This is a genomic window from Eubacterium ramulus ATCC 29099 (assembly GCF_000469345.1).
Classification (GTDB): Bacteria; Bacillota; Clostridia; order Lachnospirales; family Lachnospiraceae; genus Eubacterium_I; species Eubacterium_I ramulus.
In genome coordinates, this window is record NZ_KI271183.1 from 1 (window position 1) to 57,671 (window position 57,671).

General features: G+C 45.1%; 50 protein-coding genes (1 of these 50 running past the window's edge). 12 read left to right on the top strand and 38 right to left on the bottom strand.

Features of this window, described 5'->3' with window-relative positions:
* Nucleotides 1–102 precede the first annotated feature (102 nt).
* The 7 genes from HMPREF0373_RS13610 to HMPREF0373_RS13640 all read left to right on the top strand — a co-directional run bounded on the left by HMPREF0373_RS13610 (nucleotide 103) and on the right by HMPREF0373_RS13640 (nucleotide 5,671).
* Entirely contained in the window at nucleotides 103–1,152 is a 1,050-nt protein-coding gene (locus HMPREF0373_RS13610; protein WP_021740338.1) for a type II secretion system F family protein, read from the top strand.
* A 12-nt stretch (nucleotides 1,153–1,164) separates the two neighbouring features.
* Nucleotides 1,165–1,506, top strand: a complete 342-nt coding sequence (locus HMPREF0373_RS13615) for a hypothetical protein (protein WP_022036275.1) — start codon at nucleotides 1,165–1,167, stop codon at nucleotides 1,504–1,506.
* A gap of 16 nt (nucleotides 1,507–1,522) precedes the next feature.
* Nucleotides 1,523–2,014, top strand: a complete 492-nt coding sequence (locus HMPREF0373_RS13620; protein WP_044964578.1) for a DUF4860 domain-containing protein — start codon at nucleotides 1,523–1,525, stop codon at nucleotides 2,012–2,014.
* Nucleotides 2,015–2,030: 16 nt separating this feature from the next.
* Entirely contained in the window at nucleotides 2,031–2,495 is a 465-nt protein-coding gene (locus tag HMPREF0373_RS16145) for a PulJ/GspJ family protein (RefSeq protein WP_021740341.1), read from the top strand.
* 2 nt (nucleotides 2,496–2,497) lie between these two features.
* Nucleotides 2,498–2,995, top strand: coding sequence for a hypothetical protein (locus tag HMPREF0373_RS16150; RefSeq protein WP_021740342.1), 498 nt, complete (start codon nucleotides 2,498–2,500; stop codon nucleotides 2,993–2,995).
* 51 nt (nucleotides 2,996–3,046) lie between these two features.
* The gene (locus HMPREF0373_RS13635) at nucleotides 3,047–4,102 is read left to right on the top strand and encodes a type IV pilus twitching motility protein PilT (RefSeq protein ID WP_021740343.1); all 1,056 of its coding nucleotides are present in this window, start codon (nucleotides 3,047–3,049) and stop codon (nucleotides 4,100–4,102) included.
* Between the two features lie 186 nt (nucleotides 4,103–4,288).
* On the top strand, nucleotides 4,289–5,671 hold the full coding sequence (locus HMPREF0373_RS13640; protein ID WP_021740345.1) for an NCS2 family permease: 1,383 nt from the start codon (nucleotides 4,289–4,291) through the stop codon (nucleotides 5,669–5,671).
* Between the two features lie 162 nt (nucleotides 5,672–5,833).
* On the opposite strand, the gene HMPREF0373_RS13645 is transcribed toward HMPREF0373_RS13640, so the two are convergent.
* The 13 genes from HMPREF0373_RS13645 to pdxR form a co-directional block, all read right to left on the bottom strand.
* Nucleotides 5,834–6,745 carry a DMT family transporter gene (locus tag HMPREF0373_RS13645; protein WP_021740346.1) on the bottom strand — a complete coding sequence of 304 codons (912 nt, stop codon included), beginning with the start codon at nucleotides 6,743–6,745 and terminating at the stop codon, nucleotides 5,834–5,836.
* A gap of 29 nt (nucleotides 6,746–6,774) precedes the next feature.
* Entirely contained in the window at nucleotides 6,775–9,768 is a 2,994-nt protein-coding gene (locus HMPREF0373_RS13650; RefSeq protein WP_021740347.1) for a glycoside hydrolase family 2 TIM barrel-domain containing protein, read from the bottom strand.
* A gap of 165 nt (nucleotides 9,769–9,933) precedes the next feature.
* Nucleotides 9,934–10,926, bottom strand: coding sequence for a LacI family DNA-binding transcriptional regulator (locus HMPREF0373_RS13655; protein WP_021740348.1), 993 nt, complete (start codon nucleotides 10,924–10,926; stop codon nucleotides 9,934–9,936).
* Nucleotides 10,927–11,035: 109 nt separating this feature from the next.
* Nucleotides 11,036–13,147 carry a SulP family inorganic anion transporter gene (locus tag HMPREF0373_RS13660; RefSeq protein ID WP_021740349.1) on the bottom strand — a complete coding sequence of 704 codons (2,112 nt, stop codon included), beginning with the start codon at nucleotides 13,145–13,147 and terminating at the stop codon, nucleotides 11,036–11,038.
* Nucleotides 13,148–13,413: 266 nt separating this feature from the next.
* Nucleotides 13,414–14,664 carry a serine racemase VanT catalytic subunit gene (gene vanT / locus HMPREF0373_RS13665; RefSeq protein WP_021740350.1) on the bottom strand — a complete coding sequence of 417 codons (1,251 nt, stop codon included), beginning with the start codon at nucleotides 14,662–14,664 and terminating at the stop codon, nucleotides 13,414–13,416.
* Between the two features lie 28 nt (nucleotides 14,665–14,692).
* Nucleotides 14,693–15,940 carry an acyltransferase family protein gene (locus HMPREF0373_RS13670; protein ID WP_081695278.1) on the bottom strand — a complete coding sequence of 416 codons (1,248 nt, stop codon included), beginning with the start codon at nucleotides 15,938–15,940 and terminating at the stop codon, nucleotides 14,693–14,695.
* Nucleotides 15,900–16,811 (bottom strand): D-alanyl-D-alanine carboxypeptidase family protein, encoded by a 912-nt coding sequence (locus HMPREF0373_RS13675; protein ID WP_021740352.1) that lies wholly within the window; start codon nucleotides 16,809–16,811, stop codon nucleotides 15,900–15,902. The genes HMPREF0373_RS13670 and HMPREF0373_RS13675 overlap by 41 nt, the downstream gene beginning before the upstream one ends.
* A 16-nt stretch (nucleotides 16,812–16,827) precedes the next feature.
* The gene (gene vanG, locus HMPREF0373_RS13680) at nucleotides 16,828–17,889 is read right to left on the bottom strand and encodes a D-alanine--D-serine ligase VanG (protein ID WP_021740353.1); all 1,062 of its coding nucleotides are present in this window, start codon (nucleotides 17,887–17,889) and stop codon (nucleotides 16,828–16,830) included.
* Nucleotides 17,890–18,112: 223 nt separating this feature from the next.
* Nucleotides 18,113–19,240, bottom strand: coding sequence for a sensor histidine kinase (locus HMPREF0373_RS17815; protein WP_044964580.1), 1,128 nt, complete (start codon nucleotides 19,238–19,240; stop codon nucleotides 18,113–18,115).
* A gap of 32 nt (nucleotides 19,241–19,272) precedes the next feature.
* On the bottom strand, nucleotides 19,273–19,980 hold the full coding sequence (vanR, locus tag HMPREF0373_RS13690) for a VanR-ABDEGLN family response regulator transcription factor (protein WP_021740355.1): 708 nt from the start codon (nucleotides 19,978–19,980) through the stop codon (nucleotides 19,273–19,275).
* A 76-nt stretch (nucleotides 19,981–20,056) separates the two neighbouring features.
* Nucleotides 20,057–21,028 (bottom strand): carbohydrate kinase family protein, encoded by a 972-nt coding sequence (locus tag HMPREF0373_RS13695; RefSeq protein ID WP_044964584.1) that lies wholly within the window; start codon nucleotides 21,026–21,028, stop codon nucleotides 20,057–20,059.
* Between the two features lie 224 nt (nucleotides 21,029–21,252).
* Complete coding sequence (locus tag HMPREF0373_RS13705) at nucleotides 21,253–22,278, bottom strand: asparaginase (RefSeq protein ID WP_044964587.1); 1,026 nt, start codon at nucleotides 22,276–22,278, stop codon at nucleotides 21,253–21,255.
* 165 nt (nucleotides 22,279–22,443) lie between these two features.
* Nucleotides 22,444–23,838 carry a MocR-like pyridoxine biosynthesis transcription factor PdxR gene (gene pdxR / locus HMPREF0373_RS13710; protein WP_021740359.1) on the bottom strand — a complete coding sequence of 465 codons (1,395 nt, stop codon included), beginning with the start codon at nucleotides 23,836–23,838 and terminating at the stop codon, nucleotides 22,444–22,446.
* A 193-nt stretch (nucleotides 23,839–24,031) separates the two neighbouring features.
* Here pdxR and pdxS point away from each other — a divergent pair, with 193 nt between their 5' ends.
* Together pdxS and pdxT are read left to right on the top strand one after the other, a co-directional pair.
* Complete coding sequence (gene pdxS / locus HMPREF0373_RS13715) at nucleotides 24,032–24,907, top strand: pyridoxal 5'-phosphate synthase lyase subunit PdxS (protein WP_021740360.1); 876 nt, start codon at nucleotides 24,032–24,034, stop codon at nucleotides 24,905–24,907.
* A gap of 2 nt (nucleotides 24,908–24,909) precedes the next feature.
* Nucleotides 24,910–25,509 carry a pyridoxal 5'-phosphate synthase glutaminase subunit PdxT gene (gene pdxT, locus HMPREF0373_RS13720; protein WP_021740361.1) on the top strand — a complete coding sequence of 200 codons (600 nt, stop codon included), beginning with the start codon at nucleotides 24,910–24,912 and terminating at the stop codon, nucleotides 25,507–25,509.
* Nucleotides 25,510–25,574: 65 nt separating this feature from the next.
* On the opposite strand, the gene HMPREF0373_RS13725 is transcribed toward pdxT, so the two are convergent.
* The 16 genes from HMPREF0373_RS13725 to HMPREF0373_RS13800 all read right to left on the bottom strand — a co-directional run bounded on the left by HMPREF0373_RS13725 (nucleotide 25,575) and on the right by HMPREF0373_RS13800 (nucleotide 45,220).
* Nucleotides 25,575–27,842: an AMP-binding protein gene (locus HMPREF0373_RS13725; protein ID WP_021740362.1), complete on the bottom strand. Its 2,268-nt coding sequence runs from the start codon at nucleotides 27,840–27,842 to the stop codon at nucleotides 25,575–25,577.
* 155 nt (nucleotides 27,843–27,997) lie between these two features.
* Entirely contained in the window at nucleotides 27,998–29,203 is a 1,206-nt protein-coding gene (locus HMPREF0373_RS13730) for a mandelate racemase/muconate lactonizing enzyme family protein (protein WP_021740363.1), read from the bottom strand.
* Nucleotides 29,204–29,224: 21 nt separating this feature from the next.
* A complete protein-coding gene (locus tag HMPREF0373_RS13735; RefSeq protein ID WP_021740364.1) occupies nucleotides 29,225–30,517 on the bottom strand; it encodes an SLC13 family permease in 1,293 nt (430 codons plus the stop codon).
* Between the two features lie 207 nt (nucleotides 30,518–30,724).
* Nucleotides 30,725–31,807, bottom strand: a complete 1,083-nt coding sequence (locus HMPREF0373_RS16155) for a M23 family metallopeptidase (RefSeq protein ID WP_021740365.1) — start codon at nucleotides 31,805–31,807, stop codon at nucleotides 30,725–30,727.
* Nucleotides 31,808–31,913: 106 nt separating this feature from the next.
* Nucleotides 31,914–32,141: a hypothetical protein gene (locus HMPREF0373_RS13745; protein WP_147597900.1), complete on the bottom strand. Its 228-nt coding sequence runs from the start codon at nucleotides 32,139–32,141 to the stop codon at nucleotides 31,914–31,916.
* A 41-nt stretch (nucleotides 32,142–32,182) separates the two neighbouring features.
* Nucleotides 32,183–32,932 (bottom strand): acyltransferase family protein, encoded by a 750-nt coding sequence (locus HMPREF0373_RS13750; protein ID WP_044964593.1) that lies wholly within the window; start codon nucleotides 32,930–32,932, stop codon nucleotides 32,183–32,185.
* A gap of 411 nt (nucleotides 32,933–33,343) precedes the next feature.
* The gene (locus HMPREF0373_RS17405) at nucleotides 33,344–35,005 is read right to left on the bottom strand and encodes a L,D-transpeptidase (RefSeq protein WP_044964596.1); all 1,662 of its coding nucleotides are present in this window, start codon (nucleotides 35,003–35,005) and stop codon (nucleotides 33,344–33,346) included.
* A 103-nt stretch (nucleotides 35,006–35,108) separates the two neighbouring features.
* Nucleotides 35,109–36,131 carry an acyltransferase gene (locus HMPREF0373_RS13760; protein ID WP_021740369.1) on the bottom strand — a complete coding sequence of 341 codons (1,023 nt, stop codon included), beginning with the start codon at nucleotides 36,129–36,131 and terminating at the stop codon, nucleotides 35,109–35,111.
* Nucleotides 36,132–36,143: 12 nt separating this feature from the next.
* Entirely contained in the window at nucleotides 36,144–37,286 is a 1,143-nt protein-coding gene (locus HMPREF0373_RS13765; protein ID WP_021740370.1) for an acyltransferase family protein, read from the bottom strand.
* Nucleotides 37,287–37,309: 23 nt separating this feature from the next.
* A complete protein-coding gene (locus tag HMPREF0373_RS13770; RefSeq protein ID WP_022035095.1) occupies nucleotides 37,310–38,431 on the bottom strand; it encodes a glycosyltransferase in 1,122 nt (373 codons plus the stop codon).
* A 13-nt stretch (nucleotides 38,432–38,444) separates the two neighbouring features.
* A complete protein-coding gene (locus HMPREF0373_RS13775) occupies nucleotides 38,445–39,320 on the bottom strand; it encodes a glycosyltransferase family 2 protein (protein WP_021740372.1) in 876 nt (291 codons plus the stop codon).
* 18 nt (nucleotides 39,321–39,338) lie between these two features.
* Nucleotides 39,339–40,088, bottom strand: a complete 750-nt coding sequence (locus HMPREF0373_RS13780) for a DUF4422 domain-containing protein (RefSeq protein ID WP_022035097.1) — start codon at nucleotides 40,086–40,088, stop codon at nucleotides 39,339–39,341.
* 184 nt (nucleotides 40,089–40,272) lie between these two features.
* Nucleotides 40,273–41,715 carry a hypothetical protein gene (locus HMPREF0373_RS13785; protein WP_044964599.1) on the bottom strand — a complete coding sequence of 481 codons (1,443 nt, stop codon included), beginning with the start codon at nucleotides 41,713–41,715 and terminating at the stop codon, nucleotides 40,273–40,275.
* 13 nt (nucleotides 41,716–41,728) lie between these two features.
* Nucleotides 41,729–43,186, bottom strand: a complete 1,458-nt coding sequence (locus HMPREF0373_RS13790; RefSeq protein ID WP_044964602.1) for a flippase — start codon at nucleotides 43,184–43,186, stop codon at nucleotides 41,729–41,731.
* A gap of 30 nt (nucleotides 43,187–43,216) precedes the next feature.
* On the bottom strand, nucleotides 43,217–44,425 hold the full coding sequence (locus HMPREF0373_RS13795) for a hypothetical protein (protein WP_021740376.1): 1,209 nt from the start codon (nucleotides 44,423–44,425) through the stop codon (nucleotides 43,217–43,219).
* A gap of 9 nt (nucleotides 44,426–44,434) precedes the next feature.
* Nucleotides 44,435–45,220 carry a DUF4422 domain-containing protein gene (locus HMPREF0373_RS13800; RefSeq protein ID WP_044964605.1) on the bottom strand — a complete coding sequence of 262 codons (786 nt, stop codon included), beginning with the start codon at nucleotides 45,218–45,220 and terminating at the stop codon, nucleotides 44,435–44,437.
* Nucleotides 45,221–45,743: 523 nt separating this feature from the next.
* Here HMPREF0373_RS13800 and HMPREF0373_RS13805 point away from each other — a divergent pair.
* Together HMPREF0373_RS13805 and HMPREF0373_RS13810 are read left to right on the top strand one after the other, a co-directional pair.
* Nucleotides 45,744–46,823 (top strand): ABC transporter substrate-binding protein, encoded by a 1,080-nt coding sequence (locus HMPREF0373_RS13805; RefSeq protein WP_021740378.1) that lies wholly within the window; start codon nucleotides 45,744–45,746, stop codon nucleotides 46,821–46,823.
* Between the two features lies 1 nt (nucleotide 46,824).
* Nucleotides 46,825–47,010 carry a hypothetical protein gene (locus HMPREF0373_RS13810; protein ID WP_044964608.1) on the top strand — a complete coding sequence of 62 codons (186 nt, stop codon included), beginning with the start codon at nucleotides 46,825–46,827 and terminating at the stop codon, nucleotides 47,008–47,010.
* A gap of 177 nt (nucleotides 47,011–47,187) precedes the next feature.
* Here the strand turns inward: HMPREF0373_RS13810 and HMPREF0373_RS13815 are convergent, their stop codons facing one another.
* The 6 genes from HMPREF0373_RS13815 to HMPREF0373_RS13840 form a co-directional block, all read right to left on the bottom strand.
* Nucleotides 47,188–48,471, bottom strand: a complete 1,284-nt coding sequence (locus HMPREF0373_RS13815; RefSeq protein ID WP_021740380.1) for an O-acetylhomoserine aminocarboxypropyltransferase/cysteine synthase family protein — start codon at nucleotides 48,469–48,471, stop codon at nucleotides 47,188–47,190.
* Nucleotides 48,472–48,498: 27 nt separating this feature from the next.
* Entirely contained in the window at nucleotides 48,499–49,113 is a 615-nt protein-coding gene (locus HMPREF0373_RS13820; protein ID WP_021740381.1) for an ECF transporter S component, read from the bottom strand.
* Nucleotides 49,114–49,135: 22 nt separating this feature from the next.
* Entirely contained in the window at nucleotides 49,136–50,722 is a 1,587-nt protein-coding gene (locus HMPREF0373_RS13825) for an ABC1 kinase family protein (protein ID WP_021740382.1), read from the bottom strand.
* A 42-nt stretch (nucleotides 50,723–50,764) separates the two neighbouring features.
* The gene (locus HMPREF0373_RS13830) at nucleotides 50,765–51,085 is read right to left on the bottom strand and encodes a phasin family protein (RefSeq protein WP_044964611.1); all 321 of its coding nucleotides are present in this window, start codon (nucleotides 51,083–51,085) and stop codon (nucleotides 50,765–50,767) included.
* A gap of 160 nt (nucleotides 51,086–51,245) precedes the next feature.
* The gene (locus HMPREF0373_RS13835; RefSeq protein ID WP_021740384.1) at nucleotides 51,246–52,355 is read right to left on the bottom strand and encodes a sulfotransferase family protein; all 1,110 of its coding nucleotides are present in this window, start codon (nucleotides 52,353–52,355) and stop codon (nucleotides 51,246–51,248) included.
* Between the two features lie 21 nt (nucleotides 52,356–52,376).
* A complete protein-coding gene (locus HMPREF0373_RS13840) occupies nucleotides 52,377–53,555 on the bottom strand; it encodes a transglutaminase domain-containing protein (protein WP_147597901.1) in 1,179 nt (392 codons plus the stop codon).
* Between the two features lie 175 nt (nucleotides 53,556–53,730).
* Between HMPREF0373_RS13840 and HMPREF0373_RS13845 the strand changes: the two genes are divergently transcribed.
* The gene (locus HMPREF0373_RS13845; protein ID WP_044964617.1) at nucleotides 53,731–54,237 is read left to right on the top strand and encodes a DUF5721 family protein; all 507 of its coding nucleotides are present in this window, start codon (nucleotides 53,731–53,733) and stop codon (nucleotides 54,235–54,237) included.
* On the opposite strand, the gene HMPREF0373_RS13850 is transcribed toward HMPREF0373_RS13845, so the two are convergent.
* The 3 genes from HMPREF0373_RS13850 to HMPREF0373_RS13860 all read right to left on the bottom strand — a co-directional run.
* Nucleotides 54,230–54,688, bottom strand: coding sequence for a signal peptidase II (locus HMPREF0373_RS13850; protein ID WP_021740387.1), 459 nt, complete (start codon nucleotides 54,686–54,688; stop codon nucleotides 54,230–54,232). The two genes, HMPREF0373_RS13845 and HMPREF0373_RS13850, sit on opposite strands and share 8 nt — an antisense overlap.
* Nucleotides 54,685–56,100, bottom strand: a complete 1,416-nt coding sequence (gene larC2, locus HMPREF0373_RS16160) for a nickel pincer cofactor biosynthesis protein LarC2 (protein ID WP_021740388.1) — start codon at nucleotides 56,098–56,100, stop codon at nucleotides 54,685–54,687. The genes HMPREF0373_RS13850 and larC2 overlap by 4 nt, the downstream gene beginning before the upstream one ends.
* 326 nt (nucleotides 56,101–56,426) lie before the next feature.
* A protein-coding gene (locus tag HMPREF0373_RS13860) for a S8 family peptidase (RefSeq protein WP_021740390.1) crosses the window boundary here: on the bottom strand, nucleotides 56,427–57,671 show its 3' portion. It continues 444 nt past the right edge of the window; 1,245 of the gene's 1,689 nt are visible here — the last part of the coding sequence; the start codon falls outside the window, past its right edge; the stop codon is at nucleotides 56,427–56,429.

Sequence of the window (57,671 nt, forward strand, 5' to 3'; positions counted from 1 at the left end):
CGCACCAAGTCTCACGTGCGTTCGACTTGAAAAAGAAGCAGCTATGTATCACTTTTTATCTCATTTTATTATGATTTCAGAAACGATAAGGAGGCACACAGAATGGAACATTTACAGCAAAAATCGCTGTCTTACCCGGAACTCGCATCCTTTTGCGGTGAGATGGGTATGATCCTGCGATCCGGCATTTCAGCTCTGGAGGGGCTGGAACTGCTGATGGAAGATACCAGAAACGATGCGGAAAGGACTCTGCTGGACACCATGTATCAGTCCATGCAATCCGGTGGCACCTTCGCAGATGCGCTGAACCGGACAGGGGTATTTCCCTCTTATCTCATCCATATGACAGCCATCGGAGAAGAAACCGGACGGCTTGATGATGTCATGGAATCTCTGTCCGCACACTATCAGCGGGAAGAAAGTCTGAGCCGGAGCATCCGCAGTTCCCTGTCCTATCCACTGATCATGATCATCCTGATGCTGGTAGTCATTGTAATCCTGATCACAAAAGTCATGCCGGTCTTTCAGCAGGTGTTTGTCCAGCTTGGCACCGAGATGACCGGTCTCTCCAAAGGGATCCTGCTGCTTGGCAGCGTTCTGTCACGCTATGCCCTGGTATTTGTCATCCTGACCGCGGCTGTCATTGCAGCCGGTATCGTGCTGACCCGTACCGAAAAAGGCCGTCATCTGGCCGGACGGCTCGGACACCGCTTCCGCCATTTCCGTGAGATCGCGGATTGTTCCGACAGCTGCCGCTTCGCCGGCGCCATGGCACTGGCTTTGAAAAGCGGACTCACACCGGAACGTGGTCTGGAGTTTTCCAGAAATCTGATCGAGGATCCCTTCTACCTGAAACGGCTTGATCAGTGCTGTGCCGAAATCGAACAGGGCACCGAGTTTTCCAGTGCACTCGTAAAAACAAAGGTTTTCACCGGTGTCTACGCCCGTATGACTGCCATCGCCGGAAAATCCGGCATGATGGATGAAGTGATGGAACAAATTGCGGACCGCTGCGAGGAAGAGCTGAGAGAACATATCACTTCTTTTCTCGCTGTCCTCGAACCGACGCTGGTCATTATCCTGTCGGTGATCGTTGGCATCATTCTGCTCTCTGTCATGCTGCCGCTGCTTGGCATCATGGCAGGACTCTAGGAGGTGGCTGCGATGATACCTGTACCTGACAACCGGCGGTTTTACCACGGGAAGTCTCCGCACCCGTTCCGGAATCTCTGTCTGTCCCTGCTGATCTTCGTCGTTATCTGCGGACTGTTCTCCGTGGGAATCACACGGATTTCCAACCGCACACGGCAGGAACAGAAAAACAGCCTGGAGCATGCGCTCTGGCGGGGTGTTACCCAGTATTATGCGCTGGAAGGGCGCTATCCGGAGACATTGCAGGATTTAAAGGATACCTGCGGCATCCGCTATGATACGGATCTGTTTTTTGTGGATTATCAGATCGGCGGTGCCAATCTGCTGCCGGATATTACAGTGATCGAACGATAGAAACGGAGGTATGACGATGTATCGAAAAGAATATACAGAACGAAAACATGTCATAGATTTTCTCTTTCCTCTGGCTCTGTTTTTTGCACTGGCTGCGTCTTCTGTGGCGTTGGTCGTTCTGGCTTCCGGCTCTTACAGCCGTCAGGTCCATGTCTCCAACGATTCTTATAGCAACTGTACCGCACTGTCTTACGTGACGGAAAAGCTGCATCATGCAGATAGCAGTGACGCCATTATTGCAGGAACCTTCGATGGTCAGGATGCCATCCTGATCCGGCAGGAATACTCCGGACAGTCCTACGTGACATATCTCTATGCATACGACGGATATCTGCGGGAACTATTTATCAAAGAGGGGGTAGCGGCTTCTGCCGGCGACGGGCGGGAAATCCTCGCCACGGATGGATTTTCCTTTGAAGAATCCCGTGACGGGCTGTTCCATCTGTCCTGCACAGACAGTGATGGCAATCTGTCGGACACTTACGTCAGCATCAAGAGCACCCGGTGACCTACAGGAGTATATTATGAAACGAACACCAGCCAAGCGTTCCAGCCTGTTTCTGCTGGAACTTATCATTGCAATTTTATTTTTCAGTCTGACTTCCGTCGTCTGTGTACAGTTCTTTGCACGTGCACATCTTATCAGCCGTCAGACACAGGAATTGAATGCCGCTCTGGAAAAAGTATCCGGTTGTACGGAGATTTTTCTGGCCGGCGGTGACTTTACGGATATCTTTGGTGACCGGGTCAGCTGCACCCGGCAGCCGGATGGTTCTGCGGATTACACGCTCTGCTACGACAGCAGCTGGCAGCTTTGCACGCATGCTGATGCTGCTTACACGCTGCAGATCCGGATACAGCCCTCCGGCCGTCTGCTGCATGGCTGCTTTACGGCTTCGCGCCTGAAAAACAACACTCCGGATGAGGATCCCGTGATCTATTCGACGGAAACAGACTATTGTCCGGTTCCCGGCAAAGGAGGTGCGTGACGATGCAACGTAAAAAACGTCCGGATTCCATGCCCGGATTTCAGATCGGTACGTCTTATCTGCTGGTCATTTTCATTATTTTATGTCTGGTTACCTTCGCCGCACTGGCGCTCTCCGGTGCCCTGCGGGATCAGTCCTACAGTCAGGCGCTGGCAAAACACCAGACCGAATACGCTGCTGCCGGTACACAGGCTTCTGCCCTGCTGGCACAGATTGATGAGGCGCTGGAAACGGAGACACCGGAGCCGGCATTGGAAGCGCTTGCAGGAACTGTACCTGCGATCTCCGTTTCTGTAGAACGGCAGAACGCAGAAAGCCCGGTATTTGAAATCACTGCCCTGATCCCGGTAAGTGACAGCCAGAATCTGCAGCTAACCGTAAGTGCAGATGCCGCATCACACACACGGCGGATTACTGCCTGGCGGGAAACAGCAGCCTCCGGCTGGGAAGAGAAAACTACGCTTCCGGTTCTTGGAAGTGACCGTACTGCAACTGATTAATATTTGAATACATATGATGAGTGAACTGTAACAATAAATGAGGTGTTTCAGATGAATGTGAATGAATTATTGCAAAAAGCCGTCGTCGATCAGGCATCGGATATTTTTATCATCGCCGGTCTGCCGGTATCCTACCGGGCCAACGGCCGGATTTTAAGAGAAGAGGGAGAGCGGCTTATGCCGCCGCAGACCAGTGAGTTTGTACAACAGCTTTATGAACTGGCGCAGGCCCGTGACCTTTCGCCGCTTCTGGAACGGGGAGATGATGATTTTTCGTTTGCGATTCCGGGACTCTCCCGTTTCCGTGTCAGTGCTTACAAGCAGCGTGGTGCACTCTCTGCGGTCATCCGTGTCATCACGTTTGAGCTCCCGCACCCGGAAGACATCGGTATTCCTGCTCCTGTCATGAAATTCGCCGGTCTCTCCAAGGGCATGGTTCTGGTCACCGGTCCTGCCGGAAGCGGCAAATCCACCACCCTTGCGTGTCTGGTCAACCAGATCAACCACACGATGGAAAAGCATATCATCACGCTGGAGGATCCCATCGAATACCTGCACCGGCATGACAAAAGTATCGTCAGTCAGCGTGAGATCAGTATCGATACACTCAGCTATGTCAATGCACTGCGTGCGTCCCTCCGACAGAGCCCGGACGTTATTCTGCTGGGCGAAATGCGTGATTATGAAACGATGGATGTCGCCATGACTGCGGCAGAGACCGGTCATCTCGTTTTTTCCACGCTTCACACCATCGGTGCAGCCAATACCATTGACCGCATCATTGATGTATTTCCGGCGAATCAGCAGCGGCAGATCGCCGTACAGCTTTCTATGGTATTGCAGGCGGTGATCTCGCAGCAGCTCGTTCCTGCTCTGGACGGCACGCAGGTTCCTGCATTTGAGATCATGACGGTTACCCCTGCCATCCGGAATATGATCCGTGATAATAAGATCCCGCAGATTGACGGAACCGTCTACTCGGCGAATAAAGAAGACATGCATTCAATGGATTACAGTCTTCAGCTGCTGGTCAGAGAAGGCACAGTGGCTCCTGAGACCGCACTTTCCTATGCTTCCAATCCGGAGATGCTGAAAAAGAAACTATAAATTGAGCATGGGATTTTATAAGCTGTATTTCTGTATTGCATTACTGTTTCTAATGTATACATATAAATACTGTAATGATCGGAAATATTCGTATGATTTCGTAAAAAAGCTCTTTCTTTCTTCCCGGAAAAACGCTATAATGTGTGAGTTACTCATTTCATTTAACAAACTAAGGAGAGGGAAGTTATGTTAGAAAAATTTTTCAAGCTCAAAGAAAACGGCACAAATGTCAAAACTGAGATTATTGCCGGAATCACAAGCTTCATGACCATGGCATACATTCTGGCTGTCAACCCAAGTATCATGTCTGCCGCCGGTATGGATCACGGAGCTGTCTTCACTGCAACCGCACTGGCTGCATTTATTGGTACACTCGCAATGGCGCTGTTTGCCAACTATCCGTTTGCCCTTGCACCGGGTATGGGACTGAATGCGTACTTTGCTTATACCGTCGTGCTCGGCATGGGATACAGCTGGCAGTATGCTCTGGCTGCTGTCTTCGCGGAAGGTATCATCTTCATCGTTCTGTCCCTGACAAACGTGCGTGAAGCAATCTTCAATGCGATCCCGCAGAATCTGAAATCTGCAGTCAGTGTTGGTATCGGTCTGTTTATCGCATTTATCGGACTGCAGAACGCACATATCGTAATCGGCGGTTCCACACTGCTTCAGCTGTTCTCTGTCGATGGCTACAATGAGGTAAATGGCGTAAGCGCTACGTTCCATGATGTAGGAATCACGGTTCTGCTTGCGATCATCGGTATCATCATCACCGGTGCTCTGGTTATTAAAAATGTCAAAGGAAATATCCTCTGGGGTATTCTGATCACATGGGCACTTGGTCTGATCTGTCAGGGCGTCGGACTATATGTTCCAAACCCGGATCTTGGCTTCTATACGCTGATCCCGGATTTCAGCAACGGTCTGTCCATTCCGAGTATTGCTCCGATCTTCTGTAAGATGGATTTCTCCGGTATCTTATCACTGAACTTTGTGGTGATCCTGTTTGCATTCTTATTCGTAGATATGTTTGATACCATCGGAACTCTGATCGGTGTATCTACCAAAGCAGGCATGCTGGACAAAGACGGCAAGCTTCCGCGTATCAAAGGTGCGTTACTGGCTGACGCTGTTGGTACTACTGCAGGCGCTGTTCTCGGTGTTTCCACAACCACAACTTTCGTAGAGAGTGCTTCCGGTGTATCCGAAGGCGGCCGTACCGGTCTGACTTCCATTACAACCGCCGTACTGTTTGCACTGTCTCTGCTGTTATCCCCGATCTTCCTTGCCATCCCGTCTTTCGCGACCGCTCCGGCACTGGTAATCGTAGGATTCTACATGCTGACAAATGTGGCAAACATCAACTTTAATGATGTCATTGAGGCAATTCCATGTTATATCTGTATTCTGGCAATGCCGTTCTTCTACAGCATTTCCGAAGGTATCTCTATGGGCGTTATCTCTTATGTCGTATTAAACGTGGTTACAGGGAATGCGAAAAAGAAAAAGATCAGCCTGCTCATGTATATTCTTGCAGTGCTGTTCATCCTGAAGTATATATTCCTGTAAAAAATCATTCTGTAGTTCAAGTCGAACGCACGTGATTCTTGGTGCATGATTCTGGTCAGCGAAAGCTGACATATAAAAGTGGGAGTCTTCTCGACTGAGATAAAAAAGTTCCCGGGAGATGGTTCCTCCCGGGAGCTTTTTTGTTATTTGCTTCGTATTCTGCTATGCGGTTTCTCTTATCTTTTGCACGTTTTCCCCGTTTCCTTCTCCGCCGGATTCCGACAGATTGGAAATAATTACGGCAATCAGGATAATGATACAGCCGGCCACCATGCGCGGTGTGATCACTTCATGCAGAATGATAATGGAAAACATCGTTCCAAATACGGACTCCATACAAAGTATGATGGCTGCTTTTGTTTCTTCTACATACTTCTGACATGCGGTCTGCAGCAGATAACAGATGGTCGTGCTGATCACAGCGAGATATAAGACGCTGAGCCAACCCTTGGTCGTAACCTGAAAATCGGTCTCTCCGAATACAAACAAGCTGATCGTGGAAAGCACAAATGCGGTAAACATCTGAACGAGATTCAAAACGGCTGCCGGATATTTTTTTACAAATTCTCCGGTCAGGAAAATCTGAAATGCAAATCCAACGGCGCAGAAAAGTGACAGCAGATCTCCGATACCAAGTGTCAGATTTCCGTTCAGGGAAAGCAGTGCGACTCCTGCGACTGCCATGATCGCCCCGATAATTCCTTTTACGCCGACCTTCTTTTTCAGAATCACAAATGCAATAAACGGTACGATAACGACGTTCAATGCGGTAAGAAATGCATTTTTGGAAGGAGTTGTATACTGCAGACCGACAATCTGCAATGCAAATCCGGCAAACAGTGTAAGTCCCATCAGCATACCTGCCTTGACCGCCCCTGCGCGATTCTCGATTTTTGCCTCTTTTTTCCGCTGTCCCATGCTTACCAGTCCCATCAGGACGGATGCCAGCAGAAATCTGACCATCATGATCTGAAATGGTTTCATACTTTCCAATGCCATGTCACTTGCCACAAAACCGCCTCCCCAAATGACGGTCACAAGTATGAGTCCTCCGATTGCAACTCCCTTTTTCATCCTAATCCTCCTCTTTTTGTCCTCTTTTTCTATTCTATATACTGTATCCTTGCTTCTCTGATCTCGCTTCCCTCCGTTACTGTCTGAAGTGTAAATGCCAGTGCAAAATCCTGCAGCTTTACTTTATTTTCTTCCAACTGTTCTTCTCCACAGCTGTTGCTTCCAAGACCGGAATGCAGATAATCCAGATGAATGATCACATCATCCGCTTTTTCAATTGCGAACGGATGCTGTGCCTGTTCCAGACTTTCATCCGTATAGTTGGCAAGATTCAGTCCGAGCGGCGCTTTCATCTTGCATAACAGTCCGTCCCTGCCATCTCCGATGCGAAACCATTTCACCTGTTCACGGTGTCCGTTTTCCTGTGGGAATACATAATTCGTCATCATTCCGTCTACGGTATTTTTATAAATGCCCATAACAGAAGCGGCTTTGCTGTCCACATAGCTCTCGCCCGGTCCCATGCCATACCACATGGTGTTCTGAAGCTTACGGTCTGCCCTCATCGTGATGCCGATACGCGGGAAAAATTCCGGCTCCAGTTTTCCTCTCTGCACCGCTTTTCCCTGAAGCTCCACATGCATTTGTCCACAGGAATAAATCTCATACGTATAGTTACAGTTAAATCCCCAGGACTGATTGTAACAGCTGAAATAAGTTCCGATCCGGACAATTGTTCTGTCTGCTTCTTCCTCCCAGTTGACATACGCAGTCTCTTCTACCGGTTTCTGCAGAAAATATTTATTCATCCAGTCTTCTTTTTTATACATATCGTTATCGATGGTAGCACGATAAACATTCATTCTCGGTCCTTCGGTCAGATAGGCTCTGTCTTCCGTTCCAAATGAAAGCAGTTTTCCAAATACGGTACTGAATCTTGCTTTCACCAGGCTGTTTTCCACTGTAAGGATGCCTGCGCGATCTGACACCCGGAGCTGATCGGCTGCTTCCCTCACGGAAAATTCATCTCTGCGGATCTGCATCGGAATCTGTACTTTTTTGATCTCATGACCGGCCGGTGCAAACAGACTGTCCTCCTTTTGGCATACGGTCAGATTGATATAATAATCTGTATTTGCCTGCAATTCAAATGGTGCGATCGGCAACGTAAGAACCGTGCTGTCATGCGGTGCCACAGCGAGATCTGTCATCCATCCTTCCTGTATTGCAGCATCTTCCGCAACTACCTCCCAATGAAGTGTCACAGCATCCAGATCCAGAAAATCATAATAGTTTGATATGCAGATTTTCCGCATACTTCCTTCCACACCGGTAATATCTACCGGCGCAATGATCTGCTTATACTCTTCCATTCCGGGAGAAGGTGTTCTGTCCGGCATCAGGATTCCATCAATACAAAAGTTTCCGTTCGTAGGGAAATCACCATAATTTCCACCGTATTTATAATAGATTTCTCCATCTTCCTCCGTATAGATCCCATGGTCATACCATTCCCAGAGAAATCCACCCTGCAGGCGTTTATACTTACGATACATATCCTGATATGCTTTTAATCCCCCCGGACCATTTCCCATCGCATGCCCATACTCGCACATCACATGCGGTTTGTTTCCTTTTACTTCGTATTCGGCAATTTCTTTCAGACCTTTTAACCGTGTATACATCGTAGAATATACATCGGTCACTTCTGCCTCAAAATCACCTTCATAATGGATCAGTCTGGTATCATCCAGTGTCCGGATCGCTTTCGCTGCACTTTTGAAATTACAGCCGAAGGCAGATTCATTTCCCATGGACCACATAATAATGGATGGATGATTGCGGTCTCTTTGCACCATGCGGACGCTGCGGTCCACATACATGGCTTCCCATGCAGGATCATCTGTGATCCAGGTATAATTTTCTACCCACTCGAATCCATGACATTCCAGATCTGCTTCATTGATCACATACAGGCCATATGAATCACACAGATCATAAAAATATTCATTTGCAGGATAGTGGGAACAACGGACCGCATTGATATTGTACTGTTTCATCAGACGGATATCCGCTTCCATCTGTTCCCTTGTGACAGTTCTTCCTTCCGTCGGATTATAATCATGATGATTCACTCCGTTCAGCAAAATCACCTGGCCATTGATACGGAAATTGTCGTCTTTGATCTCAATTCTGCGAAAACCGCACCGCACTGTCACTTCCTGTGTCCCGGTATTGACGGTAAATTCATATAATTCCGGTGTCTCTGCGGTCCATGGGTGCACATCCTTAAGTTCCGCGTTCACACAGATCTGCGCCTCTTTGGCGAAAGCTTCTCCGGAAGCAACCATCTCGCCCCGGTAAGAAAGCTTCCAAGCAGCCTCTTTTAGTGGCTGCTTCCCTGTGATCCTGGCTGTGAACAATCCTGTTTGATAGCTGTCATCCAGTGTTCCGTCCACCTGCACATCGAGGATTGCATTTTTTTCTTCATTGATCAGTTCGACATCCCGGAAAATACCGGACATCCACCACATATCCTGATCTTCCAGATAGGTACCATCGGACCATTTATATACACGTACGGTAAGGTCATTTACTCCGGCTTTTACCAGCTTTGTGATATCAAATTCAGACGGAAGACGGCTCACCTTGCCAAAACCTGCATGCATTCCATTTACCCATACATCAAATGCACTGTCTACCCCATGGAATTTCAAGATTGTATCTTTTTCCAGCCATGCTTCATCCAGACAGATGGTTCTTTTATAAATTCCGGTTGGATTTTCATCCGGAACATAAGGCGGATTGATCGGAAACGGATACAATACATCTGTATAGTGCATCCGGTCATATCCACGCAGCTGCCACACGGACGGTACATCGATCTGGTCCCAGCCTTCCTGCGGTCCCGGCTGTTCGAATCCTTCCGGCGAAAGTTCCGGTGCATCCAGATACAAAAACGCCCATTGTCCGTTCAAACTCATTCGTTTCTGGGAATCTTTGTAAAAAGAAGTTCTTGCATTTCTTCTGCCGATTCCGGTTATCTGATTGTCTTCCCATCTTTTCACTGCTTTTCTTACCATAGTATTCTCTCCTCTCTGCTTTATTTAACCCTTGCCAACACGTCAACTTACTTCATCTAGTAAAATCAATATACCATTTTATTGGTAAAATGTAAATATTTTTACCAGTAAAAGCAGAAAAAAAAGAACCATAAAACATCCCACTTGCTCTACAGTTCTTTTCTTTTATTTGATTTTTTTCACACTGTCCCGGATACATAACTTCGTTGGAACAGATACTTTTACACAGATTTCCCGTCCATGCAAGATTCGTTCCTCCAAAAGTTTTACGGCATACTCTCCCATAAATTCCATGTACAGCCGGACCGTCGTAAGCGGCGGAATCATATATTTTGCAGCCGGAATATCATTAAACCCTATAATGCTGATATCCTCCGGTATGTGTAATCCAAGCTCATATGCTGCCCGGTAGCTTCCGGCCGCCATCGAATCATTTGCCACAAACAGCGCTGTCGGCAGATTACCTTCCTGATATAATTCTTTCAGGAGTTCATATCCATACATCGGATAGTAAGCACCGTATTTCGTATATTCCGGATGATACAGACCTTTCCTGGTTAACGCATCCTGAAAACAGTGTAAGCGGGTATCGAGCGATTCCACGCCCTGTGCATTCACCTCCCTGCATCCGATCATGCCGATTTTTGTATGGCCACATGCCACCAGATACGAAACAATCTCCTCTACTGCCTGGCGGTAATCCGCCACAATACTGTCAAATTTCTCCGGATTCGGATTTGCGTCCACAAATACGACCGGACATTTCCACAATTCGATAACGGCGATCATATCACGGGTAAATGTTCCCGTACAGATCACACCGTCAAGCCCGCTCAGCGATTCTGCGGTATCTTCCATTTTTACCGTCTGTCTGAGATATCCCTCTTCTTCGAGCTTTCGTTCTAAGGCAAGGCGAATACACAAGTAATACGGATCCTCCAGCTCTTCCTCCGGAGAATAGGAATAAAAGACACCGATCTTTAATTTTTTTCTGCGTTTTTTCTGTGCCCGTACTTTATATTCCAGTTCCTCTGCAATCTCAAAAATTCGCTTTTTTGTTTCTTCCTGTGCATTTAACGTCTCATCATGATTCAACACTCTGGACACCGTTGCAATTGAGACCCCCGCTTTTGCGGCAATGTCTTTGATTGTTGCCATTCACAAACACCCCAATTTTCTTCGTTTCCATGTAAGCAGATCCAGCCGTTCTGCTTACATTATTATGGTAAATAATATCATCAATCCGGCAGCTGTTCAACCACAAAGACTATTCTTTTCTTTCTTCCCTGTATTTTTCGATTAAAACAAACACTTCCGGATGCCGCTCCTTCAGGTGCTCATCCAGAAGATGCCTGCGTTCCTTAAACCGTTCTGCCAGCTCCGGATGTTCTCTGGCAATCCGTTCATGGATTTCCTGCCGGTGCTGTTCAATCTTCTGTGCCAGTTCATGTTCATCTTTCCCGGAAATACGCACAATTTCTTTCAAATGTTCTTCCAGATGTTCCAGCCATTCATCCAGGTCAAGTTCCTCCATATGAGACCAGCTTCCATGCAGTAATTCTTCCACATTCTTCGTCTCTTTCAAATGCTCGATCTGACGCATGATCTGCTTCTCCATCTCGGTCTCTGCATCCGCTCCGAAGGCCCATACAAACTCCTGTACACGATTATCCGCACGTTTTAATGATGCACTGCGCTCCGCATTATCCACACCGCCTTCTAACGGATACGGACGCTTATAGCCAATGTCTTTCAACGCAATGTGGATCGTACGGCGGACATTTCCATTTTCAATCAAATGTCCAAGCCCCAGTTTCCGCATCTGCGTATTGAGTCCGGAAATGTGCTCTGTAATGTAAAAACGGATTTCTTTTTCCTTCAGGGATTCGCTCAACAGGTTCAGACGATCCGCTGCTGTAATATCCATACTTCCAATACCGCTTGCATCCAGGATTACTGCTCTCGTATTTTCCTTCAGTGCCGCCTCAATTTCCCGCTGTAACACGGAAATATTTGCAAAAAACAGATTGCTGCTGAAGCGGTAAATGATCACACCGGATATCGGATGGATCTGCTGTCCTTCTTTCAGATCTCTGAAATGCTTATGTCCCGGCTGGATTCCGAGAAAACAGGTCGCCGGTTTTGCTGTCCGTATGATCATCTCTGTAAAAGATAACATAATACCGATCAATACGCCGTTGATGGTTCCCAAAAACAGCACACCGAAAAATGCACCCAGAAAAATAAAACATTCCGTCCTGCTCACGTTCCACAGTCTTGCAGCCAGATCAAATTCTGTCGCGCCGAGCAACGCGGAGATCACGATGGCTGTCAGGACCGGAATCGGCAGATATCCGATAAAGCCGGTACAAAACAGTAATAATATAATCATAGATCCGCCTGCCACAAGTCCGGTCAGCTGTGTCTTTGCCTGATACTGTTCCCCCATAGCTGTTCGTGATACGGAGCCGTTGATCGGACAGCAGCCGGTAAATGCTGCTGCAAAATTTCCAAGTGAAAATGCGAGGATTTCCTGATTATCGTCAATCTGATATCGGTTTTTCTGTCCAAAACTATTCTCTGCCAGCAACGTTTCTGCCATGATAACGACTGCTACCGACAAACTGATCGTAACCGCTTCTTTTAATGGAACAGCCGAAAAATCCGGCAAACTCCATTTTGGAAGTCCCGGTTCGACTGCTGCCAGCGTCTGAATGCCCCAGTCCTGCAATGGAAGCACGTTTGTGAGTACGGCTCCTGCAGCCATCAGTACCACTGCCATCGGGAATTTTGGCATGATTTTTTTCGATAGTAATAAAATGACAAGGGAAATCACACCAAGGATAACGGATGGAACACTGATTGTTTTTGCCGTTTCTGCAATATGTTCTGCCAGTTCCAGAAATTCTCCAACGCCTGCCGTTCCACCCATCAGTTTCGGCACCTGCATCAAAATAATTGTCGTGCAGATACCCGTAATAAATCCACCCATAACCGGTGCAGAAATATAATTAACCAGTTTTCCTGCTTTCAATAAGGAAAAGATCAACAGCCACAAGGCCACGAAAAAGGTCAGCATCGGAACTGCCGCCAGTGCTTCTGTCGAACCCGCTGTGATGTTCAGTCCTGCCAACGCCGATCCAATCAACGCCGCCGGAGCCGCATCCACACCGAAAATAAACTGCGGTGATGTAGAAAACAACGCAAAGATCAAAATTGGAAAGACTGATCCATACAGTCCGTACACCGCCGGTAATCCTGCGATCTGTGCATATCCCATGGAAATCGGGATGGAGACTGCCATGATGATCAGTCCTGCTAAAATGTCCTTTCCCAGATTTTTCTTATCATAATTTCGAAGTGTATGTGCAAATTTCATAGAAAGACCTCTTTTATAATATTCTGCTAACTGTTCAGAGCCAAGCAAAATTGCATAAAACAGGTGTAAAATGCTTGCATTTTTAAGACTGTTTTTGAAATTTTATTTGGCGGATACGCCACACCGACGAAATGCGTAGCATTTTGGAGGTTGGCTCTGAACAGTTACATATTCTGTTAGAATTATAACACAAACGTTCCGAAATGATAACCTTGTTCTGGGTAATTGTATAAGGCTGAATTGAAGGTATTCAAGTCGAACGCACCCTAAATATAACGTTCCAACCGGCTACCCAGTCGACTTAAAATTTCATTCGTGATCGTTCCGGCCGCCTCTGCCATATCCGCTGCAGTAAGTGTCTCATTTCCATCCGTTCCGATCAAAGTTACAACATCACCTGTTTTCACTGCATCTTCTTCCAGCTCACTGATATCAACCAGCGCCTGATCCATACAGATTCGCCCTACAATCGGCACTTTTTTTCCTTGAACCAACACCTGGCCAACACCATTTGACAGGCAGCGCGGCAGTCCATCGGCATAACCAATGGTAATAACGGCGATCCGGCTCTGTTTTTCTGCCACAAACTGTCTGCCGTATCCGGCAGTTTCACCCGTTTTCAGATTTCGCACGGAAGCCACTCTTGCTTTCATGGAAAATACCGGCAATAATTCTTTTCCAATCGTTTTCGTATCCGCATCATTGCTGAGTGTTCCATACAGGGCAACACCCACACGGGCATAATCCCATGCATATTCCGGATAGGAAAAAATCCCATAACTTGCCAACAGATGTTTTTTTCCACAAGCATAACCTTTTTCTTCCAGATGCTGTACAATTTGCTGAAAACATTCTGCCTGCGCCCTTGTATACGCCTGATCCGAAGCATTCTGTCCATCCGATACGCACAGATGGGAAAATATTCCATCAACCACCAGCTGTTTCATCTGAAACATGGCACAAAGTTCCTCAAAATGTTCACTGCGCTCACCGATACGATGCATTCCAGTGTCTACTGCAATATGTACATGTAGTGGTTTTTCAGACTGATTCAACTGCTTTGCATAGGAAAAATCTACGACAGTCTGTGTCAACTGATAAGTATGTAACAGAGCAAACTGCTCCGGTGCGGTATAGCCAAGAATCAAGATTTCACCTGCAATTCCGTTCTTGCGTAGCTCCATTCCTTCCTCTGCACTTGCCACACAAAATGCCTGAATACCAAGGCGGTTCAATTCTTTTGCGATCAGAACTGCCCCCAATCCATATGCCTGCGCCTTCACTGCCGGCATAAGCTGACACGTATCTGGCAACAACCGTTGGAACAGACACACGTTATGCTCCAGTGCCTTACGATCAATTTCCAGCCATGCGCGATGCCCCGCTGATTCTGATTTCGATTTTGTCTGATTCATTTTTTCATAATTCCAGTCGGACGGGATCAGATATCCATATCGCAATTCTTTTCTTTGTATTGTATCTTTCTCAATTTGTTTCTGCTCTTTTTGCTTCAACATATTTTTTCCTTCTTAACTTTAATTCCAATCATTTATTTCTTCTGACATGCAAGTCAAATCCATGTGAGATCCGGTGCGTAACATACATTCCAAAGATGGATATGATACAGGTTCCAATTACTACTGCCACATAATTCAGCAGACTGTTTCCGGCAATTTCTTTTCCCGGACTGCCCGGCAATGCATGCACTACCACGATTACCGCCGGATGTAAAATATAGATCCATGTCGACAGGCTGCGCAGTTTTTTTGATGGTTCCTGTGGTTTGGCACAGATCCAGATGTACAAAAATATCATCACGATGGGAAGCATCACATACATGCTGTCATGCCGCTGCCAATCTGCCGCATGCAGTGCAAATCCCTCTACTGTCATGAGCACCAGACTAATGAGTAATCCGAGTCCCGCGTGCTTCCGATTCCAGCGTTTTGGTTCCGACATTTCCCAGTAACTATCATTTTGCACTGTATTTTCCCGTTCAACCTTTGCAAACCAGACACCGATCATCAGAAAGATCGGCACCAGGAAAATACCGTTTCTTGTATAAGAAAATACCTGAAACATTCCGTCATATATGGTCTTTAACACGGGAATCTGTGTTGTCAGTCCATAATAGCTGTCTCCCAGAAGACCTAATATATAGAGAATGATTACAATCACAAATGTAATTCGGAAACCTACCTCTGATATCTGAGCCAATATTTCTTCTTTCACATCATTTCTATTTGCATTATTCCTACTTACAAAAATCACATTATTTGCATCATTTCTGTCTTCGTTATTTTTAATTTCACGCTGATGATTTTTCCCAATTCTGCTACAGCCCCACACGATCACCATGCCCAGCATGCATGCCGGAAAATACCACAGATGATAAAAAGTTCCGTCAAATACCAGCATGCGAAAAATTCCTGTCACAGTGATTTGTTTGTAGTGACCTGCATACATTCCCACCGGAAAATACAGTACGACAGAAATACCATACAAAATCGCAATTTTTTTCAAAAAACTGAGTAACACTGCTGCGGAACTACCTTTCTCATCCGGATCATTTTCCCAGAATTTTGCTGCCACATAACGTCCTGTGATCATCAGAAACAGCGGAACTGCCATCCGGGCAAAAATCCGTGTCAGAAAAAAATCTGCATTTTCGTTCACAGACAACAGCGGTGACGTGTGAATCGCAATGACCAGAAATGCCGCAATCAGTCGGTAGCGGTCAAGACCGCCCTGTTTACCCACGACAAGTACTCCATTCCGTGATAACAAATCCATCTACGTTATTACCGGAAATCACTCGCGGTGTTTTGTGGTCTGCATCCAGACAGATCTGCTCTGACTGACCGGCATTCAGATAAGAAATCCATATTTCTTTTCCCTGACTGCAGTAACGGTATGGATTTTTTCCGTACTCATAACCACGCAGGAACTCAATATATTCTTCCAGAACCATGCCTTTTTCTGTCATGATTTCCGCATGCGGCACGCCCACATAACGGAAGTGCCATGGCTCCTGACCAATTCCGGTCACCTCTTCTTTCCCCTTTGGATAGCGCTCAATAAATCCGTATTTTGGTGCAAGCTGCCGGAATCGCTGGCAGATACCCTCATATGGAAATTCCGGCCGGATAAAATCAATGACATCCTGTTTTAATCCCAGATCAATGGCAAGCCCGGTTTCATGCTCACTGTGTCCCGGAACAGCTACATAGGTTTCCGTAAACTCCCGTCCACTCTCACGCATGGACGTATCCCAGATACTCTGCTGCTCTTTATGCGGTCTCCATGCGCTCACCGGAACGATATGCTCCCAACCATGCATTTTTTCCATCAGTTCGTTTAATAAAATGACAGCTCTGCGCTGCAATTTCATGTCATAAATATCCATGTTAAATTCTTCAGAATTCTGTTCCGATCGTTCAGCTATTTCCGGCAAGGCAGTTTCTATCCTTGTGGTATCTTTTGCGGAAAAATCTTTTTCCCGCTGCTTTAACACTGGCTGTAATATTTCGTCTAAATACTGCTTGTTTCCGGTATTTTCCAGATACGCATGCACCGCATTGACCAGAATCAGACTTCCATGATAAATATCTTCCTTTGAAAGCCAGATCTGCTGACCGTCATCTGCTTTTACTTTTAATTCCATGTTGCTGCTCCTTTCATTACTCCATTGCCAGACGAATGATCCGTTCCAAAATCTCCGGGAACTCAAGTCCTGCTGCCTTCATCATACCCGGATAACGGCTGTGCTCCGTAAATCCCGGAATCGTGTTTACTTCGTTAAATACGATCTCGCCATCTGGTGTCAGGAACATGTCCACTCTGGCAAAACCACGACATCCAAGTGCCTGGTAAATTGTCTTTGCGGTCTGTTTGATTTCCTGCATTTTTCTTAATTCAATCCGCGCCGGAACATGAATCTCAGATGTTTTCAAAGTATATTTTTCGGTAAAATCAAAGAATCCACCGGAAAGCTGAATTTCATCTACTTCCCCTGTAATCAGGTTGCGATTGCCAAGAACAGCGCATCCAACTTCAAATCCATCAATGTTTTCTTCAATGATAACTTCATCGTCATACTGAAACGCCTTGATAATCGCAGACTGCAGTTCCACCGGTTTTTCCACTTTTGTCACGCCGTAAGAAGAACCTGCTTTTACTGGTTTGACGTACACCGGATAGCCAGTTTTCAATGCAAAATCAACTGCCATCTTCCGATCATCTCCCTGCGTCAGCACCATTGCTTTCGGTACACGGACACCAGCTGCCTCTGCCACCAGATGCGCACGGTCTTTGTCCATACACAAAGCAGATGCCAGAATACCACATCCTGCCAGCGGAATTCCCGCCATGGTAATCAGACCCTGAATGGTTCCATCCTCACCATTTTTTCCATGCATGACCGGAAACGCCACATCGATCGGCATTGTTTTTGCACCGTCTTCTCCAAGAAACACCAGACCATGTGTATTTCGATCCGGTGAAATCATAGCCGGTGTGCAGTATTCGGACTGCTGCCAGGTATCATTTTCAATGTTTTCCACTGGCCCTGTATAAGAAAACCACTCTCCTTCTTTTGTGATTCCAACCGGAAGCACTTCATATTTTTCCGGATCCAAATTTTTTATCACGGCGCCAGATGACTCCAGAGACACACTGTACTCGGAGGAATATCCTCCAAAAATAACTGCTACTTTCACTTTTTTTCTGTATTTTTCGCTCATTTTTTTATCCTCTTTTCTTTTTCGCTTTTCTGTTTTTCATATTATCCAATAAAAAAAGCCTTGCTTTGATACGCTTATCGTACCAAAACAAAGCTTTTCATACTTTTAGGTTTTCTTTCCTGCTTCTTGTGTTTTTCTCCCGAAATCCTTACGATTTTCTTACAGACGGAATGCAGGAAAATAGTTTTCTTTTATTTGCAATTTTTATGCGTTCAATTTTGTTTTACCACAGATTCTCCGGAACACCCGGCAGCACTACCGTAAATCGAATACTCTCATTTTCACTTTCTGCCGTGATCGTTCCGTGATGCAATTCCACAATTTCCTTTGCAATAGCAAGTCCCAGACCGGAACCACCAGTGGAAGATCTTCGCGAACTGTCCAGACGGAAAAACTGATCAAAGATTCGGTCCAATTTATCCGGTGAAATTGTTTTTCCATGATTTTCCACACAGATTTTCACTTCATCTTTTATCGGTTCATAATCCATAGAAAGATAAATGGTCGTGCCCGCATAACTGTAATTCACCGCATTGCGCAACAGATTATCAAATACCCGTGCCAGTTTATCCGGATCGCACAGAATTTCCACATTCGGCTTGATCTCCGTTTCCAGTTTCAGATCTTTTTCTGCCAGAATCGGATGAAATTCAAACCCGATCTGCTCCAGCATACGACTGATATTGACGCGCTCCGGCTCCAGCTGAATATTGGTCAGATTAAATCGTGTAATATCAAAAAATTCATTGATCAGATCTTCCAGACGCTCTGCTTTATCCAGCGCAATCCCTGTATAACGACTTCGCATTTCCTCTGAAATCTGTGGTTCATCCCGCAATAATGTCAGATAACCGATAACACTGGTCAACGGGGTCTTCAGATCATGCGCCAGATAAACGATCAGATCATTTTTTCGCTGTTCTGCCTCTTTTGCCAGCATAGCATTTCGCAAAGCACCTTCCCGCACCAGATTCAGTTCATCTTCCACACTTTTCATTGCTCTGGATAACCGGATCGGTTCTTCTCCCGGATTGGCAAGTTTTTCCGATGCATCCACCAGTTCATCCAGATAACGCAGCGGGCGTGTCATAAACCGCAAAGTAATAACAATCCATCCGATCAGGATCAATATAAGCATAATGGCAATGATCCATTCTTTTACCCACTGCAACAAATAATAAATGTTGCTCGGCCGCCATGATATATTGATGCTTACTGACCAACCGATTGCCAATATTGCAAATAGAGCTGCCACATATATCACTATAGCCAGGATATAGTTTCCAAACACCTGTCCTGTAAGCTGCGTGCGCAGATATTTTCTATTCGTATCACTCTTTTTCTGCTCCATATGCATCCCCTTACCTACTGCAATATACCATCTTATTCAATCGTGTATCCCACGCCCCAGACCGTTTTTACATATTTCGGTTTTCGCGCCGGCTCCTGCATTTTTTCACGCAGACGGGCAATATGTGTCATAACCGTATTGTTGTTGTCCAGATATTTTTCCTTCCAGATTGCCTCAAACAGCTCCTCGGAAGATACTACCTTTCCCTGATGCTCACACAGATACCACAAAATATCAAACTCGATTGGTGTCAGGTTTAATTCCACCCCATTTAAGGTGCATTTATGTTTATTTTTACAGATTTGCAGACCGCGAATGTCGATCTCGTCTGCCGGCAATGTTTCTTCCGGTTCCATACTTCCGGGATTGTACCGGGTATAACGGCGCAGCTGTGTTTTTACCCGCGCCATCAACTCCAACGGATTAAAAGGCTTCGTGATATAGTCATCTGCACCAAGTGTCAGACCGGTAATTTTATCCATATCCTCAACCTTTGCTGTCAACATGATAATCGGGAACAGGTATTTTTCACGGATTTTCTGGCAAAGTGTAAAGCCACTCATGTCCGGGAGCATTACATCCAAAAGTGCCAGATCCGGTTCCTGTTCTTCCATTACACAGTGCAGGGCATCGGTGGCATTATAAAATTTCAGCACCTCATAGCCGTCGTTTTTCAGGTACACTTCTACCAAATCTGCAATTTCTTTTTCATCGTCTACTACTAATACTTTTTTTCCCATATTGATGTCTTTCTTTTGTTATACTTTAGTGTAAAGCAGACACTTGCAATCGGCTGCTACAACCGCTCACCAGAGTTTAACTTAATTTTTCTGCTAACATCTGCTCCACTTCCTCTTTGGTCGGGATTGCCGGAATTCCACCACGTTTCTGCACACAGAGTGCTGCAGTTGCGTTTCCACATACGGCACAATGGTGAATTTCTTCCCATGTCAAAGATTCAATTGGTTTTTCCAATGATAAATATGCACTTAACGTACCGCCCCAGAAAGAATCACCTGCACCAGTTGTATCTACAGATTGTACAGAGAATCCTTTCATGCGCTCTTTTTTCTCTTTGGTCGCCATCAGTACACCTTCGCTGCCAAGAGTTACTGCAATGAGTTTCGGTCCCATCGCAAGCAGTTTGTCTGCTGCGGCTTCATAGGTTGTCTCCCCGGTAAGAAGCAGGCTTTCCTCATCGGATACTTTCATGACATCTGCATAAGAAATCATGGATTTCATATTTTCAGCTGCTTCTGTTTCACTGCTCCACAGAGTTGCACGATAATTCGGATCATAAGAGATCAATGCACCTGCTTCTTTTGCACAGGTTACTGCCGCTACGGTCGCATCCTTTGCCGGCTGGTCTGTCAGGGACAGGGAACCAAAATGAAAAATTCTACAGTTTTGCAAAAGTTCTTTGTCCAGTTCATCCGCACGCAGTTGTGTGTCTGCACCCGGTTTTCTCGCAAAGGAAAATTCACGCTCACCATTTTCATCAATGGCTACAAATGCCAGTGTTGTGAAATAATGATCATCTTCCATCAGGTTAGAAACACCAATATTTTCTTTTTCCAGAGTCTTTTTCAAAAATGCACCATGCATATCTTTTCCAACTTTTCCGATAAATTCTGTCCGATACCCCATATGGCTGGCAACCGTCAGCAGATTTGCCGGAGCTCCACCTGGATTCTGTTCAAACAAACGCATACCATCTGCGCCTGTTCCAGCTTCTGTAAAATCAATCAATAATTCGCCAAGTGCTGCAATATCAATGTTTTTTTCCATATTTCCAATCCTCCACATTCTACAATGATGCTGCGACGTTCTCACTCATAATTTTCTTTATCATACCACACAGAAATTTCAAAGAAAACTGTTTTTGCCAATCATTCATTCGTCCATTCATCTTTATCGGTATCGTTTCGCGATCTTTTTCTGCATTTATAATATATAGCAGATTATCATTAAAATGCTTTTTCGCTAATTCTCTTTTATGTGATTCTTGTTTTTTAGCGAAATTCTCCTTCCATGCGCTTCGTAAACAGAATATCATGGTTCACCAGCCGGTAAAAATCCCGCTTCATTTCCTCAAAGGTCTGATCTCCCATTCCCATAAGCCACATCATTTTTGTAATCGTTGCTTCCAGCGTCATATCATAAGCTTCCAGTATTTTGAAATCCAATTTTACCTTTTTCCCTACTTCATACACCGTCATATTGCTGCCCTCATTGGCCACCTGCGTCGTCATGACAAGGATTTTCCCCTTATCTTTCCACTTGTTCATCTGCGTATAAAATTCATCCAGCAGTGACTCCGGTATTCCACCCACACCAAAACTCTCTACCACCAGACAGTCATACCGTTCAAACAGATATGGCAAAATATCCGGCTGCATGCCCGGAATCAGTTTCAGCACATAGACGCTGTTTTTCATCTCATAGTAGAACCGCACCGGTCCGGTATATGGCATTTCTGTGATATAGCGCACGAGCATGCCATCCTGGATCACCGCCTGATATGGGAAATTAATGCTGCAAAATGCATTGTAGCTTTTCGCCCGCTCTTTTCTGGCTCTCGTTCCGACAATGACTTTCCCGTCAAACACAATGTTGACATCCTGTGAATCGTTATCAGAGGCATAGATGAAACTGTCCAGCAGGTTTGTTTTTGCGTCTGTCACGTCCATCTCAATCGGCTTTTGTGCTCCGGTAATAACAATCGGTTTCCTGGAATTCTGGATCATATAAGACAGTGCGGCTGCTGTGTACGCCAGCGTATCCGTGCCATGACAGATGACAAATCCGTCATACCTGTCATAATTTTCCTGCACGGTCTTTGCCAGCAGTTTCCAGTGCTCCGGTGTCACATTCGTGCTGTCCAGATTGCATACTTGCAGGGAATCTACCTCACAGATTTTACTGACTGCCGGAATATAATTTAAAATATCTTCTGCGGAAAGGCCGGGCGCCAGTCCATATTCTGTCTGCTTGGAGGCAATGGTGCCTCCGGTTCCTATCATCAATATGTTTTTCATATGTATATTTTCCTGTTTATTCTTTGTTTTATTATATCGTTTTATTTTACCATAACTCAAATAAAATAAAAATACTCTGACCGAGTGAAAATCAATCATCTTTCAAACAATCAGAGTATCTTTTTATCTGAACATCTGCAATTTTTATACCTCTTCCTACCCTATTTATATCAACCGGTAAATTTTGTCACAGGCTGCCGGTATTTTTTCCAAATCTACGCTGGAATAATTAATAATAAAATAATGCTCCCGGCTGTTTTCTGCTGTCAGAAAATATTCTGACAGCGGACGCATTTTTATTCCCTGCTGCTTTAATTGTTCCGAAAGGCACTGATCTGACAATTCAGTCTGCAAATGCAGCAGGAAATGTAATCCGGAATCATTTTCAATAATCCGGCATTTTTCCTTCAGAGAACTGTGCTCGATCGCCTCGATCAGCTTTTTCCGCTGTCTGCTGTAAAAAAGCCGCATCCGGTTGATATGTTTTTCAAAATACCCCTGATTAATAAAGGCTGCCAGCGTATACTGCTCAAAATTTGACACCGTACAGGAATAAAATGAAAGCTGCCGGTAAAATTGATTCGCCAGATGTACTGGCAGGATCATGTAACTGATACGGATCGTCGGCGTCAATGATTTGGAAAATGTATTCATATAAATCACTTTTTCACAGGCATCCATACTGAAAAGTGTCGGCAACGGCTTTCCATTTGGACGAAATTCACTGTCATAATCATCCTCAATGATATAGCGCCCATTTTTTTCATTGGCCCAGGCCAATACTTCATATCTTCGGTGCGCAGGCATGGTAATCCCACTTGGGAAATGATGACCCGGGCTGATATGTGCAATGTCAGCTCCTGATTTTCGCAACCCTTCTACGGTAATCCCGTCCTCGTCCATGTCCGCATAGCGACAAATGATCTGATGCTGCTGATAAATCTGTACCAGTTTTTTATATCCCGGATTTTCAATACAATATTCCCTGTTATTTCCAAGCAACTGCACCAGCATACCATACAAATACTCGGTTCCGGCTCCCATGACGATCTGATTCGCATCCACCAGCATCCCCCGGAAAGACTTCAGATACTCTGCAATGGCTTTTCTCAGTTCATAAATTCCGCCTGTGGGAGAAACTTTCATCAGTTCCCTGCTGCGAGTGGACATTGCTTCCCTCAGTAGTTTCGCCCAGACAGAAAATGGAAAACGTTCCGAATCTACCTTATTACCCGACAGATCAATGTCATATTTCACCGGTTCCGCCGGCACACGGATATCCAGTGAAATATGACTCTCCTTCGGAATCCGTTTTATTTCTTCGATATCCGACACATAATACCCTTTCTTTGGAATGGTATATATATAACCCTCACTGATCAACTGGTCATAAGCATTCTGAATCGTTATGGTACTAATGCCATTGTGGGTCGCAAAAGTCCGTTTGGATGGCAGCTTCTCCCCCGGCTGTAAAACCCCCTCTATAATATCGTGTTTCATACATTGATACACCTGCTCATAAAGCGGTACATTATTATGTTCAAAGACATATGTCAGCATAGCTTCTCCTCCTGTCTGACATCTGTTTTTTTATCAGTTTGATTATTTTTTTATAACCAGTTCCATTATATAATAGGCATCAGCAAAAGGCAATCACAACGATACAAATTACTCAGACAGCATAACGATCACAGACTGTACGGATTGCAGAAGCAAAAAAAGATTTAATTAAAATGAATGGAGGATTTTACAAATGGACAAAAAACAGTATGAATTAAACAAAGGCCTGGCTCAGATGTTAAAAGGCGGTGTCATCATGGATGTTACCACACCGGAACAGGCAAAGATTGCAGAAGCCGCCGGTGCCTGCGCTGTCATGGCTCTGGAGCGTATCCCGGCAGATATCCGCGCCGCCGGTGGTGTTTCCCGCATGAGTGACCCGAAAATGATCAAAGGGATTCAGGAAGCAGTCAGCATTCCGGTCATGGCAAAATGCCGTATCGGACATTTCGTAGAAGCGCAGCTGCTGCAGGCGATCGAGATTGATTATATTGATGAATCCGAAGTACTGTCTCCGGCAGATGATGTATATCATATTGATAAGACACAGTTCCAGGTTCCTTTCGTCTGTGGTGCGAGAGATCTCGGGGAAGCGCTCCGCCGTATCAATGAGGGGGCGTCCATGATCCGTACCAAAGGAGAACCTGGTACCGGTGATGTCGTTCAGGCTGTCCGTCACATGCGGAAAATGAATGCGGATATCCGTCGCATCACTTCCATGCGCACAGATGAACTTTTCGAGGAAGCAAAACAGCTTCAGGTTCCATATGAACTGGTACTGTATGTACACGAAAACGGCAAACTTCCGGTCGTAAACTTTGCAGCCGGCGGCGTAGCAACTCCGGCCGATGCAGCTCTGATGATGCAGCTTGGCGCAGAAGGTGTCTTTGTCGGCTCAGGAATCTTCAAATCCGGCAATCCTGCCAAACGTGCATCCGCCATCGTCCAGGCAGTTACCAACTATACGGATGCCAAACTCATTGCAGAACTGTCCGAGGATCTCGGGGAAGCGATGGTGGGTATCAACCCGAGTGAAATTCAGATCATTATGGAAGAGCGGGGTAAATAGAAATGACCATCGGCGTACTTGCCGTACAGGGTGCTTTCATCGAGCATGAACAGATGCTGGTAAAGCTCGGTATCCCCTGTATCGAAATAGGGAAAAAAGAAGATCTGTCCGGTATCGACGGAATCATTCTCCCCGGCGGCGAGAGCACCGTTCAGGGACAGCTGCTGGAGAAACTGGATATGAAGGAACCTCTGCGAGCCATGATCAAAAATGGTCTTCCGGTACTGGCCACCTGTGCAGGTCTGATCCTGCTTGCAGAGAATATCGGTGAAAAAGAAGCGCCGCATCTTGGAACTATGCCGGTCACGGTCAGACGGAATGCCTACGGCAGACAGCTTTCCAGTTTTATGACCACGGCTGATGTCAAAGGTATCGAAGACTATCCGATGGTTTTTATCCGGGCGCCGTATATTACAGATGTTAAAAATACAGATGATACAAATATGGCAGACACAGACTCCGTAACGATTCTGTCCGAAGTAGACGGACACATCGTAGCAGCCCAGTATCAGAACCAGATCGGGCTGGCATTTCACCCGGAGATGACGGATGATACCCGGATCCATCAGTATTTTATTGAACTTGTGCAATCCTGTCATTAATTAAATTCATAAAAAGTGAGAAGTACAGACATGTAATCCTCTGCTGCTTCTCACTTTTGGTATATTTATTTTTCTGAGATTATCTCCTGTTTTTGTACGGAATCATCTAATGGTTTATACTGTAATCCATTGCTACCAAGATATAAAATCTCATTTAAAAGTTCATTTCTCGAATTCACATTCATTTTCCGATAAATATTCTTAATGTGAAAATTTACCGTATTTACACTGATTCCCATTGCATCTGCAATATCTTTATACATAATGCCTTTGCACAGATACCGCATAACTTCAATCTCTTTCCTGGAAAGACGCTGCTGAAGATCCCCAAAGTTTATCTCTTCCTCGGGCTGCTGCCGGGATATAAAATGCGCCACAAACTCATTCTCTGTACTCAGGCGAACAGATCGGATCTGTAACAGCAAAGGCATCTGACTGTCTTTAAAATAACAGGCAAAGGATGTTGTCACTTCCTCTTTCCCGCTGTACTTCAACTGATAAATATTTTCTTTCAAATGATCCAGCAAGCTGCTGGTTTGAAGCAGATTCACATCTTCGCATTCTATCATTGTATGTAACGCACTGTTCATATAATATATCGTGTCATTCAAATTCGAAAGTGCCGTTCCCGTCTCTGAAAAATCCATCGTACTTTGCAGCATGAGCTGTCTGGTCTGGATTTCCTGAAAAATACGCGCATTTAGAACCGCCAGATTTACATGATGGGACAGCTGTTTTAAAAGAGTGATCTCCCTGGAAGTAAATTTTCCTTTTTCCTTACTTTTTGCAAAAATTAATGTCCCATGCATCTGTGCATTTCTGGAAAATAATGGCAGATACAGAAAATCCAGGCCGGAAGAATACATAGCTTCCATCTCTTTTACGGTAAGTATTCTGCTCTCTTTCACCAGATATACTTCATGCTGATACGGATCTTCGAAAGCATCCTGATACCATGACTGATCCGCAACATTTTTCCATCCAGCAGATTCTATTTCAATCGGAAACAATTCAAATCCATACGCATCTGCATCTACAATGTGTGGTATAATCTCGAAGTAAAAATGTTTGATCTCATCTACATTCAGGGAAGCATGTATCAGCGCAAGCATATTCTGAAACATAGATTCTGCCGCCATATTCTGTGTCAGCAGCTGATTTCTCAACGGAATACTCACGTATTTTTTCCTTGCCATGGCCGGAAGAACATACATATCTCCACTACTTTGTCCCGGTATTTTTTTTCGGAAACCACTCAGATTGAAAAATCCATCCCTATCAAACCATCCCATATCCCCTGTTGATATCCAGTAGCCTAATCTATCGCCACCCAGATAGTTCTGACACTGATATGGAACGTGAATATATAATTCTCCTACTTCCGCTCCGCTGACCTCTTTTCCGTTTTCATCCTTTAATGCAACCTCTACGCACTCCAGAAAGGATCCTGTCGTAGGAATATGATGACGCACTCCGGCATTCTGGTGTATCTCCGGTCCCATCACCCCTATGGTACCGGCGGTTTCTGTCAAACCATAATCAGAATAAAACTGCAGATCCGGGTACAGTGCCTGCATCTGGATCAGGGTTTCCATCGGCATAGGCTCTTGACAATATCGCAATACACGCATAGACGAAAAATACTCCGTCCGAAAGGATTCATGGTAAATAATATTTGATAGGATTGACGACTTTAGGATCACATATGTAATCCGACGCTGCTGAAGTGTCTTTATCATCGCATCGATATCCTTATGTGGCGCAACAGTTACACTCTGATTCCTTAATACCATCCGAAGCAGTTCTTTGAATCCGAGGTAGCGCCAGACAGGTGTAAGCAGCAATGTTTCCATGTCCGGTTCATTTCTGTCATATTCATAGGCTTCCATACATCTCTGATATAAAATTTCATGGGAAATACACACATAGCGTTTCTGTCCGGATGTTCCTCCGGTACTGAAAATAATTTCTCCTTCTTCTTCCGTTTCTTTCAGGTTGTCTACATGAACCATGGAACATCCCCGAAAAGGCATACTGCCTGACATCTGAAGCAATTTCTGATTCTCCGCTTTTTCCTGCATGGTCATATTCGGAGGCAGCGGCAGATAGTATAAGTGCCGCTCAACAGCTGCCAGATAATATAATAACAGTTCTGCCGGATCTGATGTACTGACCGCAAGGACTTCCCTGTTATCTGATTTTGTAAGATGGGCACAGATCTGATCCAGCTGTCTTTCCAACTCGCCATAGGTATATTCCTTTCCCGCATCATACAAAATCTTTTTTTCGCTGTTATTTTCAGCCACCTGTCTGAAACATTCCACTGCATTCATTCCAACCTCTCCTTTTACAAAATTGTAATCTTTCCAGCCGAAAAAAACAATATTTCAATATACAAACAAACCAAAATAAGGCTCGGATAATCTGATATCTGAACCTTATTTCGGTTTCACTTCTGCAAATTGCCTGTATGCTAAATATGCTTATATCATTCTACGATCTCGCTATTCTCTACCTTGCTTTCATCTACATCGCAGCCAACTCCCACCACTTCCGGTGGATAGATTTTTCCATTCTGCGGTCTGGACGGATATTGCAGAAAATATTGAGATGCCTCGTTTATCGTCAACAGATATTCCGTCATTGGTACCACTGCAGGATTTGTTGCCGCCATGATATGTGCATTCACATTCGGAATACACTGATGCAGATACACTTTACGGTTAAATGCTCCCACCAGATTGATAATGCTCATGGTCTCTGTGATACCGCCACCCCAAGCCGGTTCCGGCTGATAGATATCGCAGGCATCCATTTCCAGCATTTGTCGGAATTTCCACCGGCTCGTGTCATGTTCTCCACCGGAGATCGCGATCGGACAGTCTCTTTTCAATCTTGCATACTCATCCATACGATCCGGCAGACACGGTTCCTCTAGCCATGCAATGTTCAGATGCTCTATCGCTTTTGCAAGTTCCATCGTATATTCGTAATCCCAGCAACATACCGCTTCTACTGCAATAAATTTGTCAGGTTCTATGCATGCACGGACTTTTTCTAATGTTTCACAGGTTTTCTTAATGCCTTCTCTGCCCTGAACTGGACCATATTTGGAATAAATCTTAACTCCAGGTGATCCTGCTTCCGTATGTTCTTTTAAAACAGGGAGCAAAATGTTATCATCATGGGGCAATCCAGCTGTATTTGTATATTCCGGTGCTCCATCACGGACTTTTCCTCCCAGAAGTTCATAAAGCGGCACCCCAAGTTTCTTACATTTGATATCCCACAGTGCAATTTCAGCATGACTGACCGCACGCGTCAGATCCCCGGCGGTCTGATCCAGTCCAATCCGATACATAATGTCATGCAGATACTCAATTCTCATAGGATCCTGTCCCATTAAAGTATGCTTTACATGGTTCAGAAGATAGTATGTAATTCCCGGGAACGTAATCGGACCAACCACACCGGTAATTCCTTCATCTGTTTCCACATACAGGAAATCCTGTACGATCTTTAAACCGCCTTCTGGATTCGGAACCGGAGTGATCGCCACTCTGCTGGCCGCACTGTGCCGGACAAAATCCGGATAAATATCCGTAGCATTTACAATGCAGGTATCCGAATAAGCTTCCACCGGTCCGGTATATTTGCTTTTTAAACGTCTGACATAAATATTTGTAATTTTCATTTCAACAATCCTCACATTTTGCTATCGTAAAATTCCAATTGCACACAATGCCACCATCATTCCCAGATTACACAATACAGCAATCAGTGACTGTATCATCATCTTCTGGAAACGGTCCTCACGCACAAAGGAAAGGAATACACCACCGCCGGTGGAAAATGGAGACATGCCCATTCCAATTGCCGGTACACAGACACAGGAAATCAATACTGCAGGATTGATCCCTGTTGCTGATGCAAGACTTACCACGATTGGAATCATCAATGGCATAACCACACTTGTACCATCGGAAAACAGACTCAGTATTCCGGATAATAATACAATGAGTATTGGAATCATTTTTACAGAAGTACCGGCTGATACAGCGTTTACGATCAGATCCGCAAGTCCTGCTGTCCGCATAACTCCCATCAGACAGGTCATTCCACCCAATAAAATAATGACACTCCACGGAATACTCTTTTTTATAACTTCACGTTCATTTCCACATTTAAAAATGGTCAGTGCGATCATACCAGCCGCATATACGAGCGATATATCCAGATTTGAAATCCGTGCCAGAACCGGATTCGGCACAAAGGTATTTATCACTGCCGGTACAAACAAGAACAGAATGCACACAAGAATAATAATCAGATTCTTTTTCTGTTCTGCCGTAGGTGCTTCCGGTTTTCTGATCAGTTCTTCTGGAAGTTTCATTTTCCAAAGCTTCAATACCACATAATAAACTGCAAAAATAATAAAGAATACAATCGTTGCCGTCCGGAAAACATGCATGATGATAACACTTGTATCAATACCTTCATCCACGGAGGATATCATACCGCCAAGCATGATACCAACCATTCCGATTGAGCACAACGTACCCGACATACCACCCGCATTGGAACCGATTGATAAAAACAGTTCATTTGTTTTGGCTGCGTAACACAGGGTAATAAAAATCGGGATCAGGAACATGTTTACGGCTGGCGGAGATACACCAATCGCAGATAATGCAAAATTCAGAAGCAGATACACGATCGGCAACGCCCAGGGAATCTTTCGTGTCCAGTAAATGACCAGTTTCGCAATATAATCAATAGTTCCATTTTCTACCGCAAATCCAAAGAATGCCGTTACAATAATAAGCTGTACGGTTGTTCGTGCCGGCCAGAATGCATAGATGTCAGATGCTTTCATGCCAAGACCGAATAACCCCAGAAGAAATGCAAACACAAGCGCTGCAATACCAACATTTGTTTTGAATTTCGTTCCCCATATCACCGAAACAGCAATAGCAATGAATCCGATAATAATAATAGTTGTATTCATTTCTATACCTCTTTCCTTATGTTTTGGATAGTTGAGCTCATCTATCTGTTATCTGTATTATACCTGCATCTCTTTTTGAAAAAAACTACATGAATATGTGGTTTTTTATTCCTATCAAAAAAAACTCTTACCGCCAGAGTTCTCTGACAGTAAGAGTTTTACGTTCTCTAAATCATCATCCTGTTACAGATGCTTCTATTCTTTTTTTTACGGCTGTACCATACTCAAAGGATCTACATATTCTCCATTTACTTTAAAGCGGAAATCCAGATGATTGCCGGTGGAACTTCCTGTGGTTCCGACATACGCGATAACCTGTCCCTGCTCCACATGATCGCCTTCTTCGACAGCCAGTGCGGAACAATGCAGATACATCGTCTCTACACCGTTTCCATGATCGATGGTGATATTATTTCCAAAGCTTGAACTGTAAGTTGCTTTTGTAACAACGCCGGAAGCGCTTGCCATAATATTTGTTCCTCCCGGTGCCGGAATATCAACTCCATCATGAAATTCTTTTCCGTGGAACGGGCAGATACGCTCGCCGAATGTATCACTTAATCTGGTGTAGCCGTCCAGTGGCCATATATACGCTTCCTGGGAAACCTGTCCGCCTTTTACCAGATACTGTTTTCCATCGATTTTTACATGACCGTTATAGGAAAAATCAATCTGACCGTTCCGTACATACCAGGTTCCGTTTTCATTGGCTGCAAGTCCGGTATAGTCAAAATCTACTCTGCCCCCCTGCAGATACCACCAGCCATATTCGTTGGCAGCCAGTCCGTTAAAATCAAAGTTTACTTTTCCACTCTCAATACGGAACCAGCCATACTCATTCTGCTCCAGACCGAAATGGTCAAAATCTACCATTCCTTCATGAATATACCACCAGCCATACTCATTTGCAGCAAGACCTGTATAATCAAAATCTACTTTACCACCGTTTAATTTCCACCAGCCATACGGATTTGCTTCCACACTCATGCTGTCAAAATTGACATCACCCTGCTCGATCCGCCACCATCCATAGATGTTCTGATCGATTCCGTAATAATCTTTGGCTATCTCGCCATCCACATACATGTGCCATTCACCGGTTTTGTCATCCAGCTGAAATCCATTCCTTGTTTCTTCCTTTTTCTCAGACTTCGCAGACTTTGTCGTTTTTGCTGTTTTTGCTGTTTTTGCTGTTTTTGCTGTACCTGCATAAGCCGGTGACACCAGCATCCCTGCTACTACAATACCAGCCAGCGCAGATGCCATTACTTTCTTTCCTGAAAAATTCATCTTTGCGGTAACCCCTCATTTTTAAATATCTTTTTTATTCACATTAATAAATATTATATAATTTCTTATGAATTTTTTCAAGATTTTTTAATAATTTCGTAAAGATTTACGCGTCCTGTTCCGGATAACAGCATAGTTTTTTTAACCCACGACCCAGTGCCCCAAACAATGGTTTTCCAATTTTTACCATCAGGTGCAGAATCAATGCCGCCACAAATATAATCAGGAACATGTTCCGTTTTTCTATCTCATATCCCCAGAAGCTGATGATCACCGCTTCATGGATACAGTAGATTGGAAGGCTGAGCGTCCCAAGCCATATCAGTGGCTGCAAGCGAATCCTTGCTGTCAGTGATTTTCCGGACAACATCAGACTCAACAGAAGGATAAAGCAGCCAATGAGCAGGCCATCCTGAGAAAATCCACTTGTACATGCAAAACACAGCACAAATGCCAGCAGAGACAATTCTGCCAGTGTAAGTAATGCTGTTCCAACCGATTTATAACGGTACCGTCTGATCCGTTCAGACAGAACGTAGATGAGTCCGCCTGCCAGCCATTTACGGTACCATCACAGATAATCAGGTATCCATATAGCAGCATCGGCAGAAAACTGATAAGCCACGGACCAATCTTCTTTCCCAGGTACAGATACAGATACATCATTACCGGCATAGCCACAAACATCGCACAGATATACCACAGGGCGCCACCCATGATATAAGAAGTCTGTACCGTGTCGGAAATAGGAACATCCGCCGGCATCATACCTGTTCCTGCCAGATAGAACAGATTTACCGGCAGATACAGGATCCATTTCACAAGTTCCATGCCTGTAAACTGATATTTCCAGGCAGAGATTATGCAGTCTGCCACAAATCCCACGGTCGTATACGGCAGTAAACGCTTGAATTTGTCGATCGTATACTGAATCGGATAGGTTGCCTTATTCTCAATCTTTCCTTCCATCCGCACCAGATGTTTGATGGCAAAATATCCGGACAGCATAAAGAAGAACTCCACAAAAATCCATCCGGTCGTAAATCTTCCGCCTGCATGATAGGAAAAAATGACATAACACGCTAGAAATCGGCACAACTCCACCATATTATTTTTCTTTTTCAAAACCTGTTTCTCCTCCGTCTCTTCTTTTTTAACCCTTGTTATACTTCTGTCACTCTTACAGTATACGCAGAAATTGGGGTGAATTCAAGTCGAACGCACGTGAGACTTGGTGCGTGATTCTGGTCAGCGAAAGCTGACATATTCTTTTCAGAATCACCGCACTCTACACTTCGTTTCGGTCGGCGCAAAACCATTGTCTCCCAGACAATGTGCGCCCTCGCGGAACGTTTATCTCAGTCGGAGATTGTACTCCCACTGAGAAAGACTTGTTATTACTCACCACTTGCAGAAGTGGGAGTCTTCTCGACTGAGATAAATAGGAAAAGCACCGGTATTACATCCGATGCTTTTCATTTTCTTCACCTATATCCAATGATGTGACTGTCAGAAATAGATTTTGCCGCTCCTTGCTTAATAAATTCTGACTCTTGTTCCGTTTGGAATCGTATCATAGATCCATTTTGCTTCATTGATCGCAAGTCTGACACATCCGTGGGACAGTTTCATGCCGAGACGTCCGTCCTGGATACTGCTCATACTTCCATGATTATAAATAACAGAATGGAAGAGATAATCTCCGTAGAACTGTGTATAATACCAGCAGGTATATGTATCGGTACCGAAGGATTTTCCACGACCGGTTACTTTGAAGTCGCCGGTTACGGTTGGTGTGGAATTTTTACCCGGTGTACAGGACAAGTTCTTCACTGCTGTCCAACAGCCGTTCTGACCGTAAAATACAACAGTTCTGCAGGCGTTGGTATCTGTCACGATCAGCCAGTTTGTATCACTATTCGCAGAAGCTGCCCTGGAAGCAATGGCACCGGAAACGCCCACCGGTACTAATTTACCGCCGGAGATCGTGCAATTCAGTCCCATCCACTGCACGGTTCCGCTGTAACCAAACTGAAGCTGTCCTCCGCGGAAATACCAGGAACCACTCTCATTCGGTGCGATTCCATTAAAAGTAAAATCAATTTTTCCACCGTTAAATTTCCACCAGCCCGCGGCATTGCCCGCCATGCCGTTAAATCCGAAATCCACCTGACCGTTGGTAAATTTCCACCAGCCTGCTTCGTTGGATCCGATTCCATTATAGTTAAAATCTACCAGTCCTCCGGCTACATACCACCAGCCGGCTTCGTTTTGTACCATTCCGGTGTAGTTGAAGTCTACCATGCCTCCGGTGATCTTCCACCAGCCGGCTTCGTTTTGTGCCAGTCCATTGTAGCCGAAATCGATGCAGCCATTCTGTAAGTACCACCAGCCGACTTCATTATTTGTAATGCCATGGAATCCGAAATCGACCATTCCGTTAGTTACTTTCCACCAGCCGGCTTCATTCGGTACCAGACCACTGTAAGAAAAGTTTATTTTTCCGCCCTGGACATACCACCAGCCATTTTCATTTTCAGCCAATCCAGTGTAATCGAAGTTGATTCTGCCGCCCTGGACACACCACCAGCCATTTTCATTCGGAATGAGACCGTTTGCCTCAAAGTTGACTTTTCCGCCTTCAATGCGCCACCAGCCGGCTTCATTTGCCTGGAATCCGACATAATCAAATGCAACTCCGCCACCACGGACATACCACCAGCCGTTTTCGTTATTAGCAAGTCCGAAATAGTCAAAGTTTACCCGTCCGTTTTCTACATACCACCAGCCGTATGTGTTCTCTGCCAGACCGGTATAAGATTCATCTACATCACCTTCGGTGAGATACCACCAGATACCATCAATCTCTTTTAAACCGGTAAAAGCTTCATCCTCTTTGCCGTCATCTTTGCCCGTATCGTCTTTGCCAGTATCTCCTTTACCGTCATCCTTGCCGGTATCTTCTTTTCCAGTATCTCCTTTACCGTCATCTTTTCCGGTGTCTTTGATTTCTCCCTGAATATCATCTGATGTTCCGGTTCCGGCAGTGCCATTTTCTGTTGCGGCAGCCTGTACCGTTACGGTTCCGTTCTGTACCGCAGCTGCATCTGTCACTTCTGATGCCATGGCCGGAGAAGCCAGTAATCCTGCTGTCAGAACAGCTGTCATAAGTCCGACACTGAGTTTTTTTAATTTCATGTTTTGTTCCTCCATTTACTTACATGTACACGCAGACTTTTTCTTTCACAATTCCGTGTACCTTTGCATTCCAATATCCCATTTCATATGATCTCACACCTGATCAGGATGGAATCGCTTTCCTGATGACCGGGATTATCTGCAGGATTCTGACTGTCACCGCGGAGATCAGGAAGATTGCAATCGTTCCAAAGATCCGGTACTTGATGCTGGTGATTGGAAATATCTGATAGATTGCCACCATCTGTACTAAATAGAAGTGTACCAGATATATACCAAAAGGCAACGATGAAAATGGTGCGGTCAGTTTTGCAAGGCAACCCAACGCTTTCTCATTTTTTATATTCTTAAAAAACAGAAATATTCCGGTAGAATACAGAATACACGGAACATTCCGATACTCCTTAAATGTTGTATCCACGGTTCCGTTCTTCAGGGACAGAATCTGTGTCCCCACAAGCATCAAGAGGAAACCTCCCAAGGCAGCGGCGTAGATAACGCAACGCCATTTTTTCGACAACTCATAATTATCGATCCAGTATCCCAGCAGCGTGTAGATCAGATATCCGCCCACAGCCGGCATTCCAAATCCCTCATTAAATTCAATATGCATCAGGTTGCATACAAGCGGTGCCAGTGCTTCCAAAACAAAATACACCAGGATCGCATAGCCAAAGATCCGCTTTCTGTACTTCTCCGGAATACAGGACAGGATCGGGATACACAGATATACGGAAAACAAAGCCGGGAAAAACCAGTAAATATCCACATATCTTGTATTCAGAATTCCATCCACCACTTCCCGGATGCCCTCCGGTCTTGCGTGATATACGATATAATACCAGATTGCAGAAATCACAGACCAAATCAGAAACGGAACGAGCGTTTTTCCAAATCTTTTTTTGAAAAATACCGCTGTGGTATAACGTTTTCTGTAATTCAGTAACGTTGCACCTGATATCATAAAGAAGATCGGCACTGCAAAATAGCAGATGCACTCTATAATATTTGCGGTGATCCAGTACCTGTCATAGCTGAACTGCCAGAAGCATCCGTTGACATGCATCGCCACTACAGCCAGACAGGCAATGACACCCAGTATCTGTATATATATTTTCTTTTTCATACAATTATCCTATCATGCACAGCTTTGTGCTTTTTTTGTCTGTATGGACCGCCGGATTTTTTTCCAGGCAGTCAGCACCAGCATCACTGCCAGAAATACGATAATATCTGCCACACAACGCCGCAGGGCCGTGTGGAACTGATGTCCTTCCACATGCCACACAGACTCCCAGTTGCCATCCAGAATGTGTACACACAGCAGATACAGAGAATTTCTGCCCAGGAACACGATTGGTTTTACCAGATGTTTTGCTTTGCAGAAAATAACACTGAGTTCGCTGATACACATCGTTCCTGCCACAGCTGTAATAAAACAGATCGGAAACAACGGATAGCGGCGGTTTGCCAGCTCCAGATAAATCCGTATTTCCCAGTCCGGCACGGTAATCATCAATGTCACGATCCAGATCACACCCCAGATCAGTGCCTTTTTCAATGGAGACTTCGTCAGATCCATCCGTTTCATCCGATAACCCCAGTAGAAAAACGGCATGATCGCCAGTGCGATATCAAGAGAAAACGGCAGCTGCATCAGCATCCCCCAGATCATTCCAATGGCACCTACGATCATGGATACCACCAGAATCTGGGAATCTTCCTTCATACTCAGATGGATATAGTCAAAAATCGCTCTTCCGATAAACAGCGCAAAGAAAAACCAGGCAATTCCGAAAGCGGCTACAGAAATCCCACTGTACTCCACGGAGGTACCACTGCCGATGATAAACGTATACAGTTTTTCCTGCCAGTATTCAAACTGTGTCAGCAATGTCGTATCCTGCACACACTCAATCACTGTCGCGATGGCAAATACGACCACCGCCGGAACCAGCAGATGCTTTGCTGCCTTTTTCTGCTTCATTTTATACTCTTCCAAAGAGTTGGAGCAGCGATATGTCAGAATCGACAGGATAAAAAACAATGGCATATGGAAGGAAAAAATCAAAGCCCGCACATCGCTTCCTGTTTTTCCGACGTCCGCCGTATGCCCCAGTATCGTTGCCAGGATTGCAATTCCTTTTGCAAAATCGATCCATTGGACTCTTCCCGTTTTCACGGCTGTCTTTGGTTCGGTTTTATTCAAGTCTATGTCCCCTCTTTCTACACCGGGCAGATTCGGAATGCTTCTTTCATCGAAAGCATTCGGAACTGCCATACTATGCTCCTTTGACTTCAGAATCAGGACAGATACATTTTCTCAATTTCATCTGCCGTAAACTGTACATCGTATCCATGAGAACGGATCTGCTCCGATGCATCCTCTCGTTCTTTTCCTTCATAGCTCAAAATTTTGTCTGCCCACTCGGATACATCTTCCTTCAGTTCCAGGAATGTCACAAGATCGGAGATTTCCAGTTCCTCAGATACGTTTACGGATGTAATGACCGGGAGACCTGCTGCCTGCGCCTCAACACCTACGATCGGCAATCCCTCATAACGGGACGGCAATACAAAGACATCCATGGCCTGCATATAGTCGTTGACATTATTTACCAGACCACAGAAACGGACGCTGTCTGTCAGATGCAGCTCCTCGATCTGTTTTTTCACATCCGGCTTGTTCTCACCGTCACCGATGAGCATCAGCACTGCGTGCTCATTCCGTTTTCTCACTTCCGCAAAAATACGGATCAGATACTCATGATTTTTCTGATAACTGAAACGACCCACATGTCCCAATACAAAAGCATCTTCCGGAATCGCAAGCTTGTTTCGGATCTCACGCTTCGTCTCTTCATTAAATGCAAACTTCTCCAGATCCACACCGTTTTTCAGAACTTTCAGTTTATGATCTACGATTGCCTTCGGGTATTTCCACTCACCGGCTACCACAGAGCAGGCACAGTAGTCCGTCGGTGCACTCATGATATATGGGTAAGATGCCATCCTGGTCAGACGGTATTTTAATGTCTTGTGCTCCGCTGCACAGTGGGAATGTACAATGATCTTCTTCACATGGTTTTTCTTTGCAAAATGTGCCATAATGCACAGAATAGAAATACTTCCGCTGTGAATATGCACCACATCATAAGGGTGCTCTTTGAAAAACGCATCGATCTTGTCATTGATATTGAAACGGCTCTTACCCGGCTCAAAGCTCAGCCCAAAGGTATAGATCGTTCCGCCGAAAGATTTTACGATATCCTCATAATAAGAGTTATCACAATAATAAGGGGTCAACATATCGATGGCCAGATGTTCATGATTGATATGCTGCACAATGTTGATTACAAAGGATTCCTGACCGCCATTGGAGATTGGCTCTCCAAACACTTCCAGTACACGCACTTTCTTTTCCATAGTTGTCTGCTCCTTATCTCTCATCTGATATATATTCGATGGATGGATTAAATGTTTTACCTTCTTTGGATGCGGACAGGATCAGTCTGATCTTTCTCTTCTTCTGGGAAGATTTCAAAAGAATCTTCGCAATATGATACCAGATCTTCAGCTGCTGATAAACTCTGCGCTTCCATCCTTCGTGCAATGCGATATACATCTCATTACGGTATGCATAACGATAACGGTCAATACGCTCATCATCGTACACGATGTTGGAACCCACATTATTCTTGGTATCATGCAGCACCTGGCTGTCTTCTACCAGGTAACTCGGCTCCCGCAGTGCGATCCTTCTCGTATATTCCACATCATCGCCCCAGATAAAGAATTCCTTGATCGGTAATCCGTAGGTTGCCACAGATTTGCGCGGAATAAACATAGATACAAAAGAAGACTGTACGATCTGTTTGTACTTGCCTTCTGCCATGCCGCCTTTATATTTCGGGGTATTCATCTCGCACCAGCTGCCGTCTTTCCACAGCACTTTTCCTGCCAGATAGCCATACATGCCGTTCAGGTCTTTGTCTGCCTGCAGGAACTTCTCCAGTGCATCCGGATGCGGATAAGTGTCATCGTCCATGATCCAGATCGCATCATAACCGGCCTCATAAGCACGTCGGATACCAAAGTTAAAGCCGCCGGCGCCTCCCAGGTTTTCTCCGGTATTTTCATAAAGGATCTGTCCTGCATCCATGTAATGACGAATCGTCTCTTCTGTACCGTCGGTACTTGCGTTGTCGATGATCAGGATATCCATCGGTGCATTGACCTGTGCCAGTAATGCTTCGATATTTTTTACTAAATATTCTTTTCGGTTAAATGTTACAACTACTGCTGCTATTTTCATATTGCTCCCAGTCCTTTCTTACCGCAGATGATATAACAGAACACGTTTGCAGGCGGTCAGGAAATTCTTGCCCGCAGACCAGTCTTCTTCTGTATTGACTACGCCAAGTTCACATACCTTCAGCTCATTCTGACGCACCCATACGTTCAGCAGACGTTCGCTGATGAAACCGTAGATACGCTTCTGATAATCATTGTATTCTGACAGATCTACCATTGGCTCCAGTTCATCAAAAATAGAAAACAACCACTGACAGTATGCGTTAAACTTCTCTCTGCTGCAGATCATCATATTGAACAGATACGCTTCCGTATCTGTCATGACCGAGTCAAAGGATCTCAGATAATCCGGACACTGGCGCTCAATGATTCCGCGCACACGGTCCATATCTTTTTTCAGACCGGAAATCTGGCAGAACTGCTCCAGCACGTTCGGCTCCATCTTCTGTTTAAACGGTAAAATAATATCATATTTTCCAAGCAGTTTTCGGATATCTTTGTCCGAAAGTTTTTTGCTCTTACTGAAAGATCTGGAAAACAGTCTTCTGTAATGCACAATGCCTACATAATCATCTTTCTGCAGATTTTTCCAGAGCCAGTACACACCGGTCAGCTCACAATAGTTTGCATTTTTCTCTGAAATATTGTCACCGGCATCGTCAAAACAGTCTCCGTATACATGGCCGCGGTAAGCGCCAACCAATAAGACTTTATAATTTTCCTGAGGAATCATGTTAAATTTTTTATGCGTGATCACATATACTGACATTTGATTGCTCCTTTTTCTTTCTCTCACGGTCACATCTGTGTGGTCCGTGTCATTTAAAGTGTAAAAATGCACCCTCTGACCAGGACACAAAATCCCGGTCAGAAGCCGCATTCTTCTCATTTTTCTTACCTCATTCTGAGATCCAGGTCAAACACACACGAATCCGGTGCGTGATCCTAATGTTTTATTCGGTTACGATCGCACCTGCAATCTGAATGTTCTGTAACTGGCAGAAGCCCAGTTCCTGTTCAAGAGTGTCATATGCAGATCTGCGGACCTGTGCGATCAGGACAGCCACTTCATATCCGGCCGCTTTTTCTCTTGCAGCCGCGCTGGATAAGATGTCTGTCTCTACAGTGGCCTCCACACCGGCCTCTCTCAGTTTTTTCACCAGTGTATCGATCCATGCGGTCTCTGTCACTTCCTCACTGGAAAGTAATAACAGCTTCTGAATCTGATTTCTGCTGCAATAACCGGTCACATCTGCACATACGATTGCTTCTTCCACAGAAAAGTCCACCGGTTTCTTTCCCCGAAGGTTGTCATACAGACGAAGCAGCATACTTTTCTTGTTTTTACCTTTTAAAGTTCCCATCAGCTGTACACCATACAGATAGGTCACATCTTTTTCGTTATTGATGGTTCCGCGCCAGATGTAAGTAATTACAATATAAAGGATTGCAAGAATAATCCCGATGCCCAGACCAAGCACTGCATATTTTTTACTGATATGCGCTTTTACAACTTCTTTTTTGGCAACATCTTTTTTATCTACTTTCTGCAGATTTTTTTCTACCAGTGCTACCTGATCTGCACTGAGTTTCTCTTTTAAAGAATCTACACGTTCCTTCATGGAAACAACACTATTGACACGGTCAATTTTATAAGTCCATAATCCCTGATCCACTACTTCCGCATAGCTCTGATCCACCAGGTTCAGTTCATGTGAACCGGTAGATTCCTGCAGTTTCTGCTCGAAATCACTCAGGCACTCCGGAATAACTGCTGCCAGTTCTTCGCAGGATTTCTGGTTTTTATGGATCACTCTGATTTCAAAGGTCAATGCCGGCGTATCTGTGATCACAGTACTGTCAGAATTTCCCTCATCTTTATCAGAATCTTTATCAGAATCTTTTTCAAAGTAAAGCAGCTCCGTCAGATACTGCAAATCCATATCGATACCGTGATTGATCATATCCTGTGCCAGACTGCCGTTTGTCACATAGTTATCATAGGCACTGAGCAGATCTTTGCTGAGCTGTTTGTCGCCGGTAATGATGCGGTACTGCAAAGTCACACGGCTCTCGTCATATGCATTGATCTGCATTAATACAGAATTGTCCAGATATGCCTGCTGCTCTTTCATATTGTCCTGAACAGCAATGACATTATTCACATCCGTCTGCTCTTTGTCGGTAAGTTTGATAGTCGTAGTCGTATCTTCACTGTTTGCAGCTTTCGCAGCTTTGCTGTCTTTGGCATATTTATAGCCACAGCATAACGCTGCAACAATGATACCAAGAATGATCACCAGTCCAATCCGGCGAAGGATTTCTTTCAACAGATCAGAAACGGTAACAATGCGTTCCTGATCCAGATTCGTATACTCTTTCTCTCTTTTCTCCATGTTTGCCTCCATCTTACTTTTTCAGGAATTTTTCTTTCATCTGACCAACCACTTCGTATACCAGCGGCTCTTTCATCAACAGAAGACCTCCGCCGTAAATGCCGAAAAACAGCAATGCGGTAATGACCAGAATCATAAAGCTGTTCGTTATCGGGAGCAGATGCACCAAAAGTGCCACAACCGTTCCAAGCACACAGGCCAGTACGATTTTTCCTGCTTTTATTTTTCTCATGATCTCCATCAGGAACTTCCACATTGCAATCGCCTGTACGATCAGTACCGCAAGTTCTGCAACCAGAGTTCCGATCGCTGCACCGGAACTTCCCATACTCGGAATCAGTACCAGGTTGATTGCAAAATCAACCACCGCTCCAACGATTTCCGAAACCAGTACGACATTCTCCCTGCCCTGTGGAATCAGAATCTGAATACCGGTGATATTCGTGAAGCCGATCAGAAATACCGTCGGCATGATGAGCTGCATCGGGATAATGGCCGGTATATAGTCCGCACCGGACAGCACCAGAATTGCTTCCCTTGCATAGATGATAAAGTAAACCACCAGTGGCAATGCCATCATCACAACAAGTTCCATGGCTTTCGCTGTCACCTTGCGGAACTCATCGTGACGTTTCTGCTCGATATAATATGAAACTCTTGGCAAAAGCACCGTTCCGATGGATGTTACCACACCAACCAGCACCGTTTTTACTTTAACGGCAGCTGTATAATAACCGGCAGCCTCATTGCCCTGCATAAACTTCAGCATAACCGTATCCAGATTTGTATAGATCGTCGTCGCTACAGACATTCCAAAGAAGATCAGGATTGGTTTCATATGATGTTTGAAATCATAATTACGCAGCGGTTTCAGCGTAATGTATTTTCTTACGTTAATAAAGTTCATCACGTTGGATGCGGATGCGGCAAAAATTGTTGTCACTCCGTAAAACAAATAATCGTCCTTTGTATGAATGCACACAAAGGTCAGCACCAGCGCAATGAATTTAAAGAAAAGGGAACGTTTTGTAATGTAGCTGTATTCCTCCAGTGCCTTATACAGCCACTCCATTCCGATAAGATTGAACACAATTGTTGTACTGCAGATGAGATACAACGTCTTGTCCTCTGCCATTTCCGGGATAAAAAACAATGCCCCGAAAAATACTCCGTATACGATCACTGACATGATCATATTAATGATAAAGATCTCCTGTGCCGTCCGGGACAGTTTCTCCTTATCATCCCTGACGATCGCACATGCACGGATACCGTAGGTAGGGATACCAAGCTGTGCAACCATTGCGAAATATGTCACCAGCGCCACAGCAGAGGAAACCCGCCCGGTTCCTGTCGGTGTCAGGATCCGCGATACATACGGGAATGTGATCAGTGGAAAGATCACAGCAGAGAGATTGAGGATTGCATTCATAATAAAATTGACTTTTACTGATTTGTTGTTTTTACTCATTCTCGTTATTCCTGTATTCATTCATTGTTGTTACTTTCTTGCCTTCAGCCTTACATGTGTGGTACGAAACCGCACACGCCGGTTCAGACGGTGGCCTTCCCGGTGGAACAGCGCACTTCTGCCACGCAGGCTGATATAAGTGATGCCGAAAAACGGCAGCGGATTGTATGCAAGATTCAGCAGACGAGGCTCTGTTATAGAAAATGCAGTAATCAGAAGCACTGCCGTCTGCAGATAAAAATCTTTTTCCTTTACGGCCATATACATAATATAAGTATATACAGCTATGATAATGACAAGCGGAATCAGACCGTTTTCCAACAAAATCTGCATGTAGGAGCAGTCTACATAATTATAAGCTCCTGCCGTTGCATTGTGGCTGAAACCAATCCACTCGATTTTTGTTCCGAGCAGAGAAAAGCCATAATCTCTCCATCCAAAGCATCCCAGTTCCAGTCGTCCGGAGAGCACACTGTTGATCTTCTGCCAACGAGCATCGGTCGGTATATAAAAAATCTGACATGCCACGGCAAGGATACAGAAAAATGCCGGTGCACCGATCAGAAGCCGGTTCTTGCGGATCCGATCCTTGCGGTTCTGCCAGTAGAAACGCATGACATAGACGTAAACCAGCAGCAATGTGGACAGATAAAAACTCATACGGGCATCGGTCAGTTTGTACAACCCGAAGTTTACTGCCTCCAGAATCACATACTCGATCAGATGTGCACGCTCTTCTCGCAAATAAATATAAAGAACCATAAAGTAAAAATAAAGGATCGCACCTGTTGTCGTCCATAAAAATCCAAGTCCGTGCCGCTGACGGGTAGACGCATCAAAGATATAATCCGGTATGATACCGATCTGTGACATGACCACGATTGACAGCAGCATCGCTCCCTGTATGATGCAGGTCAGCTTTACGATGGTTCTGACATTGACTTCCTTTGCAGCGAGAATCATGATCAGGTATAAAATGAACGTACTGTTGCCGGAGCAGACTACGGTTCCCACCGTGAGTACACCAAGGATTGCCACGCCCCAGATCTGTTTCTCCCGGTAACTGTCCTGCAGAATGAGCAGCGCTGCCAGGAAATAGCACAGGTAACGGACATACTTAAAGATAGAAGATGCCGCACCCATTTCCTCAAACGCAGTCTGTGACAGAAGCAATACGATCATATATACGGTGTAGATTATCAGAAAGAAACTTTCTCTTTTTGTTGTCCTGTATTGCATAATCCTCCCCTAAAAACTTCCTTCGTATTTCTTTTTCCCGAATTTTGCTTTCAGGAAGGCCATTCCTTTTTTCTTCCAGTCGATTTCTTCCATATGAATATAAGGAATCTCTTTGATTTCTTCTTTCTGATTCATCAGCCATACATTAAAGATGATCTCGCTGACTCTTCCGTAAAATCTTCCCTGGAAAAAGGAATATTCTCTGTCTCCCACACGGTTTTCCAGTTCAAACAGAATGTCAAACAGCCAGCTGCAATATGCGTCTGACAGAGATTTTTCCATTATATACATATTAAACATATATCCGCCGGTCTGCTTCATTACTTTGTCAAAGCTTTCCAGATAATCCGGATATTTTTCACTGATGATTTCTCTGGTAATATCAAGATGTTCCGCATAATGAGTATGCGCATAATGAGAATAAAGTGATTCGATATAGTAGTTCCGTCTCTTCGGAACAATGATCTTATACTTCGGAATCAGCTGTGCCAGCTCATCCCCGGTAAGTACACACTCCATCGGTGTATGACTTTTGCGGAAAGATCTGCTCTTCATGGAAAAGTGACGGCGGTAATGTGCCAGTCCAAGATAATCACAGTCCAGATTTTTCCACGCCCAGTACAGTCCGGTCAGCTCACAGTAGCTCGGATTTTTTGCGGAAATATTGTCTCCGGTATTATCCGGCTGATATGGCAATGCATCTTTTCCTTCCCTGCCGACATGTACCGGCAGATAAATGTCATCCTGAGGCATATCATACATTTTATGTGTTGCAATAATTATTTTCGCATTCATCAGCATTTACTCCTTTTCCCGCCGGCTGCCTGCATCTGCCCTGCCGGCTATTCAAAATTCAGGTTCAGTCCACGACTGAGGTGAATGGAAACCAAATAGTCTGTTTTCCTACATGCAGATAAGCCATGGAACTCTTCCACAGCAATTTTTCTGTACGCAAACAGACTACTTTTGTCAAATTGATTTTGGTGTCAAAAGACCCATATCCTGATTACATTTTACAGGTCTCATTCACTTTATCATCTTTCCTGTTAATTTACAAGAAATATTTCCTTAATAAATTATTTAGGATTGGTTGACATCCCAAAATCTGTGCTGTATGATACCAGCTGGACAATGTCAGCCCTGGAAGTATATCGGAATACTGTTATGCATTTTTAGCGCCTGCCACCGGCAGATGTTTTTCTGATTTTCACTTCACAGGCATTTTTTATCAGGAGGAAAACTTTGTCAGTGCCACTCTGATGGTTATCAGAAATCTATCCATGCCGTGGATAAGAACAGAAAGAGAGGGAAATGAAGAATGAAAAAAGATTATTTAAAGAAACTTGCAGCTCTGTCTGTGGCTGCCGCTATGGTATTTTCCATGGCTGCCTGCGGAAACACCGGCACAGGCAACAATGCAGGAAATGCTTCTGAAAGTTCTTCCGCTGCTGCGGAAAACACTTCCAAAAAGGATAACAAAAAGCTGACAAAAATCACATTCTGCCTGGACGGGACACCGAACACCAACCACACCGGTCTGTATGTGGCACAGCAGTTGGGATACTATGAGCAGGAAGGTCTGGACGTTCAGATCGTACAGCCGCCAGAGGACGGTGCTGCTCTGATGTGTTCCGCAGGTCAGGCTCAGTTTGCCATTGCGGCACAGGACACTATGGCAGCATCCCTGGACTCTGATGCTCCGCTTAATATCACAGCTGTTGCTGCTGTATTACAGCATAACACATCCGGCATCATGTCCCGTAAAGGTGACGGCATTGATACACCGGCCGGCATGACAGGCAAGACTTACTCCACTTGGGAATCTCCAATCGAGCTTGCTACTCTGGAGACAGTTGTCAACGAGGATGGCGGTGATTTCAGCAAAGTAAAACTGATTCCGAACGACATCACAGACGAACCGGCTGCACTGGCTGCTCATCAGACAGATGCCATCTGGGTGTTCTACGGCTGGGGTGGTATCAACGCAAAACAGGAAAATACAGACTGTGATTTCTTCTTCTTTAAAGATATCAACCCGGTATTTGATTACTACACACCGGTGATCATTGCAAACAATACATTCTTACAGGAGCATCCGGATATTGCAAAGAAATTCCTGGAAGCAACACAGAAAGGTTATGAATATGCAATCCAGAATCCGGTAGATGCAGCAAACATGCTGCTTGCAGGTGACAACACCGGTTCCCTGAAAGGTTCTGAAGAGCTGGTTCAGGCTTCCCAGCAGTATATTTCCGATCAGTATATTGCAGATGCAGCCAAATGGGGCTTCATTGATGCAGACCGCTGGAATGCATTTTACAGCTGGCTGGCAGAAAATAATCTGACATCCACAGATCTGACCGGCAAAGGATTTACAAACGACTATCTTGGAAATTAAAATGGCATTATTAAAAGCAGAACATATTACAAAAACATATAATCAGTGCACAATCCTCAAAGACATCAACATTGAACTGCATCAGAAGGACGAGATCGTAATTCATGAACAGAAACCAAGGCCTGACGATTTCTATCTGACGGAAACGTTTCTGAATTACAAACGCGACATTATCAGTCGACTTTAGTTTTTATTTCTTTGTATTTAAAAGTTGAAAACGGAAACCAACGCAGACACGAAGCATTTTCCTGTCGTCTGCGTTGGTTTCCGTTTTTTTCATCAGTAGGAACGTATATATCAAATGTTATAAGATAACATCACTGTGTCCGGTTTCTTTTATTTCGTTCAGTTCCATTATATCCGTTTAGATGGCATCCAGAGCCTGTGCGAGATCTGCAATCAGGTCTTCCTTGTCTTCGAGACCACAGGACATCCGCACCAGTCCCGCCGGAATTCCGGCTGCCTCCAGCTGCTCATCTGTCATCTGGCGGTGTGTAGATGTCGCCGGATTCAGACAGCAGGTTCTTGCATCAGCCACATGTGTCTCGATGGCTGCCAGTTTCAGATGCTTCATAAATTTTTCTGCTGCTGCACGGCCGCCTTCCAGTTCAAAGGATACGACACCACAGCCACCCTTCGGCAGATATTTCTGTGCCAGTTCATAGTATTTGTCTCCCGGAAGTCCACTGTATGTTACACGCACTACCTTTGGATGGTTTGACAGAAATTCTGCCACAGCCTGTCCGTTTTCCACATGACGCGGCATACGCACATGCAGGGATTCCAGACCGAGATTCAGATAAAATGCATGCTGCGGAGACTGGATGCTTCCCAGGTCACGCATCAGCTGTGCCGTACATTTTGTGATAAACGCTCCAGCCTGTCCGAATTTTTCTGCATAAGTGATTCCATGATAAGATTCATCCGGTGTGCAAAGTCCCGGGAATTTGTCCGCATGTGCCATCCAGTCAAAATTACCGGAATCTACGATGGCTCCACCTACTGCAGCACCGTGCCCGTCCATATATTTTGTCGTGGAATGAGTTACAATATCTGCCCCCCATTTGAACGGATTACAGTTTACCGGTGTCGGGAACGTATTATCCACGATCAGCGGCACTCCATGTGCATGTGCTGCTTTTGCAAATTTTTCGATATCCAGAACTGTCAGTGCCGGGTTTGCAATCGTCTCACCAAATACAACTCTTGTATTATCCCGAAATGCTGCATTCAGTTCTTCTTCTGTGCAGTCCGGTGCTACGAATGTCGCTGTAATCCCCATTTTTTTCATTGTCACTTCGATCAGATTGAACGTTCCTCCATAAATAGCGGAAGACGCTACAATGTGGCTGCCACACTCGCACACATTAAATAGTGCGAAAAAGTTTGCTGCCTGTCCGGAAGATGTCAGCATTGCTGCGGTTCCACCTTCCATCTCTGCGATTTTTGCTGCTACCGTGTCATTGGTCGGATTCTGCAGACGGGTGTAGAAGTACCCGGTATCTTCCAGATCAAATAATCTGCCCATTGCCTCACTGGTTTCATAGCGGAAGGTGGTGGACTGAACGATCGGAATCTGTCTCGGCTCACCGTTTTCCGGACGATATCCCCCCTGTACACAAGTTGTGTCTAATCTGTACTTACTCATTTTTTTGTTCTCCTTTTTCTATACTGTTTATTCGCTGCGTTTGTTCATCGTCAGGATCGGTACCAGATGATTGTATACCAAAAACGTAATGACCACGCTGATCATCGCCTTTACAAAAGTAAATGGCATATTGAAGACGATCAGACTTTGCAAGATGCTTTTTACTCCCGGAAAGATTGCCTGATAAGCGGCCAGGATCGTGTCTGCCGGCATGAAATTATAATATACCGGATAAACCACAAAATAGTTCGATACCACACTGACTAAAGCCATTAAAATGGCACCCAGGACTGCTCCTCCACAGGCACTCTTTTTTGATTTCTTTTTCTTATATAATAATCCTGCCGGCAGGATAAATACTGCATTCAGAATAAAATTTGACAGTTCTCCGACTCCACCGGTAGATGTGACAGTCAGATGAAGCAGATTTTTGATCAGTGCGATGATAATACCACCTGCCGGACCAACTGCGAGACTTCCGATCAGTGCCGGGAAATCAGACAGATCCATTTTAATAAATACCGGCATCAGCGGAACACTGAATTCCATAAACATCAGTAAATAGGCGATTGCAGACAATACGCCCACGATCGCCATTTTCGCAATATTGGATTTTGCCGGTTTATTTGCTTTTGTTTTCATAACTTATAAATCTCTTTTCTCTCTATCGTTTTTTCTTTTTGGACCGAATATGACTGATAAACACCAGCGCAGTAAAAATAATGGCGAGGAAATAACCGATTGCGCCTAATGCCGGTATTCCCAGCAGTTTCGGTTCCATATTTGTGGTGCATATAATACTGGAACTGATCAGCAATGCCATGATCAGAAATCCCATAACCAGGCGCCGCACCAGTGCATTCAGCATCAGCGTCAGATCATCTGTGGCATGCAGATCCAGATTGATACTGGTCTGCCCATGCATATAACTGCGCAGCAGATCGGAAATATAGGACGGGATCTTAATCCCCTTCTGCAATGCCTGCCACACTTCCTTCGCACCAATGTGCAGTTCCTCTTTCATATTAGAAGTGGAAAACCGGTTTCCTGACATCCGTGCCGCCGCCACCTGCACCACATTGATATCCGGGGCGATTTCTGCAATGACACCCTCTATGGTTGTCAACCCGCGTACGAGCATGGTCAGACTGTGAGGCATGGATACTCTGTTTTCTTTCATAATATCCATCAGATCCTGCATCAGCGTTCCCATATTCAGTCCGCCAAAATTTGCATTGCCATATTTGGTCAGCCAGTCTCCGATATCCGAATACAGCAGTTTCTGATCCGGCTTGTCATGAAAATCTCCCAGTGAAAGTACGGCTTCCACGATCAGACTCACATCATTCGTAGCCACTCCTTTGATCACTTTTCCTAACAACACCTGATCACGCTGGGAAAACCGCCCCATCATCCCCATGTCGATCCAGACAATTTTTCCGTCCCGGATACGCATGTTACCCGGATGTGGATCCGCATGGAAAAATCCGTCTTCCATTATCTGTTTCACATAGTTGTCTGCCATTTTAGAGCCGATCTCACACAAATCATAGCCCGCTTCCAGCAGTTTTTCTTTTTCATCCACTCCGATACCGTCAATGTACTCCATCACCAGCACCTGGGTGGTCGTATATTCCCGATACAGCATCGGGCTTGTGACAAATGCCACATTTTTGTTCAGTCGCGCAAACTCTTCCATGTTCGCAGCTTCTGCCAGGAAGTTCATCTCATCCTGCGCTACTACCCACATTTCATCCAGCACCTGATTCATATCCACCAGACCGGCCATATTGATTGGCGGCATCAGTTTGACAGCCCGATGCAAAAATGCGATGTCCCGGGACATGGTCTCGTAAATGCCCTTGCGTTGCACTTTTACTACTACTGTCTCACCGCTTTTCAACTTTGCTTTATGCACCTGTGCAATGGATGCCGAACCGATAGGAGTTTCCTGAATTTCTTCAAACACGTCCTCCAGCTTCGTACCGTAAGCATGCTCAATGACCTCACGGACTTCTGAAAATGGCATCGGTGTCACTTCCGATCTCAGACGCATAAATTCGTCACAGATTTTTTTCGGAAAAATATCAGAGCGCATGGACATAATCTGGCCCAGCTTAATATAAGTTGGGCCAAGATCCTCCAGGATAAGGCGCAGCTTTTCCGGCGTTACCCCCCTGGCAATTTGATGTTTGTGTATGACTGAAATTATTTCCCGTAAACGGGTTCCGTTTGATTCTTTTTCACTCATATTTTCCTATTATCTATTCCAGTAAAGCTGTCAAAACAGTCTCTACACTTCGTCCGGTGCTTCCTCTTCATCATCCTGCGCCGCATCCGCAGCTTCTTTCTGGGCAATTGCGTCTTTCAGAGCTGCGATCTGCTCCGGGGACATTCCTTTTAATACATCAGCCGGATCTTTTTCTTCGTCTTTTTTGAATGTCTGTTTTACATTATGCTTTAACTCCTCATTGAGCACTTTTCCCTGCTCAACCGTCAGTTCGCCTTTTTTAACCAGATCATCCAGAATTTCTTTGGATTTTTCTGCAGTCGTAGCTGCTGCGCCAATACCTGCCAATAAGATTTTTTTCATGCTGTCACTAATTTTTTCCATAATGAAATTCTCCTTTCTATCATACCTGCGGAACATCCCGCAACGTATCTTTTGATCCTAGAACAAAAGTATACACCAGATACTGTTATTTTGCACCTGTTTTATCTTATTTTTTTGTGATGGGTCAGCCCTGTTACTGTTCTCACGTAACACTGCAACGTTACTTCTGCATCTCGTATCCATAATGTTCAAAATAAAATCCGAGTTTTGCATTGATCTTATCCCGCAGCCGCGGTGTCAGTTCAAATTTGTTCTTTTTGTAATTCTTCTGACTCTCCAGATATGCGTCAAAGTAAGGTTTTGCCTCCTCAAATCCGTCAATCCCCAGATGTTCATAGATCAGCTTTACATATCCCTTCGGATCCTTGCAGAAATCCTCATATTTGATATCGATATGATCCTGCGGCGGCATTTCTTCCAGTTCCCGGAAAGCTTTCTTATAAATTCGTTCAAACAGATCAATCGTCACGTCCTCGATCACTTCATATGGTGCCGGATCATTCAGGCAGAACAGCCCCATCTCCTTGGTAAACATATTGATGGTGGACATGACAACCGTGTACGGATTTCGGTAAATATTGATGAATTTTGCACCCGGATAGCAGCGCTTCAGAGCACCGATCCTGCAGGTATTCTCCGGGCTTTTCAGTAAAAGCTGTCTGCCGCCATACAGATATGTGACCTTCTTCAGAATGTAATCATAGGCTTTGCGCCATTCCTGCTGCCGCTTTTCATCCTGTTCATCAATAAAAGCTGTCTCAATGTATTTGACACCATTGCCGCCATCCGGGAATACCAGCATATGGCTGATGGCCTGCGTAGAAATCGTTGCCTGGGCAAATACTTCCTCCATCGGAAGATCCAGTGTATATTCCAGATTATCCATCGGCCGCGCTCCCTGCAGCAGTTTTTTCTGAGCTTTTGCAAGGATTCCTTTCATGAAAATACAATTGCTGAACGTCACGGTACGCACCGGATCAAACCATCCAAACTGTGGATCCCTGGTCAGCAGATTCTGTAAAAATGTCGTTCCAGAACGCCAGTAACCAACGATATATACCGGATCTTTTTTTATCTTTGTCCGCTTGATTGGAACATAAAACACCAGCCATTCCAGAAATGCCGGAATTGCCAGAATGGAAGAAACCGCCGTGATCAGCCGCACCTGGCCTTTATTTTCCTCTGTGATCGGATTGCTTCGCTTCAGGCGGATCCAGTTGTCTAACCGGCAGCCCATCAGATTGTGTGATAGATTGATCTTTTTTCCCATAGTATCTTGCACTTCCTTTTTCTAATAATCATATACAATGAAAAGAACACAGCCCTCGATATCTTCCATATAATGAAAACTCTGAAGTCCCGGACAGTATTTTGCGATTCCGTATTCTTCCACAAAATACTGCATGGCCTGTTCATACAGATCTACACTGGCAAATTTTACCTGCATCATTTCTTCTCTGTTATTATATGCAGTTCCAAACAAAGCCCCGATGACATCCTGATTCCATTCGGTAATATAACGGCCTTCGTGCACATAATAATTATCTTTTACCGCTGTACATTCCGGCAGCGGAATCCTGCTGTCCGGTGTATGGGACTGCATAATATCTGCTGTGGTAGCCCCGAAATAATTGTAGTCCACATATTTGGAAAGCACAGATTCTTTCTGTTCCGACTGTCGGGACAGATACTGGGAATTGCCCCAGGTAGTATCCATATAATAATATGCTCCGTCCAGCTGCACCAGATTCCATGCATGCGGTCCGTCACTGACATTTCCGATGACTGTCGTACAGGAAACCCCCAGTTTTTCCAGCAGATACTGCGTCGCATAGGCATATCCCTGACAAATGGTTTCATGATTCAGAAAAACACTGATGATGTTCTGGTTATCTGCGGAATCTTCCACATAATCCACTTCGTCGATGAGCTTTTCAAACACATAAAGCGCTTTTTCATAATCACTGCCTTCTTTCGGTGCATCCGCCAGCATCCGGTCCGCTTCCTTATCAATCGCCTTCTGTGTCTTCTTCTGTTCTTCCGCTGTCATGCTGTATTCCGGGGTGATTTCAATGGCTGTGATCTCATCATCCCTGCTGTATGTCACATAGGAAAACTGCTTCAGCCAGAACAGATCACAGTAATCATACCGCACCGCCAGATATGCAAGCTCCATCTGCTCCACATCCGTGGTAGCAATCTGTACTTCCTTTTTTCGATGTACGATCGCATATAAGATTTCGTCATATACAAGTTTCGTCGCATCATCCAATGTGCTGTATGCATATTTGTCCTGCGAAACCGTCTTTACCTGCAGCGGATTGTTCCCGGTAACCATTTTTTCCACCCGGTCTGCCACTTCCGTCATATCCGTTTTTTTGCCTCCGCAGCTTCCAAGCACCAGTACCATACAGCTGATGAGCAGCACAATGCCCATCCGTCTGTAAACACACATTTTTTTCTTTCTCACTCAGTTGTCCCCGTTCTTTCTATCATAGACAGCACAGACACTCACGATGTTCATACGCACCATGAGTGAACTGTACCCCATCTTTGTTATTGCTTTTTTTTCTGTTCACTTTTATAATAGATCTTAAATGGTTATCATACCACAATCATACATTTTTGTGAACAGGAGATTCCGCATGATTGCATTGAAAATCACCGAGATCGGTACTTTTATCAATAAACTGTTAAAGGACGGCATGTGTGACCATTTTCTGCTTCAGGAAGCAGTGATCACCCAGGCTGCCACTTATACCATCGATGGCTCGTTCCATCCGGATTACTATGAACCGGAAGAACTGGACACGCTGCATCTACAGGATCTGTCCTACCTTCCGTTTTCCCTGCTGCGGCCGAGCTGCCTGAAAATAATGCAGGGCAAAAAGAAACCCTTGTTTTTTAAGTTCGTATTTCTGCTTTCCCCGGAAAACCAGGAAAAGACTATCACACGTTCCGGCACCGATTTTACATCCAAAGACATCAGCGGTATGTATGTGCATTTCACTTATAAAAATGAAGTGCTGACCTGTACCACAGGTATATCCTACCGGCTGTTTTCCCTGGACAAGTCTTTGGAACAGGAATGGGACCGGCTCGTTCAGGTATTTCTGCGTCAAAATGGCATCGCTGCGGAATCGGTCAGCTGACCGCTTCTGCCAGCTCCCGGAAAAATAAGATTGCTGTTCCGGCAAAGATACACAGATCCGCGACGTTATAGATAAGTTTTCTCAAACAGGCCAGCGGCACACGAAACTGCAGGTAATCTGTCACATATCCATGTACAAACCGCTCCAGCAGATTAGCCAGTCCACCGCCAAGAATCAGGGCAAGACCCCATTTTCCTGCCTTTTCTCCTTTCAATGTCAGCATGAATAAAAACACCACCGCAAGAAAACTCACCACCACAACGCCAATGATTTTTACCAGCATCGGACGTTTTCTTAACGTATCATTTGCCATACCATAATTATGATATTTTCGCAGACGGACACCACATTTTCCCCATTTCTGTCCATCTTCTTCCACATTTTGATTGATATACCGGCGGATCAACAGCTCCGCCAGACAGATTGCCACAATCACAGCTACATAGATCATGTCGTCTCTTCTCCTTTTTCATTCTTTCCGGATAGTTCCAGTTCTATACTGCGATATACGTCACGGAATGGCAGTCCGGTGCTTCGTGCAATCGCTGCCACACTGTCATATTCCAGTGTCAGCACCTTTCCCTGCTCTTTCTGCAGACGTTTTACTGCCACTTTGCCAAAGGAACTTTTTTTCTGGTCGGTCTCCCGGTGCAGGATGCTCCGCTGCATAATTGCATGTCGGATTCCGATAGCTGTCGTTTCCGCAAAAATGATCTGCTCCATCCGTTCCCGGTCATCCGGATGGCACAATACCGTCAGCAGATACGCCGGCCGGTTTTTCTTCATATAAATTGGCATATAGCTGACATCCCGTGCCCCTTCCCGCATGAGACGTTCCATCGTATAACCAAGCACTTCTCCGCTGCAGTCATCAAGATTGCATTCCAGTTTGCAGATCTCATCTGCGGAAGTCCATGCAGATACATCCATTCTTCTGTACCTGTCAGCGTCTGTACACACTGCTCCCTCAGAATATACCGCGAACTCTTCTGATACTGTTTTTACCTGTCCTGTTTCATGATCCGGCTGTCCTGATTTCACAGCTTTTCCGGGTACATTTTGATCTGATCCTGGTTCTGATCTTTGTTCTTCCTTTTCCACAGATTTGAGTGGTATGAATTTGGGTTCTGCCGAATCCGGCGTCAGTAATTCCAGTTCCGCCCTCTTCGGTGTCAAAACTTCCGGTCTCATCTGTCTGGCCACAGAATTTCTGCGGAGCAGGACGACACGAAGGCGGGCCGGCTCTCCTTCCGAAGATACACCGTTTCCGACTCCCTGACTGATCATCTGATACTGTTTCGGCAGATGACGTACTATTTTACACGCTGCCAGCAGTGCCGCTGCTTCCGGTGTTACCCAGGCTCCATCCCGCTCCATCCGCTGCAATGCAATACCTGTATCCATCAGAATGTACAGTGTCTCCGGCAGCGGCACCTGTTTTTTGCCATCCTGCGTTGTGATACATTCAAATCCTTCATATAATACCGGACAGATCACCTCACCGATCTGCAACTGCTCCATACCGATTGCTGTGGTCATCATCGCAATCACACCGTCAAAATCTCTTTTGGAAAAACGAAGTTCTTCCGGTTCCACATGTTCCACCGTTGCTTTTGCATTCAGCCAGATCCCGTATGCACGGGCAAATAGTCGTTCCGCATCCACAGGCAGGGCAAACTCATGGATCCGTTCCTGCATATTGTGAAGCATCTCCTGTCTTGCTGCTTCGGAGCAGGACAGTTTCCGCAGTCCGGCCACCAGTTTTCTAGCCGCTTTCCCCTCCGGCATCAAATCCAGCAATGCTTCTGTCAGCATCCGGGCACTCAGCCCCTCATAACATTCTATATAAATACTCTGTTTCATTTGTATAACCTCGCTTCCACCATTTATTTCCGGTTTCTTATGCTGCTTTTAGTATAAGATAAAATGTAAAAAAACGCTAACATTTTTTGTACACCGGCACAATACCCAAGCAAAATTGTATGATTACCTTTTGGTGATGGATAAATTGCATAATTTCGCAAGAAAAATTTATGAATCATTGTGAACACTTATGCACGCACATTTGCTATTATAATAACTGTAAAAACCCCCAATACATTATAAGTTTTTTGCTACCCCCATAGTAAAAAATACCTTCTCCTTAAAAGACAGCCGTTCGGATTTGGCTGTCTTTTTTTTGTATTTTTTCAGAGTTCTCTCAACCGCAACAGTGCATCATACACATTCAAGGTACCATATCCATACACGGGGCTTGGATAAACACGTTCCTCGTCCCGTCCGGCACCACGGATCAGCAGGTTTTTCAATTCTGCCGTATTCAGATAGCGCATATTATTTTCCACGATCCCCCACTGAAACATCTGAGCACAGGCTCCTGCCGTCAACGCTGCACTGATGCTTGTTCCGCTGCGCAGTTCATACTGATCTGGCAGCACCGGACCGGTCACATTTACACCGGGAGCGATCAGATCCGGTTTTACGGCATTCAAACCGGAAAATCCCCGTCCGGAATCCGGATAAATACTCCCGCCCACTGCCTGATATGCCCCTGCTGTAATCGCTACCCGGGACATGCCTGGCATCGTGATCGTTGTATCCGGACTGGAGCGCAGGAAAAATACCTCACCACTTAAAAATGCAGACAGAGGCAGCCAGCAGCATATGTTTCCGCTGAGTACCAGATCCCCCTGTACTTCCACACTCCAGATTCCGGCAAGTGGGTTTTCAAATCGCAAACTGATCAGCTGCATGCTGTTTCGTGTTCCAACGATGGCATATTCCACCGTCAGCCGTGTCTGTTCAAATAAAAATGTATACGCTTGCCTGCTTCCGGGGTACACCACAGTCTTCGGAAACCGTTCTCCCGTAGGTGAAATGACGGAAACCTGATAAATCTCAGGAACCGTGCTCCACATTTCCATCTGAAACCCGCGCACCCGTTCTTCCACAGACAACTCAATGATTTCTGATCCGCCCTGTATCACATTCCGCTTTTCATGGTGTCTCTGGTTTGCCTCATTCCCAGCTGCAACCACCACCGCCCTCTGCCGTCTGCGTCCCAGTTCATCGCACTGTACCGACAATGGCTCCTCTCCCGTATGATTTCCAAGACTGCCACCCATTCCGATACAGACCACTAGCGGAAGCTGTCGTTCATAAGCAAAACGATTCAGCCAGGCGAGTCCCAGCATCAGATCATTTTCCTGATAGCATTCCACGCCATCCGGTATAAAATAGTAGTCTCGCAGATACTGTTTTGCCTGCTTGCACTTTACAACTGCGATGTGTGCCAGCGGCGCCGCTCCGGAAAACTCTGCCCCTGTATCCGCACTTCCACAGGCAACCCCTGCCAGAAAAGTTCCATGCCCACTTTCGTCCCGCTCCGGTACAATGCTCTGCGGCTGTTCCGCCTGCAGCGCGGCATTGATCTC

Excerpts from the sequence above, each read along its gene's own strand:
- HMPREF0373_RS13805 (WP_021740378.1), top strand. The coding sequence starts at position 45,744 with ATGAAAAAAGATTATTTAAAGAAACTTGCAGCTCTGTCTGTGGCTGCC.
- vanT (WP_021740350.1), bottom strand. The coding sequence starts at position 14,664 with ATGTTGAAGCAAAAAGAGCAGAAACAAATTGAGAAAGATACAATACAA.
- HMPREF0373_RS13650 (WP_021740347.1), bottom strand. The coding sequence starts at position 9,768 with ATGGTAAGAAAAGCAGTGAAAAGATGGGAAGACAATCAGATAACCGGA.
- HMPREF0373_RS17815 (WP_044964580.1), bottom strand. The coding sequence starts at position 19,240 with ATGGAGCAGAAAAAGAGTGATACGAATAGAAAATATCTGCGCACGCAG.
- HMPREF0373_RS13795 (WP_021740376.1), bottom strand. The coding sequence starts at position 44,425 with ATGCAATACAGGACAACAAAAAGAGAAAGTTTCTTTCTGATAATCTAC.
- HMPREF0373_RS13695 (WP_044964584.1), bottom strand. The coding sequence starts at position 21,028 with ATGGAAAAAAACATTGATATTGCAGCACTTGGCGAATTATTGATTGAT.
- HMPREF0373_RS13785 (WP_044964599.1), bottom strand. The coding sequence starts at position 41,715 with ATGGAGAAAAGAGAGAAAGAGTATACGAATCTGGATCAGGAACGCATT.
- larC2 (WP_021740388.1), bottom strand. The coding sequence starts at position 56,100 with ATGAAACAGAGTATTTATATAGAATGTTATGAGGGGCTGAGTGCCCGG.
- HMPREF0373_RS16150 (WP_021740342.1), top strand. The coding sequence starts at position 2,498 with ATGCAACGTAAAAAACGTCCGGATTCCATGCCCGGATTTCAGATCGGT.
- HMPREF0373_RS13735 (WP_021740364.1), bottom strand. The coding sequence starts at position 30,517 with ATGAATACAACTATTATTATTATCGGATTCATTGCTATTGCTGTTTCG.
- HMPREF0373_RS16145 (WP_021740341.1), top strand. The coding sequence starts at position 2,031 with ATGAAACGAACACCAGCCAAGCGTTCCAGCCTGTTTCTGCTGGAACTT.
- HMPREF0373_RS13815 (WP_021740380.1), bottom strand. The coding sequence starts at position 48,471 with ATGAGTAAGTACAGATTAGACACAACTTGTGTACAGGGGGGATATCGT.
- HMPREF0373_RS13765 (WP_021740370.1), bottom strand. The coding sequence starts at position 37,286 with ATGGCAGTTCCGAATGCTTTCGATGAAAGAAGCATTCCGAATCTGCCC.
- HMPREF0373_RS13835 (WP_021740384.1), bottom strand. The coding sequence starts at position 52,355 with ATGGGAAAAAAGATCAATCTATCACACAATCTGATGGGCTGCCGGTTA.
- HMPREF0373_RS13705 (WP_044964587.1), bottom strand. The coding sequence starts at position 22,278 with ATGAAAAACATATTGATGATAGGAACCGGAGGCACCATTGCCTCCAAG.
- HMPREF0373_RS13830 (WP_044964611.1), bottom strand. The coding sequence starts at position 51,085 with ATGGAAAAAATTAGTGACAGCATGAAAAAAATCTTATTGGCAGGTATT.
- pdxT (WP_021740361.1), top strand. The coding sequence starts at position 24,910 with ATGACCATCGGCGTACTTGCCGTACAGGGTGCTTTCATCGAGCATGAA.
- HMPREF0373_RS13820 (WP_021740381.1), bottom strand. The coding sequence starts at position 49,113 with ATGAAAACAAAAGCAAATAAACCGGCAAAATCCAATATTGCGAAAATG.
- HMPREF0373_RS13850 (WP_021740387.1), bottom strand. The coding sequence starts at position 54,688 with ATGATCTATGTAGCTGTGATTGTGGCAATCTGTCTGGCGGAGCTGTTG.
- HMPREF0373_RS13780 (WP_022035097.1), bottom strand. The coding sequence starts at position 40,088 with ATGTCAGTATATGTGATCACGCATAAAAAATTTAACATGATTCCTCAG.
- HMPREF0373_RS13845 (WP_044964617.1), top strand. The coding sequence starts at position 53,731 with ATGATTGCATTGAAAATCACCGAGATCGGTACTTTTATCAATAAACTG.
- HMPREF0373_RS16155 (WP_021740365.1), bottom strand. The coding sequence starts at position 31,807 with ATGAATTTTTCAGGAAAGAAAGTAATGGCATCTGCGCTGGCTGGTATT.
- HMPREF0373_RS13660 (WP_021740349.1), bottom strand. The coding sequence starts at position 13,147 with ATGAAATTTGCACATACACTTCGAAATTATGATAAGAAAAATCTGGGA.
- pdxR (WP_021740359.1), bottom strand. The coding sequence starts at position 23,838 with ATGCTGACATATGTCTTTGAACATAATAATGTACCGCTTTATGAGCAG.
- HMPREF0373_RS13620 (WP_044964578.1), top strand. The coding sequence starts at position 1,523 with ATGTATCGAAAAGAATATACAGAACGAAAACATGTCATAGATTTTCTC.
- HMPREF0373_RS13800 (WP_044964605.1), bottom strand. The coding sequence starts at position 45,220 with ATGAATGCGAAAATAATTATTGCAACACATAAAATGTATGATATGCCT.
- HMPREF0373_RS13810 (WP_044964608.1), top strand. The coding sequence starts at position 46,825 with ATGGCATTATTAAAAGCAGAACATATTACAAAAACATATAATCAGTGC.
- HMPREF0373_RS13640 (WP_021740345.1), top strand. The coding sequence starts at position 4,289 with ATGTTAGAAAAATTTTTCAAGCTCAAAGAAAACGGCACAAATGTCAAA.
- pdxS (WP_021740360.1), top strand. The coding sequence starts at position 24,032 with ATGGACAAAAAACAGTATGAATTAAACAAAGGCCTGGCTCAGATGTTA.
- HMPREF0373_RS17405 (WP_044964596.1), bottom strand. The coding sequence starts at position 35,005 with ATGAAATTAAAAAAACTCAGTGTCGGACTTATGACAGCTGTTCTGACA.
- HMPREF0373_RS13825 (WP_021740382.1), bottom strand. The coding sequence starts at position 50,722 with ATGAGTGAAAAAGAATCAAACGGAACCCGTTTACGGGAAATAATTTCA.
- HMPREF0373_RS13655 (WP_021740348.1), bottom strand. The coding sequence starts at position 10,926 with ATGGCAACAATCAAAGACATTGCCGCAAAAGCGGGGGTCTCAATTGCA.
- HMPREF0373_RS13770 (WP_022035095.1), bottom strand. The coding sequence starts at position 38,431 with ATGGAAAAGAAAGTGCGTGTACTGGAAGTGTTTGGAGAGCCAATCTCC.
- HMPREF0373_RS13635 (WP_021740343.1), top strand. The coding sequence starts at position 3,047 with ATGAATGTGAATGAATTATTGCAAAAAGCCGTCGTCGATCAGGCATCG.
- HMPREF0373_RS13670 (WP_081695278.1), bottom strand. The coding sequence starts at position 15,940 with ATGGATTTGTTATCACGGAATGGAGTACTTGTCGTGGGTAAACAGGGC.
- HMPREF0373_RS13675 (WP_021740352.1), bottom strand. The coding sequence starts at position 16,811 with ATGGAATTAAAAGTAAAAGCAGATGACGGTCAGCAGATCTGGCTTTCA.
- HMPREF0373_RS13730 (WP_021740363.1), bottom strand. The coding sequence starts at position 29,203 with ATGAAAATTACAAATATTTATGTCAGACGTTTAAAAAGCAAATATACC.
- HMPREF0373_RS13725 (WP_021740362.1), bottom strand. The coding sequence starts at position 27,842 with ATGAATGCAGTGGAATGTTTCAGACAGGTGGCTGAAAATAACAGCGAA.
- HMPREF0373_RS13775 (WP_021740372.1), bottom strand. The coding sequence starts at position 39,320 with ATGAAAATAGCAGCAGTAGTTGTAACATTTAACCGAAAAGAATATTTA.
- vanR (WP_021740355.1), bottom strand. The coding sequence starts at position 19,980 with ATGGGAAAAAAAGTATTAGTAGTAGACGATGAAAAAGAAATTGCAGAT.
- HMPREF0373_RS13760 (WP_021740369.1), bottom strand. The coding sequence starts at position 36,131 with ATGAAAAAGAAAATATATATACAGATACTGGGTGTCATTGCCTGTCTG.
- HMPREF0373_RS13790 (WP_044964602.1), bottom strand. The coding sequence starts at position 43,186 with ATGAGTAAAAACAACAAATCAGTAAAAGTCAATTTTATTATGAATGCA.
- HMPREF0373_RS13615 (WP_022036275.1), top strand. The coding sequence starts at position 1,165 with ATGATACCTGTACCTGACAACCGGCGGTTTTACCACGGGAAGTCTCCG.
- HMPREF0373_RS13610 (WP_021740338.1), top strand. The coding sequence starts at position 103 with ATGGAACATTTACAGCAAAAATCGCTGTCTTACCCGGAACTCGCATCC.
- HMPREF0373_RS13645 (WP_021740346.1), bottom strand. The coding sequence starts at position 6,745 with ATGAAAAAGGGAGTTGCAATCGGAGGACTCATACTTGTGACCGTCATT.
- vanG (WP_021740353.1), bottom strand. The coding sequence starts at position 17,889 with ATGAGCGAAAAATACAGAAAAAAAGTGAAAGTAGCAGTTATTTTTGGA.